At 36.1% G+C, this 41,390-nt stretch carries 39 protein-coding genes (1 of these 39 only partly in view); 27 read left to right on the top strand and 12 right to left on the bottom strand.

Going from position 1 to position 41,390, the window contains the following annotated elements:
* Positions 1-160: 160 nt before the first annotated feature.
* The gene (locus CHB58_RS05600) at positions 161-673 is read left to right on the top strand and encodes a GGDEF domain-containing protein (RefSeq protein WP_219350084.1); all 513 of its coding nucleotides are present in this window, start codon (positions 161-163) and stop codon (positions 671-673) included.
* 35 nt (positions 674-708) lie between these two features.
* Here CHB58_RS05600 and nadN read toward each other — a convergent pair whose 3' ends face one another.
* The gene (gene nadN / locus CHB58_RS05595; RefSeq protein ID WP_089323124.1) at positions 709-2,511 is read right to left on the bottom strand and encodes an NAD nucleotidase; all 1,803 of its coding nucleotides are present in this window, start codon (positions 2,509-2,511) and stop codon (positions 709-711) included.
* 159 nt (positions 2,512-2,670) lie between these two features.
* Here nadN and carB point away from each other — a divergent pair, with 159 nt between their 5' ends.
* Positions 2,671-5,892: a carbamoyl-phosphate synthase large subunit gene (carB, locus tag CHB58_RS05590; protein WP_089323123.1), complete on the top strand. Its 3,222-nt coding sequence runs from the start codon at positions 2,671-2,673 to the stop codon at positions 5,890-5,892.
* Here the strand turns inward: carB and CHB58_RS05585 are convergent.
* Positions 5,884-6,267, bottom strand: a complete 384-nt coding sequence (locus tag CHB58_RS05585; RefSeq protein ID WP_089323122.1) for a hypothetical protein — start codon at positions 6,265-6,267, stop codon at positions 5,884-5,886. The two genes, carB and CHB58_RS05585, sit on opposite strands and share 9 nt — an antisense overlap.
* Complete coding sequence (locus tag CHB58_RS05580) at positions 6,254-6,655, bottom strand: hypothetical protein (RefSeq protein WP_143341002.1); 402 nt, start codon at positions 6,653-6,655, stop codon at positions 6,254-6,256. Before CHB58_RS05580 ends, CHB58_RS05585 begins: the two co-directional genes overlap by 14 nt.
* A 31-nt stretch (positions 6,656-6,686) precedes the next feature.
* Between CHB58_RS05580 and CHB58_RS05575 the strand changes: the two genes are divergently transcribed.
* Complete coding sequence (locus CHB58_RS05575) at positions 6,687-7,418, top strand: pseudouridine synthase (RefSeq protein ID WP_089323120.1); 732 nt, start codon at positions 6,687-6,689, stop codon at positions 7,416-7,418.
* Positions 7,419-7,441: 23 nt separating this feature from the next.
* Here the strand turns inward: CHB58_RS05575 and CHB58_RS05570 are convergent, their stop codons facing one another.
* Entirely contained in the window at positions 7,442-8,809 is a 1,368-nt protein-coding gene (locus CHB58_RS05570; RefSeq protein WP_425478096.1) for a class II fructose-bisphosphate aldolase, read from the bottom strand.
* Positions 8,810-8,941: 132 nt separating this feature from the next.
* On the opposite strand from CHB58_RS05570, the gene aroA reads away from it, so the two are divergent.
* The 8 genes from aroA to truB all read left to right on the top strand — a co-directional run bounded on the left by aroA (position 8,942) and on the right by truB (position 17,849).
* Positions 8,942-10,228: a 3-phosphoshikimate 1-carboxyvinyltransferase gene (gene aroA / locus CHB58_RS05565; RefSeq protein WP_089323118.1), complete on the top strand. Its 1,287-nt coding sequence runs from the start codon at positions 8,942-8,944 to the stop codon at positions 10,226-10,228.
* 89 nt (positions 10,229-10,317) lie between these two features.
* The gene (gene pilM, locus CHB58_RS05560) at positions 10,318-11,376 is read left to right on the top strand and encodes a pilus assembly protein PilM (RefSeq protein ID WP_089323117.1); all 1,059 of its coding nucleotides are present in this window, start codon (positions 10,318-10,320) and stop codon (positions 11,374-11,376) included.
* Positions 11,363-11,914 carry a PilN domain-containing protein gene (locus CHB58_RS05555; RefSeq protein WP_219350083.1) on the top strand — a complete coding sequence of 184 codons (552 nt, stop codon included), beginning with the start codon at positions 11,363-11,365 and terminating at the stop codon, positions 11,912-11,914. Before pilM ends, CHB58_RS05555 begins: the two co-directional genes overlap by 14 nt.
* Entirely contained in the window at positions 11,914-12,549 is a 636-nt protein-coding gene (locus CHB58_RS05550; RefSeq protein WP_089323115.1) for a type IV pilus inner membrane component PilO, read from the top strand. Before CHB58_RS05555 ends, CHB58_RS05550 begins: the two co-directional genes overlap by 1 nt.
* A 5-nt stretch (positions 12,550-12,554) precedes the next feature.
* Complete coding sequence (locus tag CHB58_RS05545; protein ID WP_143341001.1) at positions 12,555-12,989, top strand: hypothetical protein; 435 nt, start codon at positions 12,555-12,557, stop codon at positions 12,987-12,989.
* Entirely contained in the window at positions 12,986-14,926 is a 1,941-nt protein-coding gene (pilQ, locus tag CHB58_RS05540) for a type IV pilus secretin PilQ (protein WP_089323113.1), read from the top strand. Before CHB58_RS05545 ends, pilQ begins: the two co-directional genes overlap by 4 nt.
* Positions 14,923-16,998 (top strand): choice-of-anchor D domain-containing protein, encoded by a 2,076-nt coding sequence (locus CHB58_RS05535; RefSeq protein ID WP_089323112.1) that lies wholly within the window; start codon positions 14,923-14,925, stop codon positions 16,996-16,998. The genes pilQ and CHB58_RS05535 overlap by 4 nt, the downstream gene beginning before the upstream one ends.
* Positions 16,995-17,849 (top strand): tRNA pseudouridine(55) synthase TruB, encoded by an 855-nt coding sequence (truB, locus tag CHB58_RS05530; protein ID WP_089323111.1) that lies wholly within the window; start codon positions 16,995-16,997, stop codon positions 17,847-17,849. The genes CHB58_RS05535 and truB overlap by 4 nt, the downstream gene beginning before the upstream one ends.
* Here the strand turns inward: truB and CHB58_RS05525 are convergent.
* Genes CHB58_RS05525 through CHB58_RS05505 form a run of 5 tightly spaced genes read right to left on the bottom strand, consistent with a single transcriptional unit; the run spans position 17,820 to position 23,178 of the window.
* Positions 17,820-19,448 carry an NFACT RNA binding domain-containing protein gene (locus CHB58_RS05525; protein ID WP_089323110.1) on the bottom strand — a complete coding sequence of 543 codons (1,629 nt, stop codon included), beginning with the start codon at positions 19,446-19,448 and terminating at the stop codon, positions 17,820-17,822. The genes truB and CHB58_RS05525 overlap by 30 nt on opposite strands.
* Positions 19,396-20,844: a hypothetical protein gene (locus CHB58_RS05520; protein ID WP_180706445.1), complete on the bottom strand. Its 1,449-nt coding sequence runs from the start codon at positions 20,842-20,844 to the stop codon at positions 19,396-19,398. The genes CHB58_RS05525 and CHB58_RS05520 overlap by 53 nt, the downstream gene beginning before the upstream one ends.
* Positions 20,845-20,851: 7 nt before the next feature.
* Positions 20,852-21,460 (bottom strand): L-threonylcarbamoyladenylate synthase, encoded by a 609-nt coding sequence (locus CHB58_RS05515; RefSeq protein ID WP_089323109.1) that lies wholly within the window; start codon positions 21,458-21,460, stop codon positions 20,852-20,854.
* On the bottom strand, positions 21,447-22,373 hold the full coding sequence (locus tag CHB58_RS05510) for a damage-control phosphatase ARMT1 family protein (protein ID WP_089323108.1): 927 nt from the start codon (positions 22,371-22,373) through the stop codon (positions 21,447-21,449). The genes CHB58_RS05515 and CHB58_RS05510 overlap by 14 nt, the downstream gene beginning before the upstream one ends.
* 16 nt (positions 22,374-22,389) lie before the next feature.
* On the bottom strand, positions 22,390-23,178 hold the full coding sequence (locus CHB58_RS05505) for a fumarylacetoacetate hydrolase family protein (protein WP_180706444.1): 789 nt from the start codon (positions 23,176-23,178) through the stop codon (positions 22,390-22,392).
* 121 nt (positions 23,179-23,299) lie between these two features.
* Here CHB58_RS05505 and kdsB point away from each other — a divergent pair, with 121 nt between their 5' ends.
* From kdsB to CHB58_RS05435, 14 genes are all read left to right on the top strand, one after another.
* Positions 23,300-24,043, top strand: a complete 744-nt coding sequence (gene kdsB / locus CHB58_RS05500; RefSeq protein ID WP_089323107.1) for a 3-deoxy-manno-octulosonate cytidylyltransferase — start codon at positions 23,300-23,302, stop codon at positions 24,041-24,043.
* Positions 24,033-25,646 carry a CTP synthase gene (gene pyrG / locus CHB58_RS05495; RefSeq protein WP_089323106.1) on the top strand — a complete coding sequence of 538 codons (1,614 nt, stop codon included), beginning with the start codon at positions 24,033-24,035 and terminating at the stop codon, positions 25,644-25,646. The genes kdsB and pyrG overlap by 11 nt, the downstream gene beginning before the upstream one ends.
* On the top strand, positions 25,633-26,277 hold the full coding sequence (locus CHB58_RS05490; protein ID WP_089323105.1) for a MarC family protein: 645 nt from the start codon (positions 25,633-25,635) through the stop codon (positions 26,275-26,277). Before pyrG ends, CHB58_RS05490 begins: the two co-directional genes overlap by 14 nt.
* Positions 26,278-26,286: 9 nt before the next feature.
* Entirely contained in the window at positions 26,287-27,126 is an 840-nt protein-coding gene (murB, locus tag CHB58_RS05485; RefSeq protein WP_089323104.1) for a UDP-N-acetylmuramate dehydrogenase, read from the top strand.
* Positions 27,127-27,138: 12 nt separating this feature from the next.
* On the top strand, positions 27,139-28,323 hold the full coding sequence (locus CHB58_RS05480; protein WP_089323103.1) for a cytochrome-c peroxidase: 1,185 nt from the start codon (positions 27,139-27,141) through the stop codon (positions 28,321-28,323).
* An 11-nt stretch (positions 28,324-28,334) separates the two neighbouring features.
* Positions 28,335-29,123: a 3-deoxy-8-phosphooctulonate synthase gene (gene kdsA / locus CHB58_RS05475; RefSeq protein ID WP_089323102.1), complete on the top strand. Its 789-nt coding sequence runs from the start codon at positions 28,335-28,337 to the stop codon at positions 29,121-29,123.
* Positions 29,101-29,778: an endonuclease III domain-containing protein gene (locus CHB58_RS05470; RefSeq protein WP_245807345.1), complete on the top strand. Its 678-nt coding sequence runs from the start codon at positions 29,101-29,103 to the stop codon at positions 29,776-29,778. The genes kdsA and CHB58_RS05470 overlap by 23 nt, the downstream gene beginning before the upstream one ends.
* A gap of 18 nt (positions 29,779-29,796) precedes the next feature.
* A complete protein-coding gene (locus CHB58_RS05465; protein WP_089323101.1) occupies positions 29,797-31,122 on the top strand; it encodes a nicotinate phosphoribosyltransferase in 1,326 nt (441 codons plus the stop codon).
* On the top strand, positions 31,113-31,769 hold the full coding sequence (gene cmk / locus CHB58_RS05460; protein ID WP_089323100.1) for a (d)CMP kinase: 657 nt from the start codon (positions 31,113-31,115) through the stop codon (positions 31,767-31,769). Before CHB58_RS05465 ends, cmk begins: the two co-directional genes overlap by 10 nt.
* Entirely contained in the window at positions 31,766-32,668 is a 903-nt protein-coding gene (locus CHB58_RS05455) for an MBL fold metallo-hydrolase (RefSeq protein WP_089323099.1), read from the top strand. The genes cmk and CHB58_RS05455 overlap by 4 nt, the downstream gene beginning before the upstream one ends.
* 95 nt (positions 32,669-32,763) lie before the next feature.
* Positions 32,764-34,143, top strand: coding sequence for a multiheme c-type cytochrome (locus CHB58_RS05450; protein WP_089323098.1), 1,380 nt, complete (start codon positions 32,764-32,766; stop codon positions 34,141-34,143).
* 25 nt (positions 34,144-34,168) lie between these two features.
* Positions 34,169-34,801 (top strand): cytochrome c3 family protein, encoded by a 633-nt coding sequence (locus tag CHB58_RS05445; RefSeq protein WP_089323097.1) that lies wholly within the window; start codon positions 34,169-34,171, stop codon positions 34,799-34,801.
* A 170-nt stretch (positions 34,802-34,971) separates the two neighbouring features.
* Complete coding sequence (locus CHB58_RS05440) at positions 34,972-35,673, top strand: C-GCAxxG-C-C family (seleno)protein (RefSeq protein WP_089323096.1); 702 nt, start codon at positions 34,972-34,974, stop codon at positions 35,671-35,673.
* A 160-nt stretch (positions 35,674-35,833) separates the two neighbouring features.
* A complete protein-coding gene (locus CHB58_RS05435) occupies positions 35,834-36,241 on the top strand; it encodes a DUF4332 domain-containing protein (RefSeq protein ID WP_089323095.1) in 408 nt (135 codons plus the stop codon).
* Between the two features lie 46 nt (positions 36,242-36,287).
* Here the strand turns inward: CHB58_RS05435 and CHB58_RS05430 are convergent, their stop codons facing one another.
* Genes CHB58_RS05430 through hisC form a run of 3 tightly spaced genes read right to left on the bottom strand, consistent with a single transcriptional unit; the run spans position 36,288 to position 39,444 of the window.
* Positions 36,288-37,043: a TIGR04219 family outer membrane beta-barrel protein gene (locus CHB58_RS05430; RefSeq protein ID WP_089323094.1), complete on the bottom strand. Its 756-nt coding sequence runs from the start codon at positions 37,041-37,043 to the stop codon at positions 36,288-36,290.
* 20 nt (positions 37,044-37,063) lie between these two features.
* Positions 37,064-38,323, bottom strand: a complete 1,260-nt coding sequence (gene ahcY, locus CHB58_RS05425) for an adenosylhomocysteinase (RefSeq protein WP_089323093.1) — start codon at positions 38,321-38,323, stop codon at positions 37,064-37,066.
* Between the two features lie 2 nt (positions 38,324-38,325).
* Complete coding sequence (gene hisC / locus CHB58_RS05420) at positions 38,326-39,444, bottom strand: histidinol-phosphate transaminase (RefSeq protein ID WP_089323092.1); 1,119 nt, start codon at positions 39,442-39,444, stop codon at positions 38,326-38,328.
* Between the two features lie 102 nt (positions 39,445-39,546).
* Here hisC and typA point away from each other — a divergent pair, with 102 nt between their 5' ends.
* Both typA and CHB58_RS05410 read left to right on the top strand, forming a co-directional pair.
* A complete protein-coding gene (typA, locus tag CHB58_RS05415) occupies positions 39,547-41,355 on the top strand; it encodes a translational GTPase TypA (protein ID WP_089323128.1) in 1,809 nt (602 codons plus the stop codon).
* A 3-nt stretch (positions 41,356-41,358) separates the two neighbouring features.
* Positions 41,359-41,390, top strand: the start of a protein-coding gene (locus tag CHB58_RS05410; RefSeq protein ID WP_089323091.1) for a SemiSWEET family transporter. 229 nt of this gene lie beyond the right edge of the window; only the first 32 of its 261 coding nucleotides appear in the window; it begins with the start codon at positions 41,359-41,361; the stop codon falls past the right edge of the window.

The raw sequence follows: 41,390 nt of genomic DNA, 5'->3' as shown, positions 1-41,390 counted from the left end.
CGTGGTATAGGTTTATATTTAGCTGCATGGTTGTCCTCCTGGTAGTGGTTTTGGTTTTCTGAAAATTTGAATGTTTAGTGCTCTTAATATTTTAACTACCAGGTGGGCAGCCTTTTTCCTTTGGTGTGGGTGGGGAGTATGTGTATACCTATGCAGGTTTTTGATAACTAAAAATCTTGAAAAAGATGTATTTATTGATAAGCTTACGCTTCTTTATAATCGTCACTCTTTCCAAAATGAAGTTAAAAGAAGAATCTGGATTTCAAGAAAAGATGGGGTTCCGGTTTCAATACTAATTATAGATATAGATTTTTTCAAAAAGGTTAATGACACTTTTGGTCATATAAAAGGTGATGAGGTTTTGTCTAAAGTTGCACATATTATAAAGAGCCAGATAAGAGGAAAGGATTTAGCTTTTAGATTTGGAGGAGAGGAATTTATAGTTGTTCTTCCTGGAGTGGGGAAAGATGAAGCTTTAACTGTAGCTGAAAGAATAAGAAAAGCAGTTGAAGATACTGAGTTTGGTATTGGAAAAAAAATAACAGTTAGTTGCGGGATAGCCGAATATTCTCCTGGTGAAACGTTGGAACAGCTTATTGATAGAGCCGATAAAGCGCTTTATGAAGCTAAAAACAGTGGACGAAACAGATGTGTAGTGGCAGAAGATAATTGAAGTGGTACCGGGGCACACATGCCCCGGTAAAAGTTCTATTTTGTGAAGTTCTGAACAGGCATTTCATCTCTTGGAAGTTTCTTAAGCTCTTTTCCTTTAGCAGAAAGTTTCTTGATATAATCAATGAAGGTTTCAGCATATCCAAAATATGTATCTATTCCACCTCTTTCTTTTAGAACCTTCCCAAATGTTTTATACCCATCTTTTCCGTGTGCTATATAACTGTTTGTAACTACTATGTAGTATCTGTTCGGGTCTATCGGATGCCAGATCTTTGTTTTTCTGTCCATTATTTCAAGATTGGAAATTCTTTTTCCGCAAGGTTTTGAAAGGTCAACATCGTATCTTATTCCGTAAGCGTAAGGGAAAGAGCCTGTAGAGCCTCCTTTATCCATAAAGTTTGAGATAGCATCTTCAAGAACCTGTTTGATTTCAGAGCCTTTCATCTTTAACACATACAGGGTGTTGCTGAAAGGAAGGAGTTTATAGACTTCTCCGATGGTTATAGGTCCGTCATCTATAGCTGTTCTTACACCGCCGGCATTTTGGATGGCAACATCTGCATTCTTAATCTTTTCATAGAAGGCTTTTGCAACTATCGGAGCTATTTCGCTTCCATGTTTTGAAAGAACACTTACTCCATCTTTTTTATCTCCTGGAATTCTGTTGTGACCGAGAAACTCAGCGGCAAATCCTATAACCTGCCTTTTAAGAGTCTCCACTTTTTCAGAATAGCTATTTAATATTTTTTCAGCTTCAGGGTCAGGTTTTACTATTTCAAGTTTTCCGTTGCTGTTTGCAATTATCTCCTCTATTTCGGCTTTTTCTGAACCTTTAAGCTTTACTTTTTTTCCGTTAACCTTTCTTTTGAACTCATCTCCTAAAAGAATGGTGGTTACTCCATTACATTCTATTACATTTCCTTTACTGTCAAAGTCAACTTTAAGTTTTCCTACTGCATATCCGTACTGCCATGCAGAAGTAACGCATACTTTCTGACCATCTGCTCCTTTTACTATTTGGGGATATTTATTAAATTGACTTTTTATTCCATAAGCTGTGTAATTTCCAAGTAGTGAGTGAGAGTCACCGTCTATTATCACATCAACTCCCGGAACTTCTTTTGCAAGTTTAAGGTCATTTTCCATTCCGAAGTGGCTTAAGATAACGATTTTGTTAACTCCAAGATCTGAGAGCTCTTTTACATACTTTTTTGCAGTTTCAATTTCATCAAGAAATTCTATGTCATTACCTGGATTTGAAGACATTTTGGTTTTTTGGGCATAACCTATTCCAATAATACCAATTTTTTCTCCATTTCTTTCAATTATTCTGTAAGGAGTCCAGTAATATTCAAGAATACTCCCTTTTTTAGGAATTATGTTTGCACTGACGATTGGAAAATTTATTCTATCAAGGAAATGTTTTAACCCTTTATCTCCGTCATCAAATTCATGGTTTCCGATTGTTGCTGCGTCCCAGTTAACAAGGTTTAGAAGGTCTGCTGTTGCATTTCCTCTAAATAGGACATAATAAAGGGTCCCTACTATCATGTCTCCTGCGTTTAGTGTAACCGGGTTGGAAGAAGTTTTTTGCAGTTCCTTTATTTTTGCTATTGCACGGTTAAGCTCTCCAATTGTTACGTAGGTCTTTTTCCCGTTGAAATACAGTTTTGTTTTTGAGCCTGAAAGGTGGGAATGGATGTCGTTCATGTGAATGAATGTAATGGTTGTTTTTTTCTCTACTTCAGGAGTTGTTTTAACAGCTTGTTTTCCACATCCTGAAAAAGCGATGCTGAAGATAAGCAAAGGTGTACTAACTTTGATTTTTCTGTTCATATTTTATCCTCCAAGTTGTTCTGTTTTGTAATCTTAGAGAGTAAATGTTAAAGATGTGTTAAGGTTGTGTTTGTTGGTGCTAACATTAAAGGAGTGTTAGCTGTTTATCTATACTTAGTGTAAAATAAGGGATTGAATTTACTGGAATGGAGGTAAACGTTGCCGAAAAGAACGGATATAAAAAGGATAATGATAGTAGGCTCTGGTCCTATTGTTATTGGTCAAGCAGCAGAATTTGATTATTCAGGAACTCAGGCCTGTAAAGCTTTAAAAGAGGAAGGGTATGAAGTTGTTCTTGTTAACTCCAATCCTGCAACAATAATGACAGATCCAGATATTTCTGATAGAACATATATAGAGCCTTTAACAGTTGAGACGCTTGAAAAGATAATAAAAAAAGAGCGTCCTGATGCTCTTTTGCCTACAGTTGGTGGACAGACAGCACTGAATCTTGCAGTTGCGTTGCAAGATGCTGGTATTCTTGATAAGTACGGAGTTGAACTGATAGGTGCAAATGTTGATGCTATAAAAAAGGCGGAAGATAGAGAGCTTTTTAAAGAGGCGATGAAAAAAATAGGTCTTGATGTTCCAAGAAGTGGACTTGCAAGGTCAATGGAAGAAGCGATGGAAGTTCTTGAAAATGTGGGACTTCCAGCTATTATCCGTCCTGCCTTTACTCTTGGTGGTGAAGGAGGCGGTGTTGCGTACAATGTGGAAGAGTATAAGGAGATTGTTAGAAAAGGTCTTGATGCAAGTCCGATTTCTGAAGTTCTTATTGAGGAATCTGTTCTTGGATGGAAAGAGTTTGAGCTTGAGGTTATGAGGGATTTAAATGATAATGTTGTTATCATCTGTTCTATAGAAAATATTGATCCTATGGGGGTTCACACCGGTGAGTCTATTACCGTTGCTCCAGCTCAAACTTTAACGGATAAAGAATATCAGATTTTAAGAGATTGGGCTATTAAGGTTATAAGAGAAATTGGTGTTGAAACAGGTGGCTCAAATGTTCAGTTTGCTGTTAATCCAGAAACAGGGAGAATAATTGTTATTGAGATGAATCCAAGAGTTTCCCGTTCTTCCGCTCTTGCTTCAAAAGCTACCGGTTTTCCGATAGCAAAGATAGCTGCAAAACTTGCAGTTGGATATACTCTTGATGAACTTCCGAATGATATTACGAAAAAAACTCCTGCTTCTTTTGAACCAGCTATCGATTATTGTGTTGTTAAATTTCCAAGATGGGCTTTTGAAAAGTTTCCTGAAGCTGATCCAGTGCTTACAACCTCTATGAAATCTGTTGGTGAGGTTATGGCAATTGGAAGAACGTTTAAAGAAGCATTTCTAAAAGCTATTCGTTCTCTTGAGGTAGGAAGATATGGGTTGTTTATGAAAGGAGCTGAAAATATCACAGACTCCGAGCTTGAATCAAAAATAGCTGTTCCAACTCCAGATAGAATGTGGTATGTTGCAGAAGGATTTAGAAGAGGAAAGTCCATTGATGAAATTTATGAATTGAGCAAGATAGACAGGTGGTTTTTACATAACATAAAGCAGATTGTTGACCTTGAAAAAGAGCTTGGAAAATATACGATAGAAACTGTTCCATCTGACCTTTTAAAGTTAGCCAAAAAGTGGGGATTTTCAGACAGATATATTGCAGAAGTCTGGAACGTTTCTGAAAAAGATGTAAGGGAAAAGAGAAAGCAGGTAGCTCCTGTTCTTTATAAAACTGTTGATACATGTGCGGGGGAATTTGAGGCTTATACTCCTTACTATTATTCAACTTATGACGGTATAGAGTGTGAGGCTTCTCCTTCAGATAATAAAAAGGTTGCAGTTTTTGGTTCTGGTCCCAACAGAATAGGACAAGGAGTTGAGTTTGACTACTGCTGTGTTCACTCTGTATGGGCGTTGAGAGAGCTTGGATATGAAGCTCACATGGTTAACTGTAATCCGGAAACTGTATCCACAGACTATGATACTTCGGATAAACTATTTTTTGACCCTTTAACCCTTGAGGATGCTTTAAACATTGTAAGAAAGGAAAATCATGAAGGAGTTATTGTTCAGTTTGGTGGCCAGACACCTTTAAAGCTTGCCGTTCCACTTGAAAAAGAGGGAGTTAGAATACTTGGAACAAGTTCAGAGAGTATTGATATAGCAGAGGATAGAGAAAAATTTAGAGAACTTTTAACAAGGCTTGGTTTAAAGCAACCTCCATCCGGGATCGCTTACTCTCTTGAGGGAGCTGAAAAAATAGCTGAAGAAATAGGTTTCCCGGTTCTTATGAGACCTTCTTATGTTCTTGGTGGAAGGGCTATGAGAATTGTTGATAATATGGATGAATTACGAAGCTATATGAGTGAGGCTGTTGAGGTTTCTGAAGATAAACCGGTTCTTATCGATAAATTTCTTGAAGATGCAGTTGAGTTTGATGTTGATGCAGTAGCTGACGGGGAAACGGTTGTTATAGGTGGAGTTATGGAACATATTGAGGAAGCGGGAATTCACTCCGGGGATAGTGCATGTGTATTTCCAACATTTTCTGTTTCTTCAGAAGTTGTAGAGAAAATTAAGGAAATAACACGAAAACTTGCACTTGAACTTAAAGTTAAGGGACTAATCAATATTCAGTTTGCTGTAAAGGACGGAGAAATATATATTATTGAAGTTAATCCAAGAGCTTCAAGAACAGTTCCTTTTATAAGCAAAGCTACAGGTATTCCTCTTGCAAAGGTTGCTACAAAAATTGCTCTTGGAAAGACCTTAAAAGAACTTGGTGTAAAAGAGGTGGAACCTTCCTATTATTCTGTTAAAGAAGCTGTGTTTCCGTTTAACAGATTTCCAAAAGTTGATCCTGTTCTTTCTCCCGAAATGAAATCCACAGGTGAGGTTATGGGAATAGATGAAGATTTAGGTATCGCTTTTTATAAAGCTCAACTTGCTGCTGGTTCAAGACTACCTATTGATCCTGCCAGAGGAAAAGTGTTTGTAAGTGTTAAGGATAAAGATAAACCTAAAGTAGTTGATATTGTAAAAGCTCTTGTGGATATGGGGTTTGAGATAGTTTCTACAGAAGGCACCTATAAGTTCCTTAAAGAGAAGGGTATTCCTGTTTCTCTTGTTTATAAAATTCAGGAGGGTAGAAGACCCAATATAGCTGACATGATTAAAAACAACCAAATCGCCCTGATTATAAATACTCCAACCGGGACAAAATCTAAAAAAGATGCTTTAAGTATCAGGCGACTTGCTGTTAATTTTAAGATTCCTTACTATACAACTATAAGAGGTGCTCAGGCTGCTGTTAAGGCTATAGAGTCTGTAAAAAAGAAAGGGTTTGATGTGAAATCACTTCAAGATTATTATCGTTCACTTTAGTTTTTGGGGAGGGTTTTCCTCCTCTACTTCAACTTTTTCAACAAAAAGTTGAGCTTTTATAAGGTAAATTGGCAGAAATGAGAGTAGTTCTTTAATTTTCTCCTCTTTTACTTTTTTAATCCTGTTTTTTGAAATGTTCCTTTTTCCTGTGTCATAAATAGAAATATTTACAAAGCGCAGATTTCCATACTGTTGGTTATCTTTTGTTAATGATGCAAATATTTCCGTAATTACTTTTAGCTCCTTACCATCTATCTTAAAGTTGACAGCTGCTTTAAGATTTAGTGTTATGTTTTCTGGAATTTCATTATCAATACATGCTGTTGGGTCTAAAAAAACTTCCTGCATCGGCCAGAAACTTTTAATCTCTTTCATTTTTATTCCCCAGCAAGAATAAGATTCTTTCTATTTTGTCAATAGATGAGGCTATCCATACTTTAATTTCTATCTCTTTTTCACTTCCAGAATCTACTGCCCATCTGTAGTTTCTAAAGATACTGTGAAAAAGGTCGTAGATTACTTTCTTGTTTGAAATCTCTTTTTCCAGATTTTTTAAACGGATTTTTAGTTTTTCCAATTTTTGCAAATTTTCTGGGGATAAAAAGGTCTCTGCAAAGGCTTTGTTTGAAACCTTATCTTTATTTAGAGCCATAATCTCTTTTGTGGCTATATTTATAAATTCATCAAGTAGCTGTTGGGCAGTTTTGCCAAATATGGGTTGCATTTTTGCGGCGGTTTTTACTTTTAGCTTTATTTTTCTCATAATGGAAGAATTATACATCAGAGGAGGCGTTATGCGGTTAAATAGATTTCTTTCTTATGCAGGATTTGGTGCGAGAAGAAAGGTGGAAGAGCTTATAAGACAGGGAAGAGTTACAGTTAATGATGAGGAAATAAAATCCTTAGGTATTGATATAGACCCTAAAAAAGATGTTGTAAAGGTTGATGGAGAAAGGGTCAGATTACCTAAAAAATTTGTTTACCTTATCTTTAATAAACCTCAGGGTGTTTTGACTACGATGGAAAAAGTTCCCGGAGACAGGAGAGTAGCTGTTAGAGATTACTTTAAAAAGTATCCTGTAAGGGTTTTTCCAGTTGGAAGACTTGATTACAACACAGAAGGTTTGCTTTTAATGACAAACGATGGGGAGCTTGCAGACAGACTTATGCACCCGAAGTATCATGTTCCGAAAACTTACATAGCCAAAGTAAAGGGTAAAGTGACACCCGCTGAAATAGAGAGGATGAGAAAAGGTGCGAAACTTGAGGATGGGTTTATAAAGCCTATTTCCATAAAGTATCTTAAGCCCAGTAGAACTGGAAAAAACACGTATCTTGAGATAACCATTGATGTTGGCAGAAACAGGATTGTGAGAAGATTTTTTGATAGGTTTAAGCATCCTGTTCTTAAACTTAAAAGGGTTTCAATAGGTCCTCTAAAGCTTGGCAATTTACCGAAGGGTTATTTTAGGGAGCTTACAAAAGAAGAGGTTGATGCTTTAAAGAAAGCGGCTGGATTGAAGTAAAAAGGGGGGATATTCCCCCTTTTTTATAGGTTTGGTTTTGAAGGATATACTTTTACTGGCTTTATGTATTCATCTGTATACTGCTTTGAGTTGTAAACATTCAACTGTTCAAATAAAAATCTAAACTTTTCTTCCAGAGCCTTGAGTATATTTTCTTTAACATCTGAAGGTAGATTCCAGAATTTCTCTTTAAATGGTCCAAAACCTTTCTTTCTTGTTTTGTAAATAAACTGTTTTTCAGTCCATCCCTCTTTCCATTCATTTCTGAAATTTTCCTTCAGGTATGTGTATATCTCTTGTTTAAACTCTTCAGGAAGATGGTCATAAATTATGTTCTGGAAACCTGTTGCAAGATGAATTTCGGAGGTTTTTACTTCTGGAAACTTATGGAAAAGTTCATCGGGAAGTGTTGATGCTCCATGCTGAACTGCTCCTGACATACTGTATTTTTTTCTTGCAACTTCTCCTATTGCTTTAAGAACGGAAAAATCAAGCTTAACTTCTGCAACTCTGCCATCAGGAAGAGGCACTCCTCCATGTTCTGTTCCTGTTTGAACGCTTATCTTACTTATGTAAGGAATCTCTTCACCATACTCTTTTAGTGTTTTAAGGTAACCTTCCATAAACGCTTCAAACTCTTCTGGAGTTGAATTTTTTCCTCCTATATGACCTATTTCGCCTCCTACAGATACTGTAATTCCTTCAGGCTCTATTTCTCTTATAAAAGCTGTCATTTTTGCAGTGTTTATGTAGTTGTGGTATTGCTGTTTTTCAAGGGTTGGTTTTGAGTAATCTACAAGAGTGGAAGGATCAATATCTATGTTGTAAAATCCGGCTTCTATTGCTTCTTTTGTCAGTTCTTTTATAGCATTCAGCTCTTTTTCAGGATCTTCAAAATAGTTCTTTGCTTTAAACTGGAAGTGATCTCCTTGAATAAATACAGGTCCTTTATATCCTTCTTTTACAGCTGCTGCAAGGGCGCATACAGTGTATTCTTCAGGTCTCTGGAATGTGTATCCTATTTCAGATTTTGCTATTTCAAGGATAAAGGCGGTCATCTTTTCTTCAACTGCTATTTTGAATATCTGTCTCATTACATCGTAGGTCATTCCCCTTATGTTCATTGCTGGGACGGTGAACCACCTGTCTATTTTCTCCTTTCCCATTCCTTCCATATAAAGGTCATGAATAGAAGAAGGAACAGCATCAAGTTCAAGAGCTATTGTCTTTATAAGCCATCTGCTGTAACCTTTTTCCTTTTCGTTTCCAAAAACAGCTGTGTAGATAAGTTTGTCAATAAGTTTTTCTCTCACTTTCTTTTCATCTAAAATTTCAACGCTATTTTCAGTTTCTCTAATTATTCCTTCCATTTCTTTTCTAATCTCTTCCATTGCTAAGGGTTTCATCTTTTCCTCCTTTTGAGAAGTCTTTTGTTTAGGGTATTTTAATACATGTTGGTATAATTATGTGAACCAATTTTATAAATGTATCTGTATAAATACAGAAATTTAAGGAGAGAATTTATGTTTGAAATTAAACCTGCAGGAGCTTTGAAAGGAGTTTTAAGAGTTCCGTCTGATAAGTCTATTTCTCACAGAGCTATTATGCTGGGTTCTTTAAATAAAGGTTTGATTAAAGTTAAGAATTTTCTTCGTTCTGAAGATTGTATGAACACTTTAAAAGCTTTTAGAATGCTTGGTGTTGATATTGAGGATGATGGAGAAATTATCACTATAAAAGGGAAGGGAAAGTTTTTAAAAGAACCTTTTGATATTATTGACCTTGGGAACTCAGGAACATCTATAAGATTAATTTCAGGTATTTTATCCGGGCAGAATTTCTATTCTGTTTTAACAGGAGATAAGTATCTTAGAAAAAGACCTATGGACAGGATTGCCATTCCGCTAAGAAGGATGGGTGCTACAATTTACGGAAGGGAAAATGGTAAATATCCGCCCCTTACAATTGTCGGTAAATATCCTCTTTCAGGGATATTTTATGAAAGTCCTAAAGCAAGCGCTCAGGTAAAGTCTGCCATTTTGCTTGCAGGACTTTTTACCGATGAACCGGTTTCTGTTATAGAACCTTCAAAAAGTAGAGACCATACAGAGAAAATGTTGGAAGCTTTTGGTGTGGACGTTGAAATAGACGGTCTTAAAGTGTCTCTTGGGAAAAATAGGGAACTTGAAGCAGATATGGAGATTGATGTTCCTGCAGATATCTCTTCTGCTGCGTTTTTTATGGTTGCTGCTGCTGTTGTTCCAGGTTCAGAGCTGGTTTTAAAGGATGTGATTTTAAATCCTACAAGGACGGGGATTTTGGATGTAATGAAACGTATGGGGGTTAAGTTTTCGGTGGAGAATGAGAGAGAGGTTTCTGGGGAATGGATAGGAGATATAAAAGTTGTTTACTCTGAAAATTTGAAGGGGGTTACAATTGAAGGGGATATAATCCCAAGGCTTATAGATGAGATTCCTGTGATAGCTGTTCTTGCTACCCAGGCTGAAGGAGAGACTGTGATAAAAGATGCTTCAGAACTGAGGGTTAAAGAAAGTGATAGGATAAAAACAGTTGTTTCAAATCTAAAAAATATAGGTGCTGAAGTTGAAGAATTGGAAGATGGGATGGTTATAAAAGGGAAAACGAAACTTAAAGGTGGTAAGGTTTCTTCTTTTGGTGACCATAGAATTGCTATGTCTTTTATGATTGCTAGACTTATAAGTGAAAACGGCGTAATAGTAGATGATATTGAATGCATAAACACTTCATATCCTGAATTTATTGAAAATTTAAAAAAAGTATTGGCTTGACATAATATATAAAGTTTTATTATAGTTCTGCATATAGGGTTATATATTAGGAAAATAAATAATTTTTATAAATGCATATGGGGAAAGGTATGCTGAATTTTGATAGCTTTATAGGTGTTTTTACCGGAAGAAAGTCTCTTTATACAGGGGTTGATATAGGAACTTCATCAGTTAAAGTTTGCAGGTTGAAAGAAGGTAAAGGTTCCTATCATATTGTAAGTTTTGGGAAAAGGGAATATGGCGAATCTTTTATAGTTGGTACTGAAATTATAGATTTTGTTTCACTCTCTTCCTTAATTAAAGAAACTGTTGAGTCAGTAGCTCCAGATTCTAAAAATGTAGCTTTGCATATTCCCCTTGCTTTGTGTTTTTATACCGTAATAAGTGCTTCTCCATCAGAGAATCCAGAAGATGTTGCACTAGAGCATATACAGGGTATTCTTTCAGAAGAAGATATAGGTAAAGTAGTTGTTAAATATAAAGTTTTGCCCGTGTCTATAACAAAAGAAAATATTGATATAGCTATTGCTGCTGTTAAAAGGGACATTCTTGAAGAGTATGTTGCTTTAGCTGATAGTGCAGGACTTGCAGTTCAGGTTATAGATATTGAACCTGCTGCTCTTAATAATCAGTTCTATCTCAACTATCCAGATAAAGTGATAGATCCTGTTTGTCTTGTTGACATAGGAGCCACTTTTACAAAAATTGTTATAAGTTTCGGGGGATTTCCCTATTTAACTCGCAATATAGAGATGGGTAGTAATAGTATAACGGAACAACTTCAAAAGGAATATTTGATAAGCTACGAAGAAGCGGAACGCTTGAAATTGGGGGAGAATCTTGATTCTGTCTCTTATGAGAAAGCGTTTGAAGAAGTTATTTCTAAGATAATAAAGAAGATAGCTACAGAAACTATCTGGGCAATAGATAATTTTAAGGACAGGTTTGAACAAAATGTAGAGGAAATTTTTGTGTATGGTGGAGGTTCAAAACAGAAAAATCTTATTTCTTTAATGAAAGATTGTACAAATAAAAATATTGAGATAGGGAAACCTTTTTATTTTGATGGTAAAGATAACAATCAAGAATACGCAATATCTTGTGGTTTAAGTTTAAGATATAAGGGTGATGAAAATGCTAAGATTTAACTTTTTAGAAAGAGAAGAAACATTTATAGAAAAGCTGCTTAAACCTGACATAATTTTAGCTGTTTTGCTTCTTTTTATCACCTTTGGAGGTTTGTTCTGGTATACAGGACAGTTGAAAAGTAAAGAGAGATTTCTAAAACAGGAGATAATCCGTCTTGATAGAGAACTTGCAAGATTAAAGAAAATTCAAGCAGAAGAGAAAAAATTGATAAAAGTGAGGGAGACTCTGAAGGAAAAGCTTAATGTGATTTCTAAGCTTGATAAAGAGAGACAGGTTCCGTCTTTTATATACTTTTTTGCAGATAGGAAAAACATTCCGTATGGGGTGTGGTTGGAAAATTTAAAACAGGATGGAAAAAAGATTTATATAGCGGGGAATGCTTACAATTTGAAGCTTGTATCTCAATTCCTTAAAAATGTTGAAGAGAAGATAGGAGAGGTGAAATTTAAAAAGACCTCTTATGAGGAGTATAAATCAAAAGAGACGGGAGCAACCTATAAATATTATCACTTTTCCTTTACTGTGGAGATGAAATAATGGCTTTTGAAGGATTGATTGATGACTTAAAAGAAAGATGGGCTGAGATTCCAAAATGGCAAAAATGGATAGGATATTTAATTCTACTTTTTGTAGTTGCGTTTGTTTATAAAATGAACGTTATAGATCCAATCAATCAAAAGATAGCTATACTTTCCAATCAGGTAAATCGGAAAAAGGCAAGAGTTGCAAAATTAAAACTGGTTGAGAAAAGGCGGGATATTCTTAAAAAGGAGATATCAAAGCTTGAAGAAGAAATTTCGAAATTGGAAGCGAAATTGCCAACAGGTAAAGAGGATGTAAGCAATATTATAAAATCGGTTGCTCAAGATACAGGAACTATTCGTATAGATCTTATCCAAAGAGGCAGAGAAGAGACTAAAAAATACTATACTAAAATCGGATACAGTGTAGTTATGAGCACTCGTTATCCAAATTTTATTAAGTGGTGTGAGCATATTGTTTCAGCGAAAAGGGTGCTTACCATTGGAGATTTAAGCATGGTTGCTCTTGACCCTGTGAAGAAAAAGGTTGAAGAGAGAACAGATGATAAAACTGTTAAGAAAGAAGTTTATCTGTATCCTTATACAGTCCAGGTAAATATGCAGATTAATGCATATATGTTAAAGAGGTAATTGTGATGAGAAAAGTTTTTGTATTAAGTTTCTTTTTAATGTTTTTAATGAATTTAAACACTTTTGCCTATATAGATCCCTTCTTAAATCCTGTAAAGCTAAGAGAAATTTCAGAATGGAAAAGGAAACAATTACAGAAGAAAAAGCCGGAAAAAGTAACTGTAATTGAAAAACCAAGAGTTTTTAGACTTAAGTCACCACCCTTAGAGAAGCTAATTTTTGAAGGGGTTATAGGAGATGGAAACTCTTTAAAAGCAGTTGCTGTGGACCCTCAAACAGGTAAAGTATATATCTTTTCTTCTGGAGATCCTGTTGATGTTAACGCAAAAATTTTAAAGATAGAGCCTGCGAAGTTAGTTTTAAAAATTTATAAAAAAGTTGGCAAAAAACTGGTTTCCGATATTATGGAGATTAATTTCAATACGGGGGAAGTAAAATGAGGAAATTGATAAATACATTAACCATTTTAACAGTTCTGGCATCTCCTTCTTTTGCTGCGAAGATTACCGATATTAACCTTTTAAACATAAATGGCAAGCTCAGATTGGTTCTTAAAACTGATGGTAATTGTCAGGTTAAAGAGAAAAAAAACGAAGGTTCTTATAACTTTTTTCTTGAAGGTTGTATTGCTGATAAGAGAAAAGTTTATGGTTATAGAGATGATCTGATAAAGATAATAGATATTGTTCCTTTAGAAAATGGTACTGAAGTGAAGATAGTTCCGGTTAATAAAATTAATGTTTCATATACTGTTTTTCCAAAAGCTACAACTTTTGTTATTGCTTCACCTACGTTTGCAATGTTTAAAACTTATGAAACACACGATAGTTTTATTATTGATACCGGTACAAATGTTCCCTTCAAGTTTAAAAAAAGTGGGAGGCAGATTGTATTCTCTTCTGATACTGCAGTTCTTAAAGAAAGTGAGAAATTGTTAAATTCCCGTTTTGTTGATAAGATAAAAACCTATTCAACAGGAAAGAAATCTTACATTGTTGTTCTCCTTAAAAAAGATTTTCCTGTTCAAGTGCTTAATAGAGGAAGTAAATATGAGATTAAATTTTTATCACCATCTCAGAAAAAAGTTGCAGATGGGGTTCAAGGAAAAATAATTAATGAAAATATAGAAACCAAGAAAATAAAGCTTGATTTTACCAATGCGGATGTAAGGACAGTTGTAAGGGCTATAGCAGATATTGTTGGTTTAAATGTTGTTTTTGACCCTGAAGTGAAAGGAACAGTTTTTATAAGATTTCTTACTCCAGTTAGCTGGGAAGAAGCTTTGAAAGCAGTGGTTGAGCCTCTTGGTTTCACTTACATAAAGAAAAAAGACTATATACGTATAGCTTCAAAACAGAAAATTCTTGAAGAATTGGCTACAGAACCGATTCATACATATATTGTTCCCCTTAACTATGCTTATGCACAAGAGGTGGCAAAAATTATAGAAAAATACCTTAATGCTGAGGAGAAGAAAGGAAAAAAATTGAATACAAGAGAACTTGTGGAAGTGGATGAAAGGACAAACAGTCTTATTCTGAAAGTTACTAAATCTCACTATGAAAAAATTATGGAGATAATAAAGCATACTGATAAAATGACCAGACAGGTTTCTATAGAGGCAAAAATAGTGCTTGTAGATACAAGTTTAGAAAAACAGCTTGGTGTAAACTGGAGTCTTGCAGCCTGGGGTTCAGGTTCAAATCTTTATAAGGCGGGAAGTTTTCAGGCTAATGATGCTGTTACGATTCCTGGAGTTGCTACAGGTTCTATTGGCAATGCTGCCACAATGCCGTCCCAACCCTACACTCTTGCTGTTGGAATTTTGAAGAAGGATCAAAGTTTAAGGGCTGAGCTTGCTATTAAAGCATCTGAGCTAACAGGTAATGGTAAGCTTGTGTCTCAACCAAAAGTTGTGACTCTTGACAATAAAGAAGCTACTATAGAGCAGGGTATGGAGATTCCATATAAAGTGATAGATGAAAATGGAAACATTTCTACTGAATTTAAAAAGGCTTCTCTTATTCTAAAGGTTAAACCTCATGTTACAAATGATAATAAAATAATGCTTGACCTTGAAATTAAGAAAGATAAGCCAAATTATGATTATGTTGCCATAACAGGAAATACTGAACCGGCCATTGATACAAGAAATGTTAAGACTCAGATTATGGTTAACAATGGAGATACCCTTGTAATAGGTGGTATTTATGAGCAGGAAAAGTCAAAAAGTAAAGCTGGAGTTCCGTTACTTTCTAAAATACCCCTTCTTGGCTGGTTGTTTAAAAATGAAGTTGTGAAGAACAGTAACTCTCAGCTTCTTATATTTATCACACCTAAAGTTATTTCATCTGAAGGAAGTGGAGGCGAGGGATGAGAAAGTTTTTAATAAAAATTGTAAGCTTTTTTATGTTTCTTTTTATGACAAACAGTGTGTATGCTGCATATACGTTAAATGTAGGTTCTTCTGGTGCAAGTATAGATGTTAATTTTGGGAATGTTGCCACTGCTGTAGAGAAAAGCTATGAAGTAGTTTACCTGAAAAATACCGGAAGTGATAATTTTTCTATTTCAAATATTCTTGAGGTTAAAGAATCGCCTTTTTATATACAGGATATTATCCATATAGATTCTCAAGGGAATGCTGCAAGAGTTGATTTTAACTCTGATACCGGGCAGGTAAATAATCCAATTTTAGTTCAACCGGGAGAGCAACTTGAAGTGGTTGTGGGATTCCCCGAACAGTATGTTGAAACAGGGACTTATTCTACTTCGTTTGAGCTTATAACAACAAACTCTACAGAAACGTTTGCAACTATAAACTGCTCTGCCACGGTTGTTTCAGGAAGTGCGTCTCTTTCTGTTCCTGCGTCTGTTGACTTTGGAAATCTTATTGTGGGAGATATAAATCAGGAATCGTTTTTCATCGTTAATAACGGAACAACAAGTTTAACGATAACAGGCTTTAATACTGATGAACTTGCAGAGAAAGGGGTTTCCATTACCACTATATATCAGGATAGTGTTTCAGGTTTTGTAGATGCTAATGCTCCAATTACTCTGCTACCAGGTGATAAGTTGACAGTTGCTCTTCAATATACTCCTGTGAACTCTGGAACAGTTGTTATTCCTTTTGAGATTTTTATAAATAGTCAGGATTTAAGTAAAAAAACTATTCTACTAAATGCGAATGTTAGCGATAGGACTTACAGTTTAAAGGTTAATACTACGAGCATAGACTTAGGGGACATGGAGATAGGAGAGCTTAAAGAGGGAGCGTTTATAATCACCAACAATGGAACGGCTGACATAACATTAACGGGAGTAAACAGTGACGAACTTGCCAATAGAGGAGTTACATTAAAGACGGGTGTAGCTGGGGTTACATTAGCACCTGGTGAGGAACTGACTGTTCAGTTTAGCTATACAGCGAAAGATTTAGGAAATGTGAGCATTCCTATAAACATTTACACCAGTGTATCTCAGTTTCCGATGGTATCTGTAACGTTAAATGCGAATGTTAGCGATAGGACTTACAGTTTAAAGGTTAATACTACGAGCATAGACTTAGGGGACATGGAGATAGGAGAGCTTAAAGAGGGAGCGTTTATAATCACCAACAATGGAACGGCTGACATAACATTAACGGGAGTAAACAGTGACGAACTTGCCAATAGAGGAGTTACATTAAAGACGGGTGTAGCTGGGGTTACATTAGCACCTGGTGAGGAACTGACTGTTCAGTTTAGCTATACAGCGAAAGATTTAGGAAATGTGAGCATTCCTATAAACATTTACACCAGTGTATCTCAGTTTCCGATGGTATCTGTAACGTTAAATGCGAATGTTGCATTTTCACCATCTTCTATTACAGTTTCCACTACAAAAATAGATTTTGGAAATGTTACTGTAGGTGAAGTTAAAGAAGAGATAATTTATGTTGAGAATAATGGAACATCCTCAATCTTAATTTTCTTGAATTCTAACGAGCTTGCTTCTAAGGGAGTGAATATTGTAGCGTATAACTTGTACACTGGGGAAGAAATTGCTTTTCCTGCTCTCCTTTCTTCTGAGGATGCTTTAATATTGAAGATTGAGTTTACTCCCGTGGTTTCCGGTTTATTTAATGAAACTATGAAGATTTTCACAAATAATCAAACGTTATCTGTTATACCTGTTGATTTAAAAGCTAATGTTGTTGATGTAACACAAACCATTGTCAGTACTAATAGTACAACTTCAGCTACAAATACAGGTACTACAGGTGCTACGACTACAACTATGACAACTACTTCGGATAATACAACCAACGAAACGGTAACAACGGAAGATATTCCAGAATCTGGAGGCTCCTGCTCAATTTCACCTTCAGGGACTGTTGGATTTGATTTATTGCTTCCATTTGTGACTTTAGGATTTATCTACTTTAGAAAGAAAGAGAATAGATGACAGGATTTCTTTTTGTAGATAAGCCTTCGGGTATTACCTCCTTTGATGCTGTGAGGCATATCCGAAGGCTTTTGCCTTCTAAAGTGAAAGTTGGCCATACTGGAACTCTTGATCCTCTCGCTACCGGTCTTCTTATTATTGCTGTTGGGAAGGCTACCCGTTTTGGTGAGTACCTTTTAAAGCTTGACAAGTGTTATGAGGTGGTAGGGAAATTTGGGTTTTCAAGTGATACTTATGATATAGATGGAAATGTTAAGGAAGTTCCGACAAAAAATCTAAATGAAAAGGAGCTTCTTTCCATAATAAAGAAATTCAAGGGAAAGATAAAACAGACGCCCCCCTCTTTTTCGGCTGTTAGAATTAAAGGAAAGAGGGCTTACGAACTTGCAAGAAGTGGAGAGGAGGTTTCTCTTCCTTCAAGAGTTGTTGAAATTTACAATATTGATATTTTGGATTTTTCATTTCCAGAATTTGCTCTAAAGGTTTGTTGCTCTTCAGGTACATATATAAGGTCTCTTGTACATGATATCGGTATAGCGGCAGGGACAGATGCTGTTGTTACTGCTTTAAGGAGAGTTTCTGTTGATAATATATCTGTGGAGGAAGCTGTACCTTTAAATGATTTAACCAGGGAAAACATAAAAACTTATTTAAAACCTATACAGGATGTTTTACCATTTGACAAACTTGTTTTGAAAGACACTTGTGCTGTATGGTTTCAAAATGGTAGAAGATTTAATATTCAGTTTCCTGATGGGAAATATGTAGTTGTTGATGAAAACGGAGAGTTTTTAGGTGTTGGTAGTGTTAAAAAAGGTATATTATTTCCGGAGAAGGTTGTTGTTTTTTAGAAATTTTTCAAATTCAGAAGAATCTATTACAACGGTTTTTTCATTTTTGTAAATTACGTATCCTGATGGTGTTCCCGGTGGTTTTTTGAGATACTTTGCAGGTGTGTAGTCAATTTTTATTTTGCCAGAGTTTTTTCCTTTACTGAAAAAAGCTGCTGCAGATGCTGCAAATTTTATATCTGCTTCAGATGGAGATTCTCCTTTGTCTAACTTTAACAATACATGGGAACCTGGTGTCTCTTTTGCGTGAAACCATATATCCCATGGATTTGATAGTTTTAAAGATATTATTTCATTTTCAACTCTGTTTCTACCTATCAAAAGCTGTTTACCAGAAGGAAGAGTTATTTTATAGGGAAAGTTTTTTTCCTTTTCTTTACTTTTCTCTCTTTGTGTTGTTAAAAGCTTTTCTATTTCCTGGAGTTCTTGAATAGAGTTTAAGGAAAAAACTTTCTCCTTTAGAGCTTCTAAAAATTTTCTCTGTGATAGAAGTTTTTCTCTTTCTGTCTTTTCAAACACAGCTTTGTTTTCAAGTTTTTTTGCTTTTTTAAAAATATCGTTCAGATTTTGCTGGGGAGTTTTTGCAGGGTTAACAGTAATAGTTAAATCATCTTCTGTTTCATAATCTGTAAGTGTTAGTTTATTTACACCCGGTTTTATTTTGTGAAGATTATATTTAAGAAGTTCTCCTGCCTTTTTAAGAATTTTTGCTTTTTGAAGCAGGTTATCGGGATTTTCCATTTTTGATAGTTTTTCATCTATTGTTTTTAATTTTCTTTCTATCAGCTTTACAAGCTTTGATTTCAATGTATCTATCTGCATTTCTATATGAAATTGTTCAGTAAAGTATTGCCATGCGCTTATAAAAGATGGAGAGTCCTTAAATTCTATATATTTGAAATCTTTCAGGCTTTCATATTTAAAAGTTGTTAAAAACTTAGGCTTCTTATTTTCAAAGTAGAGAAAAGCTATGTTTGAATTTTTGTGATTTGTTATAAATTTCTGGTAAGCTTCTTCAAGGGATAGTCCGTTTTTAACATAGAACGCTATCTCTTTACAGTTTAAAGGAGATAAACCTTTTATAAACCTGTAAAGTTTTTTTTCAATTCCCTGAGGTGTAACTTCTCCAAACTTTATTTCTTTAAATTCTTTTTTTTCATTTGGGGGCAAAATGTATTCTTCTCCTATTTTTATATTTCTTACAGTAGATTCCACTTCTTTAAATGTGTATAGAATTTTTTTGCTACTGTCTGTTATGATTACGTTGCTGTGCTTTCCTGTCAGTTCGATTATGAGATTAAACTCTTCTGTTTTTCCAGATACTGAAATTTTTATCAAGTTGAATATGATAACTCTATCTTTATTCAGGGTGCTGACCGATTTTATAAACAGGTTTCTGAATTTTTTAAGGTATGTTTTATCCTGAATTTTTTCTTTTTTTAAAATTATACCGTTTGGGTTTTTTAAAACGAATGTTATCTGTTCATTTCCTGTTTCTACGGAGAAACTGTTGTTTTCCTTAGCATATCCGGTTATTTTCTTTTTTTTAAATAGCTGATTTAATTCCTCTGAAACCTTTTCTATGTAAAGTGCGTCCATTTATGCTCCTTATCTTTTTGTAATTTCCATCTACAAACTTAGCAGCTGTAAGGAGATGATTTCTGGAGAGCTTTATAAATGGATTCTGTAAGCTATTATCCATTTTTACCGCTGTCTTTACTTCTTCTGCCGATAAAGAATGTTTTTCAAGAACTCTTTCATACTCAATATTTGCTTGCTCTTTTGCTTCATAGAGTTTCATCTGAATTCTGCTTTTTGCATTTACTTCGCTATCTCCTGAAGTTTCTACTGATACAAATATAGATTCTGGATAGTCAGAAAGAACTTTGGTTTGCACACCGTCGCTTTGTGTTGATGGCATACATCCGAAAGGTTTAAGGGATAGAGTCATGTGAGCTTTTTTAAATTTAACGTTGTAAATATGTTTTGCCACTTCAAGATGTCCTTCCCCACCTGTTACAAAAGGGTCATAGTAGGGTTTTGCTAATTCCCAAAGCAGTTTCTGGTCTGGCATACTTCTTGGTTTATTGCCTAAGGCTTTACGGAAACTTTCATAAAGACATCTGTAAAAGTCAAGGAGTACTTTCAGCATAAATATTTTTCTGTATCTCTTGAAAGTTTTTCCTTTTACTTTTATCTCAAGTTTTGTTTTTTCTATTTCTGTAAATATCTGGTATTCAATCCATCCTGAGATAGGTTCAACTTTTACTTCCGCTCCTTCTTTTTCAAGCCATCGGTGTATGTTGTAGTTTCCGTCTCCTTCTGTAGTTTGAACCCAGAACTCTCCTATAACATTTACAATAGGTTTTACTTTTGAGTAATCAACATTTACCGTTTCAAACAGCTTTTTTATCTGTTTTAAAGCTTTTATTATGCTTTTAATATCAGGGTTATTTTTTAGAACATTGTAAATCATTTTAGTGCTTTCAGTAAGTATTTTATCGGTTTTTCCCGATTCTATTTCATAGGGTCTTATCTGGTAAGAAATATCTCTTAAAAGGTCAGCAACTATTACAGCTTTCATAAGGTTGTATATCAACTTTTTTGTTATTTTAAACTCACCTTCTGCTGAGAATTTTGTCTGGTTTAAGAGTGTCATTTCAAGACTTTCAAAACCTGCTTCTTTAAGTGCACTTTTATATTCGGTTTCATACATTCCAAATCTGCAGGGGCCGCATGCACCAATTGTTATAAAAAGGTATGTTTTTTCAACGTCTACTCCTTTTTCTTTTTCATTTATGAGGAATTTAAGAAGATTCCCTACGGTAAAGTAGGCAGGGTTGCACATCCCTTTATTACAGAATTCCCTACCTATTTTTAAAGATTCAATGTCAGGTTGTGGAAGATGTTTTGCATTGTAACCAAGATGCTTAACGGCAGCTTCTAATAGTTTATCATGAATCGGTGTAAGTCCACCGAAAATTAAGGTTTTCATAACTTTGTTAAATCTCCCTGATGAGTTTTTCAACCGTTGAAAAAAGGATAACTCCTTCTCTTATTAATTTTATACTGTTTGAGGTAAGAGAGATAATAGTTGATGGGATAGAATTGCATTTCCCTTTTATACAGTAAGAAATAAGGTTTTCAAAGTGTTTTTTACATTCTTCGCAGGTCGTTGCCGGTTTTTCATTTTGTATATTGGCACTTGGAGCAAATACCGGTACGGTTTCTTTTATAAGTTTTCTGAGCTTTTCATGTTTTGGTATTCTTACTGCTATATTATTTCTGTTAAACAACAATTTAAAAGGGGAATTTTCCTCTAAAGGTAAGATTACAGTTAACCTTTCAGGCCAGATTTTATTTAAAAAACCTTCGTATCTGTTTGGGATGATTACTCCGTATTTTCTTATTCGTGAAATTGAATCAAAAAGAACGATTAAAGGTTTTTCAGAGTCCCTTCTTTTTATCTGGTAAACCTTTTTAATAGCATCAATATCAAGAGCGTTTCCTATAAGGCCAAATTGTGTGTCTGTGGGAGAACATATTATTTCACCACCACATATAAGGCATTTTATAGTTTCAAAATCTTTTTCAAAATCAAGTATCTTCATTTTTCATCTCTAAAAGGTGTTTATTGTAAACGAAAATAAGGTCATCTTTATTGCAGTTAAGCTCTTTCGCTATTGCGTTACATTTTGCTTTCAAAATAAAGAATATATCTTTAGAGTTGATATTTTCAAGAGTTTCAATGTTTGCCTGTCCTTTGGATATTATAACGTGGGCTTTATCCCACTCGGTTTTAAACTCATCTGACACGTATTCAAAGTCTATTCCTATAAAATCCCCGCCGGTGGTTATAAGTTTATCCACTATTTCGTCAATTCCGCTTTTTAAAGCATCTTCAATAGTAGCATCGTTTAGAATAGGTCCGCCTCTTACTGCAAAGCTTATTTTCATCCCTTTTTCTTTTAGATATCTAATTAAAAATTTATCAAAAACGATTTCTCCTGCGTTATCTGCAACGTAAAGAATCCATTTTCCTGGAACTATAAATCTTTCAAAAATTTCTTTGTCATAGTATGCAAATTTTTGGGAAAGTATGGTTTCTATCTCGTTTTCAAGGTCAAAGAAGTGGTGGCTTGAGCTGTTTTCTTTTTTCTCATCTCGGGGAACACCAAAGTCTATTACATTACCAACGGCTGCAAGCCTTACAGCCATATCAAGTTTGTCGTATGCTGGATTATAAAACCGCTCTTCAATTTCCATCTCAAGTTTTAATGCAATTTCTGTGTATTTGTCTTTTAGTGGTTTAAAAGGATCGTGAACACCAACTTTTGCTTTAAACATTTTGTGAATGCTGGTTGCGTTGTGTCCAGGTGATTTATCAGGTTCAAGCTTTTCTCCTATCAGTTTGCATGTTTCCTGTAAAATTTTTATGGATAATTCTTTGTCTGCATCTATGAATTTAAGAATGTTATAAACCTGCTTCAGAAAACACGGGATACATTCTGGATAAACTTTCATCGGTTTTCCCTCTAGGCTAAGAGTCCTTAATGTTTTCTTTTCTGGTATAGTTTATCAATGTTCCTATCCTTTCTATTTCTACTTCAACTTTATCTCCGTCTTTTAAAGGTCCAACTCCCGGTGGGGTGCCTGTTATAACAACATCTCCAGGTAGAAGTGTCATTATTTTGGAAATAAAAGAAATAAGTCTGTAAGGAGAAAATATCATGTCGGAAGTGTTTCCTGTCTGTTTTATTTCTCCGTTTACCCTTGTAGTTATATTCAGATTGTTTGGCTCTATTTCTGTATTTATCCACGGTCCGTAGGGAGCAAATGTATCAAACGATTTAGCTCTTGTGTATTGGCCGTCTTTCTTCTGTAAATCTCTTGCGGTTACATCATTAAAGCAGGTATATCCTAAAATATAATTTTTCGCTTCCTCTTCGCTGACATTTTTACATTTTCTGCCTATTACAACAGCAAGTTCTCCTTCGTAGTCAACTCTTTCTGACATTTCCGGGAGAATAATCTTCATTTTGTTTGAGATTACTGCAGTAGACGGTTTCATAAAAAGCAGTGGTTCTTCTGGCAAAGGCTTACCCATTTCTTCTGCATGGGCTTTGTAATTAAGTCCCACGGCAACTATCTTTGAAGGTCTTGTTGGAGGAAGAAATTTTACCTCTTTTATGTTGTAAATTTCGCTTTCATCTGGAGTGGTACTTTCCATAAGCTCTGATACTTTTCTTTCTTTAAGAGGAACTATTTCTCTACCTTTTACTATTGCAAAAAATGCTCGGTTTTCTTTTTTGAACCTTCCTATTTTCAATTCCTATCCTCCTGAAAAAACTTTTACCTATTATACATTAAAATTTCTGTTTTAGCTTTTATAAATTTGAGCCGATAAAAGGTATAATTGCCTTTTGAAAAAATGTTTTAAAGAGGTGGTTGTGCTTTCGGATTGCCTTATAGTTATTCCTGCAAGGATCGGTTCCAAGAGGCTTCCTGGAAAACCATTGCGTAAGCTTCTTGGTAAAACATTGATAGAGTGGGTTTTTGAGGCGGCAAAAAAGGTTACAGATAATGTTGTTGTGGCAACAGATAGTGATGATGTTGTTTCTGTTGTAAAGAAGGCAGGTGGAGAGGCAGTAATAACCTCTTCTTTTCATCAAAGTGGAACTGATAGAGTTGCTGAAGCTGTAAGGCTTATAGGGCAAGAATTTGAATATGTAGTAAATATACAGGGAGATGAACCTTTTGTAGAGGAGGAGCATCTGTTTCCTGTTGTTAAGAGATTGAAGGAAGGAGATAGGTTTTCAACAATTGCTGCTAAATTCTCCAGTTTTGAAGATGTTGAAAATCCTGCCAATGTGAAAGTGGTGCTTGATAGAGACGGTTACGCAATATACTTTTCAAGAAGCATAATTCCTTTTGACAGAGATGGTTTTTTATCTGCTGATAATTATTTAAAACATATAGGGATTTACGGGTTCAGGAAGGATGCCCTTTTTGAGTTTGTTTCCTGGAATGTTGGTTTTCTTGAAAGGGTTGAAAAACTTGAACAGCTGAGAATTCTTGAGCACGGCGAAAAGATAGCTGTTTCTGTAGTTGAGAAATTTGGAATTGGTGTTGATACTGAAGAGGATCTTAAAAAAGCAGAAAAACTGTTAAGGGAGAGGTTAAATGGCTGCTAAATTGATTTTTATTACAGGTGGAGTTCTTTCTTCTATAGGAAAGGGAATAACAGCTTCTTCAATAGGAACGCTTCTTGAAAGCAGGGGATTAAAAGTTACAATTCAAAAGCTTGATCCCTATCTTAACGTTGATGCAGGAACAATGAATCCGTATCAGCATGGAGAGGTTTATGTAACAGATGATGGGGCAGAAACAGACCTTGATCTTGGGCATTATGAAAGATTTACCCACAGTGTTATGGGACGAATAAATAACGTTACTTCTGGTCAGATATATCAGGAGATAATTCAAAAGGAGAGAAGGGGAGAGTTTTTAGGTGCGACGGTTCAGGTTATCCCTCATGTTACTGACAGTATAAAAGAGAAAATAAGAAAAATAGCATCTTCCAATGTTGATGTTGCAATTGTTGAGGTTGGAGGAACGGTAGGAGATATAGAAGGCTTGCCATTTCTTGAAGCGATAAGGCAGGTTGGAATAGAAGTTGGAAAGACAAACGCAATATATGTTCATGTAACTTATGTTCCTTATGTGAAATCCGCGGGAGAACTTAAAACAAAACCTACTCAGCATTCTGTTAAAGAATTGAGAGCAATAGGAATACAGCCGGATATAATTGTTTGCCGTTCAGAAAGGACTATTCCCCAAAGTGTTAAAAGGAAAATAGCCCTTTTTACAAATGTGAAGGAACAGGATGTTGTAAATGCGAAGGATCTTTCTACAATTTATGAGGTTCCTTTACATCTGAAAAAGGAAGGAATTGATGAAATTATACTTGAAAAACTTCAGCTTCCAGCTCAAGAACCTGAACTTAAAGAGTGGAAAGATTTTGTTTCAAGGGTTAAAAAGCCTGAAAACGGAGCTGTTTCAATTGCTATTGTTGGAAAGTATGTGGAGCTTCCTGATGCTTATAAAAGCATTATTGAATCGTTTGTTCACGCAGGTGCAAGCAACAATGTTAAAGTTGATATTAAATGGGTAAATGCTGATTTACTTAATGAAGATTCTCCGGAAAACTTTTTAAATGATGTTGATGGTATTCTTGTTCCCGGCGGATTTGGTGAAAGAGGAGTTGAGGGGAAAATAAAGGCTGTTAAGTATGCCAGAGAAATGGGAATACCGTTCTTTGGTATATGTCTTGGAATGCAATGTGCGGTTATAGAATTTGCCAGAAACGTTGCAGGGTTAAAAGATGCTCACAGTGCTGAGTTTAATCCGGAGACTCCTTACCCTGTAATAGACCTTATGGAATCTCAAAAAGGAGTTACAGAAAAAGGCGGAACTATGCGGCTTGGGGCGTATCCATGTGTTTTAAAGGAAGGAACAAACAGTTTTAAAGCCTACGGAGAAAAGGAGATTTCTGAGAGACACCGTCACAGGTATGAGTTTAATAACAATTTTAGAGAAGAGCTTGAGAAAGCTGGACTTGTTATAGCAGGGGTTTCTCCTGATAATTCTCTTGTTGAGATAGTTGAAGTTAAAGAGCATCCGTGGTTTGTAGGTGTTCAGTTTCATCCTGAATTTAAATCCCGTCCGTGGAAACCTCATCCGCTGTTTGTTGATTTTGTTGCTGCGGCTGTAAGGAGAAGAGATGGAAATACCTGATACTTTTAGTCTTCTACTAAAAGATATTGTGTCTTTAATTGCTATTGTTGATCCTATAGCTGCTGCTGTTATTCTGGTTTCAATTGTTCCACCGGAAACGCCAAAAAAAGTTATTGACGGTATTTCTCTAAGGAGTAGTACTCTTTTATTTGTAGCTTCCCTTGTTACGCTGTTTTTTGGAAACGCTATTTTTAGTTTCTTCGGTATAAATATAGATTCTATAAAGGTAATGGGTGGTATTATTTTGCTCATATTTGCAATTCATACAGTAAACGGAAATATCTCTGCTGGAACAAAGCAGACAGAAGAAGAGATAAATGAGGCAGCTCTTAAGGATGATATAGCTATAGTTCCCCTTGGTATTCCTATTCTTTTTGGGCCCGGAGTGATGGTTACCATAATAATATTGAAGGAGCGAGTTTACTCACTGTTTTCTCTTGCAGCACTTCTTGTTGCAATAGCTATTGTTTCTTTTATCACATATTTAACACTTAAGAATTCCCGTATTTTGATTAAAAGACTTGGGATTACCGGAACAAAAATAATTACCAGAATTATGGGTTTGATAGTTGGTGCTATAGCTTCACAGTTCATAATTTCTGGAGTTAAAGCTTTGTGGCTGAGATTTTAAGGTGGATTTATGAAGGTTGAGATCGTTTCAGGCAAATGTTTGACAACTATCGGAATAGGTGGAGATTTTACCGTATTTTTTCCTGAAACATTTGATGAGGTAGTGCAGATTTTAAGCAACGAAAATGCTTATGTTATAGGTGGTGGAAGTAATCTCGTTCTTCCTGATGATGGGAAAAAGTTCAATTTAGTAAGTTTTTCAAATTTGAAAAGGATCAAAATTGGAAACGATACGCTTTTATGTGAGGCTGGAGTTAAGATTTCAGAGATAATTAATTTGCAGCTTAAAAGGAAATTTTCCCTTTTTGAATTTTTAGCTGGAGTGCCGGATGTTACAGTAGGTGGTGCTGTTGCTCAAAATGCCGGAGCTTTTGGTAGAGAAACGGTAGAGTTTTTAAAGGCTGTTAGATACATTGATTTAGAAGGCAATCTTCACTATTTAACGGATTTCTTTTCTTTTGGATACAGAAAATCTCCTTTCCCTGACAGGGGTGTAATCTGGGAGGCTGAGTTTTTTATCAGGGAAGAGAAAAAAATTAAAGAAATTGTGAAAGAGTTTGTAATAAATCGGTTGAAAAAACATCCTCCTTTTTATCTTAAAACTGCAGGTTCCACATTTAAAAATCCGGAAAAAGTTTCGGCAGGATATCTTATAGATAAAGCCGGTTTGAAAGGATTTTCGGTTGGTGGATTAAAGGTTTCAGAAATTCACGCCAACTTTATTATAAATTTTGCTAATGGAACGTTTTCCGATTTTTGCAGGATTGTTGATACTATTAGAGAAAAAGTGTTTAAAATTTTTGGTGTTGAGCTTGAGCTTGAAGTAAAAGTTCCTGGTTTTACCTTTTAGAGGAGGATTGATATGAGAAAACTGATGTTATGTTTGCTGTTTTTTCTTGGTTTAACCGTGTCTTCAAGTGCTGGAATATGGGAAGATAAATGTGCTGACTGTCATGGTCTTATAGCTCCATCTAAGGAACAGCTTCTTAATAAGTTTAAAACTCCAGAAGAGCTTGCCTTAAAAGCTAAAGAGCTATCGGATAAAAAGATAATGCCCCGATTTGATTTTGACTTGGCTGCAAAAGAGTTATTTGATGAGGTTTCAGAAAATATTTCTCCTGCTTCTCTCAACGGAACTCAAAATTTAAATTTTTCTCTTCTTCCTTCGTATCCACCTATTCCATCTGATAACTCCCAGACAACTGCTAAAGTGATTCTTGGAAAGATGCTTTATTTTGAGTCAAGATTGTCAAGAAGCAATACTATTTCGTGCAATACCTGCCATAATATAGCTTCAGGCGGTGATGATAATCATCAAGTCGCTATAGGTTATGGATGGAGAAAGGATATCAGGAATACTCCTACGGTGTTTAATGTAGGTTATCTTAAAGTTTTTGGCTGGACTGGAAAAGCAACATCTCTTGAAGATATGGTGAAAATGAATATTCAGGACCCTGTTAAGATGAATGGAGTAGAAGATAGAATTGTTGGGAAAATTAAAAGCGTTCCGGAGTATATTTCTCTTTTTAGAAAAGCATTTCCAGATGAAGGAGACCCTATAAATCTTGAAAATATTTCTAAAGCTATTGCTGCTTATTTAAGGACATTAAATACATTCGGTTCCAAATTTGATAGGTTTCTTTCAGGAGATACTCTTGCTCTTTCTGATGAAGCGAAAATTGGAATGAATCTTTTTATAGAAAAGGGATGTGTTAAGTGCCATTATGGGGCGATGCTTACAGATGAGAAGTTTCATAAGTTTACGATAGATAATGATCCTGGGAGATTTGAAGTTACTGGAAATGAAACGGATAAAGGCTTTTTCAGAACTGCTCCGCTTAAGAATGTTGCTTTGACTGCTCCCTATTTTCATAACGGTTCTGTTTTACGCCTTGACCTTGCGGTTAAGATTATGGCTGACAGAATGTTAAATGAAGAGTTGTCTGATGTTGAAGCATGGAGAATAAAAGTTTTTCTTGAAACCCTTACTGCTTTTCCTTCTGTTGATGCAAGAGTTATGCCTGTTTTACCGCAGCAGGATGATTGATGGAGGTTTAAATGATTGTCATTGCAGGTCCCTGTGTTATAGAGAACAGAGATGTTGTGTTTGAAGTAGCTGAAGTTATCTTGCGTCTTCAGGAAAGATTTAAAGAGCATAAGTTTATCTTTAAAGCATCTTTTGACAAAGCTAATAGAAGCTCTATTCACTCTTTCAGAGGACCCGGTCTTGAAAAGGGACTGGAAATTCTTGCAGAGGTAAAGAGTAAATTTTCTCTTCCGGTTTTAACCGATATTCACGAATCGTGGCAGGCTGAACCTGCCGGTAAGGTAGTTGATTTTATTCAGATACCGGCGTTTTTATGCAGGCAGACAGACCTTCTTATTGCTGCTGCAAAAACCGGGAAGCCTGTTAATGTTAAGAAAGGGCAGTTTATGGCTCCGTGGGACATGGGAAACGTTGTTGAGAAGTTGAAAGAATCTGGGGCGTCTGAAATAATGCTGACAGAGCGGGGAACAACTTTTGGTTATAACAATCTTGTTGTAGATTTCAGAAGTATTCCGATTATGAAGTCTTTTGGTGTTCCTGTAATTTTTGATGCTACCCATTCGGTTCAAAAGCCAGGAGGTCTTGGAAAAGCGTCCGGAGGGGATAGAGAGTTTGTTCCGTATCTTTCAAGGGCTGCTGTTGCTGTTGGTGTTGATGGTCTCTTTTTTGAAACCCATCCATTTCCAGAGAAAGCTCTTTCTGATGGTCCGAATATGATACCCCTTAAACAGTTTCCGGATCTTATTGAGGAACTTTTACAGCTTGAGGATTTTCTAAATGGGAAACATGGAAAAGGTTAAAAAGAAAGTGAATATTGATAAGATTGTTGAGATTCTTGAGAAGGAATCAAAAGGGTGGGATGTTCCGGTTGTTAGCCTTATGTCCCGTCAGGATAAAGATCCTTTTAAAATACTTATTTCAACTATTTTAAGTTTAAGAACAAAGGATGAAGTAACCGCAAAAGCTTCTGAACGGTTGTTTAATGTTGCTGATAATCCTTATGATATGTTGAAACTGTCAGAAAAAGAGATAGAAAAGCTTATATACCCTGTAGGGTTTTACAGAAATAAAGCCAGAACGATAAAAGAGATATGTAAAAAACTTGTTGAAAAATATGATGGAAAAGTTCCCGATACTCTTGATGAGCTTTTAAAACTTAAAGGTGTTGGCAGAAAAACTGCCAATCTTGTTGTTACTCTCGGTTATGATAAACCGGGAATCTGTGTTGATACTCATGTTCACAGGATTATGAACAGAATGGGATATGTGAATACGAAAACTCCTGAAGAAACAGAGTTTGCCTTAAGAAAAAAACTTCCGAAAAAATACTGGAAAGAGATAAATGAGCTTCTTGTGGCTCTTGGCCAGCATATCTGTCATCCAACATCTCCAAAGTGCAGTATCTGTCCGATTAAAGATTACTGTAACAGGATAGGGGTTGTAAGGAGCAGATAGTTCAATACGGAGGAGTTTATGGCTTTAGCTTTGTTTACTGACCTTTATGAGCTTACGATGATGTGTGCCTATCTTGACAACGGACGGAAAGAACGGGCTTCTTTTGAACTTTTTACAAGAGTTTTGCCTGAAAAGAGAAATTATCTTATTTATGCTGGACTTGAGGATGTTGTTAAATATCTTGAAGAGTTCAGATTTACAAAGGATGATGTGGATTACCTGCACTCTTTGAAGTTATTTCCTGATTGGTTTCTTGATTTTTTAAAAGAATTTAAATTTACAGGGAATCTTTACAGTATGAAAGAAGGAACTCCTTTTTTTCCTCATGAACCTGTTTTAAGACTTGAAGCTCCCATCTATGAGGCTCAACTTTTTGAAACAGCAATTTTAAATATGACCCACATAAGTACACTTGTGGCATCAAAAGCTGCAAGGGTTTATTCAGTGTCAAGGGGAAAGATTCTTTCGGACTTTTCTTTAAGGCGCACTCACGGAAAAGATGCAGGTATGAAAGCTGCAAGAAGCACCTATATAGCGGGATTTTCTTCAACTTCCAATGTGCTTGCAGGTAAAGTTTACGGTATTCCTGTTGTTGGCACCGTTGCTCACTCTTTCATTATGAGCTTTGAAACGGAAGAGAAAGCTTTCAGAGCTTATCTTAAAACGTTTCCCGATAGAGCGGTGCTTCTTGTGGATACTTACGACACTGTAAAAGGTGTTGAAAAGGCGATAGAAGTTGCGAAAGATCTGTTGAAAGGTGGATATACTCTTAAGGGTGTAAGGCTTGATAGTGGTGATATTTTGACTCTTTCAAGGTTAACAAGAGAGATGCTTGATAAGAACGGATTCAGGGAAACTAAAATTATAGTAAGCGGTGGGGTGGATGAGTATAAGGTAGATGAACTTCTTTCCAAGGGTGCTCCTGTTGATATTTTTGGAGTGGGAACAAAAGTGGGAACATCTTCAGACTCACCTTTTGTTGATTTTGTTTATAAGTTGGTGGAGCTTGGAGAAAAACCTGTAATGAAAACAAGCAGCGGAAAAAAGATGTATCCTGGTAGAAAACAGGTTTATAGATTTGATGGCTTTGATAAGGTTACCCTTTTTGAAGAAAAATCTTCGGGATTACCGCTTCTTGAACCGATTTTCATTTCAGGTGAAAGGGTTAAAAAACTGCCTTCTCTCTCCGAAATAAAAGAGTATTTCCTTGAAGAGTTTACAAAACTTCCTGAAGAGATAAAAAATATTTATGAGAAAAGGATTTACAGGGTTGAAATTTCTGACCGTTTAAAAGCTCTTTATGAGAAGACTAAAGAAGAGATAGAGGAAAAGGAATGGATGTAAGGAAGATAACGATAGATGGGCCTGCAGGAGCAGGCAAAAGCACCGTTGCTAAAATCCTTGCCAGAAAGCTTGGATTCTTACACCTTGATTCAGGTGCTGTTTATAGGGCTATAGGTTACGGCGCGAAAGAGGCAGGAGTGGATGTTGATGATGAATCAGCAGTTAGCGAGTTTGCTAAAACTGTGAATGTGGATATTGATAATGGCAGAGTGTTTCTTAATGGCAAAGATATAACTGAAAAAATAAGAACTCCTGAAGGAGGCGTTCTTGCTTCAAAAGTTGCAAGATTTCCTGAAGTAAGAGAAAAGGTAATTGAGATTTTAAGAGAAATAGCTAAGGATAAGAAAGTGATAACCGATGGTAGAGATGCTGGAACAAATATATTTCCCGATGCGGATGTTAAAATCTTTCTTACTGCGTCCTGTGAAGAAAGGGCAAAGAGACGTTATGAAGAGCTTAAAAAGAAGGGATTTAACATTAGTTATGATGAAATTTTGAAAGAAATTACTTCAAGGGATAATCAGGATAAAAATAGAAAAGTTGCTCCCTTAACTGTTCCAGAAGGTGCTGTGGTTATAGACACTACAGGCAAATCTGTGGATGAGGTAGTAGCAGAAATAGAAAAAGTAGTGAGTCAAAAAAAATGACTCTTAAATCTTTATCAGACAGTGTATTCTACATTCCTTCACCTTCAAACATAGGTGTTGTTAAATGTAACGGTAATAAAGTTGCCCTTATAGATTCAGGTCTTGATGCTTCAACGGGAAAGAACTTGTTAAAACTTTTAAGAAAATATGAACTTTTCCCTGTGGCGGTTATAAATACTCACTTTCACTCAGACCATTGCGGTGGAAACAGATTTTTAAAAGAGAAGGCGGATGTAAAAATATACGCTTCAAAAGTTGCATCTGTTGTTATAGAACATCCTTTTATAAACAGTTATTCCCTTTTTTGTGGTGTTTTGCCTGTGGATACTCTCAGAAATAAATTTGTAATGGCAGAACCTGCTAAAGTGGATATTGTTATTGATGAAGAGGGTGAAATAGCAATAGCAGATAAAAGATTTAATGTAATTCCTCTTCCTGGCCATGCTCCTGGACATGTTGGTGTTGCTGTTGATGGTGTTCTTTTTTGTGGTGATGCTTTTCTTTCTGAAAGAGTTCTTTCAAAAGTTAAAATCCCTTTTAATGTTCATATAGGTGAACAGAAAAGAACCCTTGAAAAGCTTCTAAATTTGGATTTTAAAGTTTTTCTTCCCTCACACGGAGGGCCTGTTGAAAATATTGCTGAAATTGTAAAAATAAATAAAAAAGCCATTCTAAAAGTAGAAAATGCTGTAATTGAATCTCTTGAAAAAGAAGAAAAAACAACCGAGACTATAATGTCGGATGTATGTGCTGCTTTGAATTTAACAATAAAAGACAGCTATCACTACTTTTTGATAAGAGCGGCTATCCATGCTTATCTTTCCTATTTGAGCAGTCTTGGAGAGATATATTTTAAAGTGTCTAACAACTCTTTAATTTGGGCCTTAAATAAGCGATAAACCTGATATTTTTGTTTTTTAATACTTGCAAGCCATTGAAAAGCAAGTATCTTTTCCTAATTTTAAATTAAAATAAAAGGAAAAAGGAGGGAAGGATGAAAAGAGTGCTGCGTTCTCTGCTTGTAGCAGCAACCGTTTCTGCTGCTTTAACTGGGGGAGCTGCTAAGGCTTCGGTTCGTGTTGTGGAAACTTCAAAAGAGAGTCAGGCCTGTATAGACTGTCATAAGAAACATACCCTTTCAATTGTAAAGCAGTGGAAAAGTAGCGGACATGCGGATGCTGGAGTTGGATGTTTTGAGTGTCACAAAGCGAAAAAAACTGATCCGGATGCAATGAAACATCACGGTTTTATAGTTTCTGCCATTGTTTCCCCAAAAGATTGTGGTCAGTGCCATCCTAAAGAGACAAAGGAGTTTACAAACTCCTATCATGCACAGGGTGGAAAATTTGTTTACAGTGCTAAAAATGTTCTTGGTATGGTTATTACTGGAATGCCAAACAACTATTTCGGATGTGCCGGATGTCACGGTGCAAAGGTTGAAATCGGTAAAGATGGGAAGCCTCTTGCAGGTACATGGCCTAATAACGGTATAGGAAGGTTTAATCCAGATGGGAGTGTTGGTTCGTGTGCTGCGTGTCACTATTCTCATTCTTTCAGTCTTGCACAGGCAAGAGATCCTAAAACATGTGGAAAGTGCCATCAGGGTCCTGACCATCCCGATATAGAAATCTATGAGCTTTCAAAACACGGTATAGCGTGGGAATACCACCATAAAGATATGGAGAAGGTTTTAGAGAGGAGAGATATTAAGGCTGGAGAGGATTACTATCAAGCTCCTGCATGTTTCACATGTCACATGGGTAGCACATCTACAGGGGTTAAAGGTTCTCATGATGTTGGTATGAAAAGTAGCTGGAACATAAGAGGTCCTATTTCTAAGAGGACGGAAAATTGGCAGAAAAAACGTGAGCTTATGAAGAAGACCTGTATGGCGTGTCATACCAAGAAATATGTTGATAACTACTTCAAGGTTTACGATGAATATATCAAGATGTACAACGAGAAATTTGCTATACCTGCTAAAGATGTGATGACATTTATGTATAACCATGGTGTACTTGATAAAACTCCGTTTAATGAATCTCTTGAATGGGATTACTGGCATCTCTGGCATCATGAAGGAAGAAGGGCAAGGCACGGTGCTGCTATGATGGGAGCTGATTACTCCCACTGGCAGGGTATCTATCTTGTAGCTTACAACTTCTACTTTAAGCTTCTACCTGAAGCTGATAAACTTATAGAAAGAAAATTCAAAGAAGGAAAGATTGATAAAGCTACGGTTGAAGCATGGAAAAAGTTGAAGAAGGAGATACTTAGCAGAAAAGAGCACAAATGGATTAACTCCTCTTTTGAAGAGATTAAGAAAATGGAAAAGGAAAATCTAAAGACTTTTATGGAGGCGGTAAACAAGTAAGGGTTAATTTTGAGGGGGATAACTGATGAAAAAGACAATGTTTTTATTGTTGGTAGGTGCTGGCATTGGTGTGGTTTTTTCGCTTGTTACAGCCCAGCAGGTAAAAAATACCTCAAAAGCTTCTTTTTGTGCCTCCTGTCATGAAATGAAACCAATGTATGAAACATGGCTTGCAGGTCCCCACGGGCCACTTGGAAATGATGCTGGTGCTGTTAGGGCTACCTGTGTGGATTGCCATTTAAAACATAGTAATGTTGTTGTCTATCTTTTTGATAAAACCCGGGCAGCTTTAAAAGATGTTTATGGTCATTATTTTAAGAAAAAAGAGATTTCCTCTCTTGATTTCTGGCTGGAAAAGCTTGATGCAAGGGAAAGATATACTTATGAAGAAAATTGTAGAGGTTGCCACAAAGTTCTTCCAGATAATGTTAAACACAAAGAATATGAAGAAGGAAAGACAGAAGAGTCCTGTCTTGATTGTCACCACTATGTGGGGCACGGTTTTTACTTTAAAGAGGATTTAAAGTCATTTTTTGAAACTGGTGCTATAGAGCGTCTCAAGTATGGAACTGGAGATGGTATGGAAAGGAAATATGAACATGAAGAGAAGGAGTACGGTGAAAAGCATGAGTATGAAGAGCATGAAAAAGATGATTGAGAAAATATTTTAGTAATATTATAAGGGGGGAAGCCCCCATTTTTTTATTGCTTACTTTTCAGTTGTAAATCTTTCTCAGTTTTTTAGTTTATCTTAAACTAATTTCATTATTGAATTCTGTAGATTATTAGGTAGAATAATAAAAATAAACGAAAGATAGGGAGGTTTTCATGGACAGAAGAGATTTTATAATCAAAGGTGCGTTGGGGGGAGCCGGTCTTCTCATTTCAGGAGTTACCGGAAAAGTTTTTGCTTCATCAAAGGGTTCAAAAAAGCCGCCGTATCCTTACAAACCTATAGATCCTGCAATGATAGAAAAAAAGGCTTATGACTATTACTTTAAAGGCCATTGTGCTTACGGTGTTTTTGCTTCTATTCTGGATACCTTAAAAGAATCTGTAGGTGGCCCTTATGTTGGTATTCCGGGGGAATTACTTGAGTATGGTAGAGGTGGAATTAACGGCTGGGGAACAATCTGCGGAGCTTTAAACGGTGCAGCGGCAATTATTCATCTTTGCTGTAGAGATTGGAAAACGGTTGTAGATGCTCTTTATAAGTGGCATAATGAAACACCGCTACCTATATATAATCCTGAAAATCCAAGGAAGTATAAAGGTGCGTTAGGCTCAAGCATTTCCACTTCACCAATCTGTCATATATCTGTTATGAAGTGGTGTGAAAAGACAGGATTTGCTTACGATAGTAAAGCAAGGTCTGAAAGATGTGCAAGGATAACTGCAGATGTTGCAAAAAAGACAGTAGAGCTTTTAAATGCTTATTACTACGGTAAGCTGAAAGCGAAGACAGTTCCTGGCATTTACAAAACAAAAATGGAATGTACAACCTGCCATAATATGAAAGTTGGTGGATAAATAGAAATCAAGGGGGGATTTCCCCCCCTGTATCTATTCCATGTTTTCCTTAACTTTATTCAACTTTTTCTAATTTTCTTTTTTTAATTTTGACAATTTTAAAGAAATTTTTTAAAATTTTCTTAATTTTTGAATATAAAAACCAAAAAAGGGGGAAGTTATGCCGAAAGATATCAGACAAATTGAAGGTATAGGTAAAAGTTACGCAGAAAAGCTCAAATCAATTGGCATTTCAACCGTTGAAGAGCTTCTTGAGAAAGGGGCTACTTCTAAAGGAAGAGAAGAAATAGCAGAAAAAATAGGGATTTCATCTAAAGTTGTTCTTAAATGGGTGAATAAGGCGGATTTGATGAGAGTTAGAGGAATTGGGGAAGAGTATGCAGATCTTCTTGAAGCTGCCGGGGTTGATACAGTTCCTGAACTTTCCCGAAGAAATCCTGAAAATCTTTATGAAAAAATTGTAGAGGTTAATAAAGAGAAAAAGCTTGTTCGTCAATTGCCAGGGGTAAACAAGGTTGCCAAATGGGTAGAGGAAGCAAAAAAACTTCCTAAAAAAGTAACTTATTAAATTAAACTTTAGATGAAAGGGAGGATATCCTCCCTCTTGTTTGAATTTAGAAACTTATACCAGCTTCAAGGTATGGCCCTTTTATTGTTATATCTGAAGAAATATCTTCTATATCATCAATTTTAAGTTTTTCATATCTATAACCAGCGCCAATGAACATGAGCGGAATAGGAGAGTATCTTATTTCAGCTTTTGCATCAAAAAACTGACTTCCACCGTAGCCTATCCATTTGATATCTGCATTTGTGGAAACAGGACCGATTCCGAATCCTCCCTCAAGAAATCCCATGGGCACTGGAACCTGAAAATCTGTTGAAGCTTCCTGTGTAGCTGTTTTAACACAGGCATAGCCATCAATATATTTTACTGTAAGACCAAAGTTTACATGAGTGGTTCCAAGGGTCGCAAGTCCTAAAAACGGTACTCCCCAGTAAATAGTCAGGTCATACTGGTCCATTCTTAATTCACTGTCTATGTTTGAACTTGCTGTAAAAGTTTGTCCTCCAAATGTGAAGGTTTTTGTTATTGTTCCAGAGCCTGAAAAGTCAAACTTTGTAGCTTCAACTTTAAGGTTAGGTATCAGAGGAATGGGATGCTCTATTCTTACCCAGCCAAAAGGTTTGGTTTCATCTGCGATTTGCAGGTCATCTTTAATGTCAACATCTGTTCCTTGATAGTTTATCCATCCTGAAGGACTTTGTTTTACCATACCTGCTCCTGCTTCCACTTTAAAAAGTGGAAGGGCGTTTGCACTGACTGCCGAAAGGGCTACCAGAGTTAATGCTGCTAAAATCTTTCTCATGTTCTACCTCCTCATAAGTTTTATGTTCCCACATCCCAGGAATTAAGGTACTCAATTTGTTCTGGTGTAAGTTTATCTATTTCTATTCCCATAGCTTTAAGTTTTAGCTCTGCAACTTTATTGTCAATATGTCCTGGTACAACATAAACATTAGGTTTTAGATTTTTCCCTTCCTTCACAATATATTCAGCTGAAAGAGCTTGATTTGCAAAGCTCATATCCATTACAGATGCCGGATGTCCTTCTGCTGCAGCAAGGTTAACAAGTCTCCCTTCGCCTAAGAGGTAAATTCTTCTTCCATCTTCCATAACATATTCATCCACAAAATCTCTTACCCTTCTTTTTTTAACTGCCATTTCTTCAAGGGCTGCAACATCTATTTCCACATTAAAATGGCCAGAGTTGGAAACTATAGCTCCGTCTTTCATAAGGTTAAAGTGTTCTTCCCTTATTACGTGGATGTTCCCGGTAACAGTGCAGAATATATCTCCAATTTTCGCAGCTTCACTCATCGGCATTACTCTGAAACCGTCCATTCTTGCTTCAATAGCTTTTATAGGGTCAACTTCTGTAACTATTACTTCGGCTCCCATACCTGCTGCTCTCATTGCAAGCCCCTTTCCACACCATCCATATCCTGCTACAACAAACACAGAGCCTGCAAGAAGCCTGTTCGTGGCTCTTAATATTCCGTCAATAGTTGATTGTCCCGTTCCATATCTGTTGTCAAAAAGGTGTTTTGTAAGAGCTTCATTAACAGCTATTACAGGATATTTTAGAACTCCATCTTTTGCCATAGCTTTCAGTCTTATGACACCTGTTGTTGTTTCCTCTGTTCCGCCTATCACTTTTTCTACAAGTTCAGGATATTCTTTATGAAGAGTTGATATAAGGTCAGCTCCATCATCCATTGTTATGTCAGGTTCTTTTGAAAGGACGGTTTTTATATGTTCGTAGTAAGTTTTTTCATCTTCACCTTTTATGGCAAATACTGGAATATCGTAGTGTTTTACAAGAGCAGCTGCTACATCATCTTGAGTTGACAAAGGATTGCACGCACAAAGGTAAACTTCCGCTCCTCCATCTTTTAGCGTTCTTACAAGGTTTGCTGTTTCGGTTGTTACATGAAGACAGACACCAAGTTTTATCCCTTTTAAAGGTTGTTCTTTTAAGAATCTTTCCTTTATCTCTTTTCTTAAAACGGGCATGTCCATTTCTGCCCATTCAATTCTGTCTTTTCCCTTATCGGCAAGAGATAAATCTTTTACGTGATAATCCATATTTATCCTCCTATTTTTTCATCTTTAAGTTCTTCAATAACTTCTCTTAATTTGTCAATAAACACTATGTTTTCTTTCATCGTTCCTATGGTTACTCTTATACAGGTTGGGAATCCGTATCCGTCCATTGCTCTGACAATAACACCTTTGTGAAGTAAACGTTTAAACACTTCTCTTGTAGGAAAACCGGTATCAACAAGAATAAAATTTGCAAATGTAGGAACATACTTAAGGCCCAGTTTTTCAAACTCTTTGTAAAGATACTTTTTCCCTTCTTCGTTTACAACTTGAGACTGTTTTATAAACATTTTGTCTTCAAGAGCTGCAACACCTGCAACCTGTGCCGGTCTTGTTACGTTGAAAGGTTGTCTGATTCTGTTCATGTCTGCAATTATCTCTTCGTTTGCAACTGCGTATCCCAGTCTAAGACCGGCAAGACCGTATATTTTGGAAAATGTTCTTGTTACAAGCATGTTTTTTTCATAAATATACTCTACACCGTTTTCAATATCAAAACCTGCCCCTACAGCATATTCGTAGTATGCTTCATCAAGAACAAGAAGAACATCATCTGGGAACTCTTTTAAAAATTCCTCAAACTCCTTTTTAGAGAAAGCTGTACCTGTTGGGTTGTTTGGGTTTGCAAGAAAGACAACAGCGGTTTTATCATCTATTGCATCAAGGTGAGCTTTTAAATCCATATAGTAGTTATCTTTTACTTTGACAACTTTATGTTCTGCTCCTGCAAGCTGGACAACTATAGGGTAAACTGCGAAAGATTTTTCACTATAGACTGCGTTAACTCCAGGGCGAAGATAGGCTCTTGAAATAATATCAAGTGCTTCGTTTGAGCCAAGTCCTACAAATATGTTTTCCGGTTTAACATTAAGGTGCTTTGCAAGTGCGTTTTTTAAATAGTAGGAGTTGCCATCAGGATATCTGTGAAGGTTTTTTAAATCTTCAATTATTGCCTGGACACCTTTTGGTGATGGGCCGAGGGGATTTTCGTTTGAAGCAAGTTTAACGATATTTTTGATTCCAAGCTCTTTTTCAAGTTCTTCTATCGGTTTTCCCGGTTCGTAAACGTGAACCTGTTTTATGTGTTCAGGTAGCTTAAACATACCTCTCTCCTGTGTTTTATATTTTAAAGAAATTATACTATTTGACTTCTAACTTTTCCTGTGTATATTTAGCCTTTCAAAATCTAAAAATTGGGAAGGAATATTATGGAAATAAGAAACATCGCAGTTATTGCCCACGTTGACCATGGAAAAACAACTCTTGTTGACGGACTTTTAAAACAAAGTGGAACTTTAAATGAGAGGAAAGATTTTGGTGAAAGGGTTATGGACTCAAACGATATAGAGAAAGAAAGAGGTATTACAATTCTTTCAAAAAATACTGCTATCTATTACGGAGATTATAAGATAAACATTATAGATACACCCGGACACTCCGATTTTGGGGGTGAGGTTGAGCGTGTTTTAAAAATGGTTGATGGAGTTCTTCTTCTTGTTGATGCTCAGGAAGGGGTTATGCCTCAGACAAAGTTTGTTGTTAAAAAAGCTTTATCTCTTGGTCTGAAACCGATAGTTGTGGTTAACAAAATTGATAAACCAGCAGCTGAGCCTGATAGAGTGGTTGATGAGGTTTTTGACCTTTTTGTAAATCTTGGGGCATCTGATGAGCAGCTTGATTTTCCCGTTCTTTATGCTGCGGCAAGGGACGGTTATGCAAAATATCATCTTGAAGATGCCAATGTTGATTTAAAGCCCCTTTTTGAAACGATAATCTCCCATGTGCCTTCTCCTTCAGGAAGCGTGGATGCTCCTTTACAGATGCAGGCTTTTACCCTTGATTACGATAACTATGTGGGAAGGATTGCCATTGCGAGAATTTTCAATGGTAAGGTAAGGAAAGGGCAAAATGTTATTCTTCTTAAAAAGAATGGAGAAACTGTAAATGGAAGAATAACCAAACTTATAGGTTTTAAAGGGCTTGACAGAATTGAGATAGATGAAGCTTTTTGCGGAGATATTGTAGCGTTTGCAGGTTTTGAGACGGTTGATATTGGAGATACTGTAGCTGATGTGGAACATCCTGAACCTCTTGAACCTTTGCATATTGAAGAACCAACGTTAAGTGTTTTCTTAAGTGTTAACGATTCCCCGCTTGCTGGAACAGAAGGAAAACATGTAACTGCAACGAAGCTTAAAGATAGACTTGTTAAAGAATCAAGAACAAATATAGCCATGAAATTTGAAGAGATAGGTGAAGGGAAGTTTAAGGTATCCGGACGTGGTGAGCTTCAGATTTCAATACTTGCAGAGAATTTAAGAAGGGAAGGGTATGAGTTTTCCATAAGCAGGCCACAGGTAATAGTGAAGGAAGAAAACGGTAAGCACCTTGAACCTTTTGAACTTCTTGTCGTTGATATCCCTGATGAATTTGTTGGAACGGTGATTGAAAAGCTTGGAAAGAGAAAGGCGGAGATGGTTTCAATGATGCCTATGGGAAATGGTAGGACAAGGGTGGAGTTTGAGATACCTTCCCGCGGTTTAATCGGTTATAGAAGTGAATTTCTTACCGACACAAAGGGTGAGGGGATAATGAACAGTTCATTTCTTGAGTATAGGGAGTTTAAAGGGATTCCATATAGAAGAAGCAATGGAGCTATGGTTTCAATGGCTGACGGAGAAGCAGCAAGTTATGCACTTTATAATCTTCAGGAAAGAGGTAAACTGTTTATTAAACCGGGAGATAAGGTTTATACCGGTATGGTTATAGGTGAGCACAGCAGAAGTGGTGATATAGATGTTAATCCTATAAAGGGTAAAAAGCTTACAAATGTTAGAGCTGCCGGTAGCGATGATGCTATAAAACTTGTTCCACCTGTTGAAATGACCCTTGAAAAGGCACTTGAGTGGATAGAAGAAGATGAACTTGTAGAAGTTACTCCTGAAAATATCAGGATAAGAAAAAGATACCTTGATATAAGCGAAAGAAAGAGAATGGCTAAAAAGAAAGGTTAGGTAATGGAGCAAAAGTTTGTTGATAGGATTGGCTG

This window comes from Desulfurobacterium atlanticum (assembly GCF_900188395.1).
Classification (GTDB): Bacteria; Aquificota; Aquificia; order Desulfurobacteriales; family Desulfurobacteriaceae; genus Desulfurobacterium_A; species Desulfurobacterium_A atlanticum.
Note: the sequence above shows the minus strand (reverse complement) of the source record. Positions and strands in the feature narration are given on the sequence as shown.

Coding starts and splice junctions, on each gene's coding strand:
- nadN (WP_089323124.1), bottom strand. CDS start 2,511: ATGAACAGAAAAATCAAAGTTAGTACACCTTTGCTTATCTTCAGCATC.
- CHB58_RS05585 (WP_089323122.1), bottom strand. CDS start 6,267: ATGAAAGAGATTAAAAGTTTCTGGCCGATGCAGGAAGTTTTTTTAGAC.
- CHB58_RS05580 (WP_143341002.1), bottom strand. CDS start 6,655: ATGAGAAAAATAAAGCTAAAAGTAAAAACCGCCGCAAAAATGCAACCC.
- CHB58_RS05575 (WP_089323120.1), top strand. CDS start 6,687: ATGCGGTTAAATAGATTTCTTTCTTATGCAGGATTTGGTGCGAGAAGA.
- CHB58_RS05570 (WP_425478096.1), bottom strand. CDS start 8,809: ATGGAAGAGATTAGAAAAGAAATGGAAGGAATAATTAGAGAAACTGAA.
- aroA (WP_089323118.1), top strand. CDS start 8,942: ATGTTTGAAATTAAACCTGCAGGAGCTTTGAAAGGAGTTTTAAGAGTT.
- pilM (WP_089323117.1), top strand. CDS start 10,318: ATGCTGAATTTTGATAGCTTTATAGGTGTTTTTACCGGAAGAAAGTCT.
- CHB58_RS05555 (WP_219350083.1), top strand. CDS start 11,363: ATGCTAAGATTTAACTTTTTAGAAAGAGAAGAAACATTTATAGAAAAG.
- CHB58_RS05550 (WP_089323115.1), top strand. CDS start 11,914: ATGGCTTTTGAAGGATTGATTGATGACTTAAAAGAAAGATGGGCTGAG.
- CHB58_RS05545 (WP_143341001.1), top strand. CDS start 12,555: ATGAGAAAAGTTTTTGTATTAAGTTTCTTTTTAATGTTTTTAATGAAT.
- pilQ (WP_089323113.1), top strand. CDS start 12,986: ATGAGGAAATTGATAAATACATTAACCATTTTAACAGTTCTGGCATCT.
- CHB58_RS05535 (WP_089323112.1), top strand. CDS start 14,923: ATGAGAAAGTTTTTAATAAAAATTGTAAGCTTTTTTATGTTTCTTTTT.
- truB (WP_089323111.1), top strand. CDS start 16,995: ATGACAGGATTTCTTTTTGTAGATAAGCCTTCGGGTATTACCTCCTTT.
- CHB58_RS05525 (WP_089323110.1), bottom strand. CDS start 19,448: ATGGACGCACTTTACATAGAAAAGGTTTCAGAGGAATTAAATCAGCTA.
- CHB58_RS05520 (WP_180706445.1), bottom strand. CDS start 20,844: ATGAAAACCTTAATTTTCGGTGGACTTACACCGATTCATGATAAACTA.
- CHB58_RS05515 (WP_089323109.1), bottom strand. CDS start 21,460: ATGAAGATACTTGATTTTGAAAAAGATTTTGAAACTATAAAATGCCTT.
- CHB58_RS05510 (WP_089323108.1), bottom strand. CDS start 22,373: ATGAAAGTTTATCCAGAATGTATCCCGTGTTTTCTGAAGCAGGTTTAT.
- pyrG (WP_089323106.1), top strand. CDS start 24,033: ATGGCTGCTAAATTGATTTTTATTACAGGTGGAGTTCTTTCTTCTATA.
- CHB58_RS05490 (WP_089323105.1), top strand. CDS start 25,633: ATGGAAATACCTGATACTTTTAGTCTTCTACTAAAAGATATTGTGTCT.
- murB (WP_089323104.1), top strand. CDS start 26,287: ATGAAGGTTGAGATCGTTTCAGGCAAATGTTTGACAACTATCGGAATA.
- CHB58_RS05480 (WP_089323103.1), top strand. CDS start 27,139: ATGAGAAAACTGATGTTATGTTTGCTGTTTTTTCTTGGTTTAACCGTG.
- kdsA (WP_089323102.1), top strand. CDS start 28,335: ATGATTGTCATTGCAGGTCCCTGTGTTATAGAGAACAGAGATGTTGTG.
- CHB58_RS05470 (WP_245807345.1), top strand. CDS start 29,101: ATGGGAAACATGGAAAAGGTTAAAAAGAAAGTGAATATTGATAAGATT.
- CHB58_RS05465 (WP_089323101.1), top strand. CDS start 29,797: ATGGCTTTAGCTTTGTTTACTGACCTTTATGAGCTTACGATGATGTGT.
- cmk (WP_089323100.1), top strand. CDS start 31,113: ATGGATGTAAGGAAGATAACGATAGATGGGCCTGCAGGAGCAGGCAAA.
- CHB58_RS05455 (WP_089323099.1), top strand. CDS start 31,766: ATGACTCTTAAATCTTTATCAGACAGTGTATTCTACATTCCTTCACCT.
- CHB58_RS05450 (WP_089323098.1), top strand. CDS start 32,764: ATGAAAAGAGTGCTGCGTTCTCTGCTTGTAGCAGCAACCGTTTCTGCT.
- CHB58_RS05445 (WP_089323097.1), top strand. CDS start 34,169: ATGAAAAAGACAATGTTTTTATTGTTGGTAGGTGCTGGCATTGGTGTG.
- CHB58_RS05440 (WP_089323096.1), top strand. CDS start 34,972: ATGGACAGAAGAGATTTTATAATCAAAGGTGCGTTGGGGGGAGCCGGT.
- CHB58_RS05435 (WP_089323095.1), top strand. CDS start 35,834: ATGCCGAAAGATATCAGACAAATTGAAGGTATAGGTAAAAGTTACGCA.
- CHB58_RS05430 (WP_089323094.1), bottom strand. CDS start 37,043: ATGAGAAAGATTTTAGCAGCATTAACTCTGGTAGCCCTTTCGGCAGTC.
- ahcY (WP_089323093.1), bottom strand. CDS start 38,323: ATGGATTATCACGTAAAAGATTTATCTCTTGCCGATAAGGGAAAAGAC.
- hisC (WP_089323092.1), bottom strand. CDS start 39,444: ATGTTTAAGCTACCTGAACACATAAAACAGGTTCACGTTTACGAACCG.